The organism is Terriglobales bacterium, assembly GCA_035573675.1.
GTDB lineage: Bacteria > Acidobacteriota > Terriglobia > Terriglobales > Acidobacteriaceae > DATMAB01.
Genome location: DATMAB010000027.1, coordinates 55,997 through 112,839 on the forward strand (window position 1 = coordinate 55,997; position 56,843 = coordinate 112,839).

General features: G+C 65.1%; 56 protein-coding genes and 1 tRNA gene (1 of these 57 cut by a window edge). 31 read left to right on the forward strand and 26 right to left on the reverse strand.

Annotated features, from left to right (window positions below; genetic code table 11):
* The first annotated feature begins 59 nt into the window (after positions 1-59).
* The 4 genes from queC (at position 60) to selA (ending at position 5,715) form a co-directional block, all read left to right on the forward strand.
* Positions 60-773, forward strand: a complete 714-nt coding sequence (gene queC / locus VNK82_12775; GenBank protein HXE91823.1) for a 7-cyano-7-deazaguanine synthase QueC — start codon at positions 60-62, stop codon at positions 771-773.
* 43 nt (positions 774-816) lie between these two features.
* Positions 817-1,896, forward strand: coding sequence for a tetratricopeptide repeat protein (locus VNK82_12780; GenBank protein ID HXE91824.1), 1,080 nt, complete (start codon positions 817-819; stop codon positions 1,894-1,896).
* 85 nt (positions 1,897-1,981) lie between these two features.
* Complete coding sequence (recG, locus tag VNK82_12785) at positions 1,982-4,216, forward strand: ATP-dependent DNA helicase RecG (GenBank protein ID HXE91825.1); 2,235 nt, start codon at positions 1,982-1,984, stop codon at positions 4,214-4,216.
* 89 nt (positions 4,217-4,305) lie between these two features.
* Complete coding sequence (selA, locus tag VNK82_12790; protein ID HXE91826.1) at positions 4,306-5,715, forward strand: L-seryl-tRNA(Sec) selenium transferase; 1,410 nt, start codon at positions 4,306-4,308, stop codon at positions 5,713-5,715.
* Between the two features lie 162 nt (positions 5,716-5,877).
* On the opposite strand, the gene VNK82_12795 is transcribed toward selA, so the two are convergent.
* Positions 5,878-6,078 carry a cold-shock protein gene (locus VNK82_12795; protein HXE91827.1) on the reverse strand — a complete coding sequence of 67 codons (201 nt, stop codon included), beginning with the start codon at positions 6,076-6,078 and terminating at the stop codon, positions 5,878-5,880.
* A gap of 207 nt (positions 6,079-6,285) precedes the next feature.
* Between VNK82_12795 and acpS the strand changes: the two genes are divergently transcribed.
* The 5 genes from acpS (at position 6,286) to VNK82_12820 (ending at position 14,523) form a co-directional block, all read left to right on the forward strand.
* Entirely contained in the window at positions 6,286-6,666 is a 381-nt protein-coding gene (gene acpS, locus VNK82_12800; protein ID HXE91828.1) for a holo-ACP synthase, read from the forward strand.
* 77 nt (positions 6,667-6,743) lie between these two features.
* A complete protein-coding gene (locus VNK82_12805; GenBank protein ID HXE91829.1) occupies positions 6,744-9,119 on the forward strand; it encodes a hypothetical protein in 2,376 nt (791 codons plus the stop codon).
* Positions 9,120-9,205: 86 nt separating this feature from the next.
* Entirely contained in the window at positions 9,206-10,279 is a 1,074-nt protein-coding gene (locus tag VNK82_12810; GenBank protein HXE91830.1) for an MlaD family protein, read from the forward strand.
* A 34-nt stretch (positions 10,280-10,313) separates the two neighbouring features.
* Positions 10,314-12,341, forward strand: a complete 2,028-nt coding sequence (locus VNK82_12815; GenBank protein ID HXE91831.1) for a M13 family metallopeptidase — start codon at positions 10,314-10,316, stop codon at positions 12,339-12,341.
* Positions 12,342-12,501: 160 nt separating this feature from the next.
* The gene (locus VNK82_12820) at positions 12,502-14,523 is read left to right on the forward strand and encodes a M13 family metallopeptidase (protein HXE91832.1); all 2,022 of its coding nucleotides are present in this window, start codon (positions 12,502-12,504) and stop codon (positions 14,521-14,523) included.
* A 139-nt stretch (positions 14,524-14,662) separates the two neighbouring features.
* Here the strand turns inward: VNK82_12820 and VNK82_12825 are convergent, their stop codons facing one another.
* From VNK82_12825 to VNK82_12840, 4 genes are all read right to left on the reverse strand, one after another.
* Positions 14,663-16,072 (reverse strand): MBL fold metallo-hydrolase, encoded by a 1,410-nt coding sequence (locus VNK82_12825; GenBank protein ID HXE91833.1) that lies wholly within the window; start codon positions 16,070-16,072, stop codon positions 14,663-14,665.
* Positions 16,073-16,147: 75 nt separating this feature from the next.
* Positions 16,148-16,498 (reverse strand): hypothetical protein, encoded by a 351-nt coding sequence (locus tag VNK82_12830; GenBank protein HXE91834.1) that lies wholly within the window; start codon positions 16,496-16,498, stop codon positions 16,148-16,150.
* A gap of 144 nt (positions 16,499-16,642) precedes the next feature.
* Positions 16,643-17,551, reverse strand: a complete 909-nt coding sequence (gene lipA, locus VNK82_12835; GenBank protein ID HXE91835.1) for a lipoyl synthase — start codon at positions 17,549-17,551, stop codon at positions 16,643-16,645.
* 121 nt (positions 17,552-17,672) lie between these two features.
* On the reverse strand, positions 17,673-18,056 hold the full coding sequence (locus VNK82_12840) for a cytochrome c (GenBank protein HXE91836.1): 384 nt from the start codon (positions 18,054-18,056) through the stop codon (positions 17,673-17,675).
* A 91-nt stretch (positions 18,057-18,147) separates the two neighbouring features.
* Here VNK82_12840 and VNK82_12845 point away from each other — a divergent pair, with 91 nt between their 5' ends.
* Genes VNK82_12845 through VNK82_12855 form a run of 3 tightly spaced genes read left to right on the forward strand, consistent with a single transcriptional unit; the run spans position 18,148 to position 19,715 of the window.
* Positions 18,148-18,573, forward strand: coding sequence for a DUF488 family protein (locus tag VNK82_12845; GenBank protein ID HXE91837.1), 426 nt, complete (start codon positions 18,148-18,150; stop codon positions 18,571-18,573).
* A 3-nt stretch (positions 18,574-18,576) separates the two neighbouring features.
* A complete protein-coding gene (locus tag VNK82_12850; protein HXE91838.1) occupies positions 18,577-19,335 on the forward strand; it encodes a DUF3891 family protein in 759 nt (252 codons plus the stop codon).
* 47 nt (positions 19,336-19,382) lie between these two features.
* Positions 19,383-19,715, forward strand: a complete 333-nt coding sequence (locus VNK82_12855; GenBank protein ID HXE91839.1) for a hypothetical protein — start codon at positions 19,383-19,385, stop codon at positions 19,713-19,715.
* A 72-nt stretch (positions 19,716-19,787) separates the two neighbouring features.
* On the opposite strand, the gene dacB is transcribed toward VNK82_12855, so the two are convergent.
* The gene (gene dacB, locus VNK82_12860) at positions 19,788-21,374 is read right to left on the reverse strand and encodes a D-alanyl-D-alanine carboxypeptidase/D-alanyl-D-alanine-endopeptidase (protein ID HXE91840.1); all 1,587 of its coding nucleotides are present in this window, start codon (positions 21,372-21,374) and stop codon (positions 19,788-19,790) included.
* Positions 21,375-21,560: 186 nt separating this feature from the next.
* Between dacB and folP the strand changes: the two genes are divergently transcribed.
* Positions 21,561-22,433: a dihydropteroate synthase gene (gene folP, locus VNK82_12865; GenBank protein HXE91841.1), complete on the forward strand. Its 873-nt coding sequence runs from the start codon at positions 21,561-21,563 to the stop codon at positions 22,431-22,433.
* Positions 22,434-22,497: 64 nt separating this feature from the next.
* Here folP and dtd read toward each other — a convergent pair whose 3' ends face one another.
* A complete protein-coding gene (dtd, locus tag VNK82_12870) occupies positions 22,498-22,962 on the reverse strand; it encodes a D-aminoacyl-tRNA deacylase (protein HXE91842.1) in 465 nt (154 codons plus the stop codon).
* Positions 22,963-23,123: 161 nt separating this feature from the next.
* On the opposite strand from dtd, the gene VNK82_12875 reads away from it, so the two are divergent.
* The 4 genes from VNK82_12875 (at position 23,124) to fabF (ending at position 27,753) form a co-directional block, all read left to right on the forward strand.
* Entirely contained in the window at positions 23,124-24,413 is a 1,290-nt protein-coding gene (locus tag VNK82_12875) for an amidohydrolase family protein (protein HXE91843.1), read from the forward strand.
* A gap of 182 nt (positions 24,414-24,595) precedes the next feature.
* Positions 24,596-25,903, forward strand: a complete 1,308-nt coding sequence (locus VNK82_12880; protein ID HXE91844.1) for an amidohydrolase family protein — start codon at positions 24,596-24,598, stop codon at positions 25,901-25,903.
* Positions 25,904-26,172: 269 nt separating this feature from the next.
* Positions 26,173-26,415 (forward strand): acyl carrier protein, encoded by a 243-nt coding sequence (gene acpP, locus VNK82_12885; GenBank protein ID HXE91845.1) that lies wholly within the window; start codon positions 26,173-26,175, stop codon positions 26,413-26,415.
* A gap of 96 nt (positions 26,416-26,511) precedes the next feature.
* Positions 26,512-27,753: a beta-ketoacyl-ACP synthase II gene (gene fabF, locus VNK82_12890; protein ID HXE91846.1), complete on the forward strand. Its 1,242-nt coding sequence runs from the start codon at positions 26,512-26,514 to the stop codon at positions 27,751-27,753.
* A gap of 246 nt (positions 27,754-27,999) precedes the next feature.
* Here the strand turns inward: fabF and VNK82_12895 are convergent, their stop codons facing one another.
* On the reverse strand, positions 28,000-28,713 hold the full coding sequence (locus tag VNK82_12895; GenBank protein HXE91847.1) for a hypothetical protein: 714 nt from the start codon (positions 28,711-28,713) through the stop codon (positions 28,000-28,002).
* 198 nt (positions 28,714-28,911) lie between these two features.
* Here VNK82_12895 and VNK82_12900 point away from each other — a divergent pair, with 198 nt between their 5' ends.
* A complete protein-coding gene (locus VNK82_12900) occupies positions 28,912-31,215 on the forward strand; it encodes a winged helix-turn-helix domain-containing protein (protein ID HXE91848.1) in 2,304 nt (767 codons plus the stop codon).
* Positions 31,216-31,270: 55 nt separating this feature from the next.
* On the opposite strand, the gene VNK82_12905 is transcribed toward VNK82_12900, so the two are convergent.
* The 7 genes from VNK82_12905 to VNK82_12935 all read right to left on the reverse strand — a co-directional run bounded on the left by VNK82_12905 (position 31,271) and on the right by VNK82_12935 (position 36,522).
* Positions 31,271-31,675: a hypothetical protein gene (locus VNK82_12905; GenBank protein ID HXE91849.1), complete on the reverse strand. Its 405-nt coding sequence runs from the start codon at positions 31,673-31,675 to the stop codon at positions 31,271-31,273.
* Between the two features lie 333 nt (positions 31,676-32,008).
* Positions 32,009-32,212 (reverse strand): hypothetical protein, encoded by a 204-nt coding sequence (locus tag VNK82_12910; GenBank protein ID HXE91850.1) that lies wholly within the window; start codon positions 32,210-32,212, stop codon positions 32,009-32,011.
* Between the two features lie 17 nt (positions 32,213-32,229).
* Positions 32,230-32,484 (reverse strand): hypothetical protein, encoded by a 255-nt coding sequence (locus tag VNK82_12915; protein ID HXE91851.1) that lies wholly within the window; start codon positions 32,482-32,484, stop codon positions 32,230-32,232.
* Positions 32,485-32,569: 85 nt separating this feature from the next.
* Positions 32,570-33,715, reverse strand: coding sequence for a PDZ domain-containing protein (locus tag VNK82_12920; protein HXE91852.1), 1,146 nt, complete (start codon positions 33,713-33,715; stop codon positions 32,570-32,572).
* A 25-nt stretch (positions 33,716-33,740) separates the two neighbouring features.
* On the reverse strand, positions 33,741-34,967 hold the full coding sequence (locus VNK82_12925; protein HXE91853.1) for a hypothetical protein: 1,227 nt from the start codon (positions 34,965-34,967) through the stop codon (positions 33,741-33,743).
* A gap of 45 nt (positions 34,968-35,012) precedes the next feature.
* Positions 35,013-35,939 carry a HEAT repeat domain-containing protein gene (locus VNK82_12930; protein HXE91854.1) on the reverse strand — a complete coding sequence of 309 codons (927 nt, stop codon included), beginning with the start codon at positions 35,937-35,939 and terminating at the stop codon, positions 35,013-35,015.
* A 10-nt stretch (positions 35,940-35,949) separates the two neighbouring features.
* Entirely contained in the window at positions 35,950-36,522 is a 573-nt protein-coding gene (locus VNK82_12935; GenBank protein ID HXE91855.1) for a sigma-70 family RNA polymerase sigma factor, read from the reverse strand.
* 493 nt (positions 36,523-37,015) lie between these two features.
* On the opposite strand from VNK82_12935, the gene VNK82_12940 reads away from it, so the two are divergent.
* Positions 37,016-37,489, forward strand: coding sequence for a group I intron-associated PD-(D/E)XK endonuclease (locus tag VNK82_12940; GenBank protein HXE91856.1), 474 nt, complete (start codon positions 37,016-37,018; stop codon positions 37,487-37,489).
* Positions 37,490-37,928: 439 nt separating this feature from the next.
* Here VNK82_12940 and rplI read toward each other — a convergent pair whose 3' ends face one another.
* The 10 genes from rplI to VNK82_12990 all read right to left on the reverse strand — a co-directional run bounded on the left by rplI (position 37,929) and on the right by VNK82_12990 (position 45,995).
* Entirely contained in the window at positions 37,929-38,381 is a 453-nt protein-coding gene (rplI, locus tag VNK82_12945) for a 50S ribosomal protein L9 (GenBank protein HXE91857.1), read from the reverse strand.
* Between the two features lie 83 nt (positions 38,382-38,464).
* Entirely contained in the window at positions 38,465-38,836 is a 372-nt protein-coding gene (rpsR, locus tag VNK82_12950) for a 30S ribosomal protein S18 (protein ID HXE91858.1), read from the reverse strand.
* Positions 38,837-38,898: 62 nt separating this feature from the next.
* A complete protein-coding gene (gene rpsF, locus VNK82_12955) occupies positions 38,899-39,294 on the reverse strand; it encodes a 30S ribosomal protein S6 (GenBank protein HXE91859.1) in 396 nt (131 codons plus the stop codon).
* A 94-nt stretch (positions 39,295-39,388) separates the two neighbouring features.
* Positions 39,389-39,991 carry an aminoacyl-tRNA hydrolase gene (gene pth, locus VNK82_12960; GenBank protein ID HXE91860.1) on the reverse strand — a complete coding sequence of 201 codons (603 nt, stop codon included), beginning with the start codon at positions 39,989-39,991 and terminating at the stop codon, positions 39,389-39,391.
* Positions 39,992-40,114: 123 nt separating this feature from the next.
* Positions 40,115-40,837 (reverse strand): 50S ribosomal protein L25, encoded by a 723-nt coding sequence (locus VNK82_12965; protein ID HXE91861.1) that lies wholly within the window; start codon positions 40,835-40,837, stop codon positions 40,115-40,117.
* Positions 40,838-40,935: 98 nt separating this feature from the next.
* Positions 40,936-41,964 (reverse strand): ribose-phosphate pyrophosphokinase, encoded by a 1,029-nt coding sequence (locus VNK82_12970; protein HXE91862.1) that lies wholly within the window; start codon positions 41,962-41,964, stop codon positions 40,936-40,938.
* Between the two features lie 96 nt (positions 41,965-42,060).
* Positions 42,061-42,134: transfer RNA gene (locus tag VNK82_12975), tRNA-Gln, on the reverse strand.
* A gap of 55 nt (positions 42,135-42,189) precedes the next feature.
* A complete protein-coding gene (locus VNK82_12980; GenBank protein HXE91863.1) occupies positions 42,190-43,209 on the reverse strand; it encodes a hypothetical protein in 1,020 nt (339 codons plus the stop codon).
* A gap of 619 nt (positions 43,210-43,828) precedes the next feature.
* Positions 43,829-44,896, reverse strand: a complete 1,068-nt coding sequence (gene ruvB / locus VNK82_12985; protein HXE91864.1) for a Holliday junction branch migration DNA helicase RuvB — start codon at positions 44,894-44,896, stop codon at positions 43,829-43,831.
* A gap of 181 nt (positions 44,897-45,077) precedes the next feature.
* On the reverse strand, positions 45,078-45,995 hold the full coding sequence (locus VNK82_12990) for a TIGR01777 family oxidoreductase (protein HXE91865.1): 918 nt from the start codon (positions 45,993-45,995) through the stop codon (positions 45,078-45,080).
* 216 nt (positions 45,996-46,211) lie between these two features.
* Between VNK82_12990 and VNK82_12995 the strand changes: the two genes are divergently transcribed.
* From VNK82_12995 to VNK82_13015, 5 genes are all read left to right on the forward strand, one after another.
* On the forward strand, positions 46,212-46,370 hold the full coding sequence (locus VNK82_12995) for a hypothetical protein (GenBank protein ID HXE91866.1): 159 nt from the start codon (positions 46,212-46,214) through the stop codon (positions 46,368-46,370).
* On the forward strand, positions 46,354-46,767 hold the full coding sequence (locus VNK82_13000; protein HXE91867.1) for a hypothetical protein: 414 nt from the start codon (positions 46,354-46,356) through the stop codon (positions 46,765-46,767). Before VNK82_12995 ends, VNK82_13000 begins: the two co-directional genes overlap by 17 nt.
* Complete coding sequence (locus VNK82_13005; protein HXE91868.1) at positions 46,764-46,994, forward strand: helix-turn-helix transcriptional regulator; 231 nt, start codon at positions 46,764-46,766, stop codon at positions 46,992-46,994. Before VNK82_13000 ends, VNK82_13005 begins: the two co-directional genes overlap by 4 nt.
* 53 nt (positions 46,995-47,047) lie before the next feature.
* Positions 47,048-49,246: a bifunctional (p)ppGpp synthetase/guanosine-3',5'-bis(diphosphate) 3'-pyrophosphohydrolase gene (locus tag VNK82_13010; protein HXE91869.1), complete on the forward strand. Its 2,199-nt coding sequence runs from the start codon at positions 47,048-47,050 to the stop codon at positions 49,244-49,246.
* A 211-nt stretch (positions 49,247-49,457) separates the two neighbouring features.
* Positions 49,458-49,835 (forward strand): RidA family protein, encoded by a 378-nt coding sequence (locus VNK82_13015; protein ID HXE91870.1) that lies wholly within the window; start codon positions 49,458-49,460, stop codon positions 49,833-49,835.
* Between the two features lie 130 nt (positions 49,836-49,965).
* Here the strand turns inward: VNK82_13015 and rpmB are convergent, their stop codons facing one another.
* On the reverse strand, positions 49,966-50,154 hold the full coding sequence (rpmB, locus tag VNK82_13020; GenBank protein ID HXE91871.1) for a 50S ribosomal protein L28: 189 nt from the start codon (positions 50,152-50,154) through the stop codon (positions 49,966-49,968).
* A gap of 74 nt (positions 50,155-50,228) precedes the next feature.
* Here rpmB and VNK82_13025 point away from each other — a divergent pair, with 74 nt between their 5' ends.
* The 7 genes from VNK82_13025 to VNK82_13055 form a co-directional block, all read left to right on the forward strand.
* Entirely contained in the window at positions 50,229-50,471 is a 243-nt protein-coding gene (locus VNK82_13025) for a hypothetical protein (GenBank protein ID HXE91872.1), read from the forward strand.
* Between the two features lie 166 nt (positions 50,472-50,637).
* The gene (locus VNK82_13030) at positions 50,638-51,057 is read left to right on the forward strand and encodes a DUF971 domain-containing protein (GenBank protein ID HXE91873.1); all 420 of its coding nucleotides are present in this window, start codon (positions 50,638-50,640) and stop codon (positions 51,055-51,057) included.
* A gap of 1 nt (position 51,058) precedes the next feature.
* The gene (locus tag VNK82_13035) at positions 51,059-53,443 is read left to right on the forward strand and encodes a UvrD-helicase domain-containing protein (GenBank protein HXE91874.1); all 2,385 of its coding nucleotides are present in this window, start codon (positions 51,059-51,061) and stop codon (positions 53,441-53,443) included.
* 26 nt (positions 53,444-53,469) lie between these two features.
* On the forward strand, positions 53,470-53,628 hold the full coding sequence (locus tag VNK82_13040; protein HXE91875.1) for a hypothetical protein: 159 nt from the start codon (positions 53,470-53,472) through the stop codon (positions 53,626-53,628).
* 227 nt (positions 53,629-53,855) lie between these two features.
* Positions 53,856-55,271, forward strand: a complete 1,416-nt coding sequence (locus VNK82_13045; GenBank protein HXE91876.1) for an amino acid permease — start codon at positions 53,856-53,858, stop codon at positions 55,269-55,271.
* A gap of 81 nt (positions 55,272-55,352) precedes the next feature.
* Positions 55,353-56,357, forward strand: coding sequence for an adenosine deaminase (add, locus tag VNK82_13050; protein ID HXE91877.1), 1,005 nt, complete (start codon positions 55,353-55,355; stop codon positions 56,355-56,357).
* Positions 56,358-56,393: 36 nt separating this feature from the next.
* On the forward strand, positions 56,394-56,843 hold the beginning of the coding sequence (locus tag VNK82_13055) for an amidohydrolase family protein (protein HXE91878.1). Its footprint extends 1,026 nt past the window's final position; only the first 450 of its 1,476 coding nucleotides appear in the window; the start codon lies at positions 56,394-56,396; its stop codon lies beyond the right edge, outside the window.

Sequence of the window (56,843 nt, forward strand, 5' to 3'; positions counted from 1 at the left end):
CAGCTGGACTAGAATCGAGGCAGCAATTCGCCCGCAGGACTCATCCAATAGGCAGACAGATGACACAGGTGGCGAAGCATGTCGAGTCGCGTCCGGGGGCCGTGGTCCTGCTCAGCGGCGGCATGGATTCCTGTGTCTGTGCGGCGCTGGCGGCCCGCGACTTTGACGCCTCGGCGCTGCACGTCAGCTATGGCCAGCGTACCGAAGAGAGGGAGCGCCGCGCTTTTGAAGGCATCTGCGACCGTCTGGGCATTCAAAACCGCCTGGTCATTCGCAATACCGCGTTGGCCGCCATAGGGGGCTCCGCCCTCACCGACCTGGCCCTGGCGGTGCCCGACGTGACCGAGCGCATCGGCCTGGATATTCCCGTGACCTACGTCCCGTTCCGCAATGCGCACTTCCTGGCCGCGGCCGTGAGCTGGGCCGAAGTGTTGGGCGCGGAGAAGGTCTTCATCGGCGCGGTCGAGCCGGATAGCTCCGGCTACCCCGACTGTCGCCCGGCGTACTACGAGGCTTTCAATCAGCTCATCCGCACTGGCACCCGCCACGGCCGCATCCAGGTCGTGACGCCGCTCATCCATATGCGCAAGCATGAGATCGTCCGCCTGGGCCTTGAACTGGGAGCGCCCTTCGATTTAACGTGGTCTTGCTACAGTCGCGAGGATCGCGGCTGCGGCGCCTGCGAGAGTTGCGTGCTTCGCCTGCGCGCCTTCCGGGAAGCCGGAGCCCAGGACCCCATCGCGTATCTGTCCAGCGTCCTTACGCACGGATGACTGCACTTATGACACGGCGTTCATTCCGCCGGGAGGAAGAGTTATGAGGACCAAACTGATGCTTGCAGCCCTGGCGGCGGTGGCGACGCTGGCCGTCCTGCCCCGCGCCCAGGCCCAGATGGCCACCGTCAAGGGCCGTTGCACCGACGAGCAGCGCCAGCCCATCGTGAACGCCATCGTCGAATACGCCAGCCTGGATACCGGCCGCAAGTACAACATCAAGACCAACAAGAGCGGCGACTACTACTCGATCGGCCTGCAGAGCGGCAAGTACAAGGTCACCCTGTATCGCAACGAGGAGGACCAGAAGGCCGGCCGCAGTCTGTACTTTTTCAACAACGTCACCGTGACCCTGTCGGGCGTGGAGGGGGTCAATACCCTGGATTTCGACCTGGCGAAGGAGCGCGCCACGGCGGCTCCGCAGATGACCGAAGAGCAGCGCAAGCAGATCGAGGAGGCCCAGAAAGAGAACGTCAAGATCAAGAACTTGAACGACATGCTGGCCCAGGCCCGGGCCGCGCTCAGCAGCAACCCTCCCAATGCCGACCAGGCCGTTGCCCTCATGCAGCAGGCCGTCGCCGTGGACCCGTCGAAGGACCTGCTCTGGTACACGCTGGGCGACTCCTATCTCGCGGGCAAGCACTATCCGGAAGCCGCCGAGGCGTACCAGAAGGCGATTGCCATCAAACCGAATGGCGCGTACTACAACAACCTGGGACAGGCGCTGGCCGGCAGCCGCAAGGTGGATGAGGCGGTAGCGGCGTATGAGGCGGCGGCCGCGGCCGATCCCGCGGGCGCCGGCCAATACTATTTCAATATGGGAGCGGTGCTGACCAACGCCGGCCGGCTGGATGCGGCGCTGGCGGCATTCGATAAGTGCATCGCCGCCGACCCCGGCAACGCGAGTGCCTATTTCCAAAAGGGCTCCATCCTGATGGGCAAGGGCACGATGGACAAGAACAACAAGTTCGTGGCGCCGCCCGGCACGGCCGAGGCCTTCAACAAGTACCTGGAACTGGCGCCGGAGGGACCCTACGCCGAGAACGCCAAACAGTTGCTGCAGTACATCGGCTCCGAGATCGAATCCACGTACAAGCGCTCCAAGACCACCAAGAAGAACTGACGCGGTCTGAAACGCGAAGGGCGGCCCGTGCGGGCCGCCCTTCTTCTTGCACCTGCACTGTCCGGCAAGCGAGAATCCCCTGCCGATGCTCGAACTGCACACGCCGGTGCAATACGTGCGGGGTGTAGGTCCGAAGGTGGCCGCGCTGCTGGCGGAAAAGGGCATCACCACCGTAGAAGACCTGCTCTACTACCTTCCCTTTCGCTACGAGGACCGGCTCAACCCCCGCGCCATCGCCCAGCTTCGCCCGGGAGAAATGGCCACGGTGATCGGCGAGGTGCGCACCTCCGGCCTATTTCGCACCCGCCGCATGCCCATCTTCCAGATGACTGTGGCCCAGGGACGCGACGCGCTGCAGTGCATCTGGTTCAACGCCGCCTACCTGCGCGGCAAGTTCCAGCCCGGCAAGCGCGTGGCGCTGTACGGGAAGGTGGAAGCCGCCTTCCAGGGCCGCGGCCGCCTGCAACTGGTGCAGCCGCAGTTCGAGGTGCTGGACTCCGAAGGCGAAGATCCCGCCGCGGCTTCGCTGGAGGTGGGACGCATCGTGCCCATTTACGAGTCGGCAGCGCGTGGCAAGCTGACCTCGCGCTGGTTCCGCCGGGTCATTCATGGAGTGCTGGAGAATCTGGCCGCGGAAATCCCCGACGGCGTCCCGCCCGCCATGCGGGATGCCCTGAAGCTCCTGCCGCGCCGCGAAGCCTTCTGGCGCGTCCACTGGCCCGAGCCCGCGACGCCCTTCGAAGACCTTCAGGCCCAGCGCACGCCTGCGCATCGCCGACTGATCTTCGAAGAACTGTTCTTTCTCGAAGTCGGGCTGGAGCTGAAGCGTCGCCGCTTGCGCCAGCAGCCGGGCATCAGCTTCCGGCTCGACGACAAAGTGCGCCAGGCGATCAAGCGCATTCTGCCCTTTCACCCCACTGCGGCGCAGAAGCGGGTGTTGGGCGAGATCGCGCGCGACATGGAGCGCCCCTCGCCCATGCGCCGGCTGTTGCAAGGGGATGTGGGCTCGGGCAAGACCATCGTGGCGCTGGAGGCGGCGATCATCGCCATCGAGAACGGGTGCCAGGCCGCCCTCATGGCGCCCACCGAGATCCTGGCTACGCAGCATTACCTGGCGGCGCGCACCCTGCTGGAAAAGGCAGGCTATCGCATCCTGCTGCTGACCGGTTCGCTCGATCCCGCCGAGAAGCGCTCCGCCCGCCGTCATGTGGCCCGCGGCGACGCCCAACTGGTCATCGGCACCCACGCGCTCATCGAGGAGAAGGTGGAGTTCGCGCGCCTGGGACTGGTCATCGTAGACGAGCAGCACCGGTTCGGCGTGCTTCAGCGCTTTCGCCTGATGAAGAAGCCCGCCGCGGCAGGCGCCCGCCAGGAACCCGAGCCCGATGTGCTGGTGATGACCGCCACGCCCATCCCCCGCACGCTGGCATTGACGCTGTATGGCGATCTCGACGTCAGCCTGCTCGACGAAATGCCGCCGGGCCGCTCGCCCATCGTCACCCGGCGCGTCTCCGACGAGCGCTCCGTCGAGGTGTTCGCCTTCGTGCGCCGCCAGGTGCACATGGGGCACCAGGCCTACATCGTTTATCCAGTCATCGAGGAAAAAGAAGAACAACCAGCCGCGGATCAGCGCGGATCAGCGCGCATGGAACCTACGGAACCGGAGGCGACGTCGAAACTTTTCCCTGAGCCCGCGCCGCGCCTCACGCTCAAAGCCGCGGTGAAGATGTATGACGAGCTGCGCAAGAAGATCCTCCCCGACCTGCGCATTGGCCTGCTGCACGGCCGCTTGCCGGCTGAAGAGAAAGAAGAGGTGATGCGCCGCTTCGCCGCGGGCGAGATTGACGTACTGGTTTCCACCACGGTCATCGAGGTCGGCGTCGATGTCTCGAACGCCACGGTGATGGTGGTGGAGCACGCCGAACGCTTCGGACTGGCCCAGCTTCACCAGTTGCGGGGGCGCATCGGCCGTGGCGCCGCCAAAAGTTATTGCATTCTCATGACCGGCGGCAAGATCACCGAAGATGCCGAGCAGCGCCTGAATGCCATGGTGCGCACCACCAACGGCTTCGAGATCGCCGAGCTGGATCTGGAGCTGCGCGGCCCGGGCGAATTCTTCGGCACCCGCCAGGCCGGCATGCCTGACTTCCGCGTGGCCAACCTGCTGCGCGACAAGGAGCTTCTCGAAGTCGCCCGCCGCGAAGCCGCCCGCGTCGCCGCCGGACCCGCTGCCGACCTTTCCGCGCAGGACATCAGCCGCGTCTTCGCTCACCTGAAGGCCCACTGGCAGAGGCGATACGGATTGGTGGAAGTGGGATAGAGGCAAAGGCGCGACGCAGATTCACGCGGATAACGCGCATTGGACTCCGCCCTTTAGATTGAACGTTCCCGTGATGAGATAATCCTAACGTGCCGGCCGCCGACAAAGCCGCCCTCTTGCGTCGCCTGCCCTCGGTGGACGAGGTGCTGCGCCGCCCCGCGATTGCGCACCTGGCGGAGCATGGGGGCCGAGTTGCCGTTACAGAGGCGGCGCGCACCGTGCTCGACCGCCTGCGCTCCGTGATCGCTGAGGGGCACCTGGACGCCACGGGGGTAGACGTCGCACTGGCCGGCATCGACGGCGCCATCGAGCGCCTGGTTCGGCACGCCACCGAGTACTCCCTGCGCCCGGTGGTCAACGCGACCGGCGTGATCCTGCACACCAACCTGGGACGCGCACCGCTGGCGAAGGCCGCTCTCGAGCGCATGGCCGAAGTGGCCGGCGTCTATTCCAACCTGGAGTTCGACCTCGGCACGGGCGAGCGCGGCAAGCGCGACGTGCACGCCGACCGCCTGTTCCGCCGCCTCTTGAATGTCGAAGGCCGCGACGACGTTCGCACCGTTGTGGTCAACAACAACGCCGCCGCCGTGCTGCTGGCGCTCAACACGCTGGCCGAAGGCGGCGAGGTCATCGTGTCACGCGGCGAGCTGGTGGAGATCGGCGGCTCCTTCCGCATCCCCGACGTCATGGCGAAATCCGGCGCGGTGCTGCGCGAGGTGGGCACCACCAACCGCACCCGCCTGGCCGACTACGAGCGGGCGATTGGCGAAAAGACGAAGCTCATCCTGCGCGTCCATCGCTCGAACTTCCAGATCGTCGGTTTCACGGAGCAGCCGGAATTGGCGGAATTGGCGGCGCTCGCGCACCAGCACGAGCTGCCGCTGATGGAAGACCTGGGATCCGGCGCGCTGTTCGACCTGCGCTCCCTCGGCGTGACCGGCGAGCCGGGCGTCACCGACAGCCTGCGCGCCGGCTGCGACCTGGTGACCTTTAGCGGCGACAAGCTGCTGGGCGGACCGCAGGCCGGCCTGCTCAGCGGGCGCGCCGACGTGGTGGCGCGCATTCGAGCCAACCCGATGTTCCGCGCCCTGCGCGTGGACAAGCTGACCTATGCGGCGCTCGAAGCCACGCTCCTCGCCTATCTGCGGCAGGAGCATGACGCCATTCCGGCGCTGGCCATGATGCGGCTGACGAAGGAAGACATCCGGCAGCGGGCGGAGAAGCTGGCAGCCGCCATCGCCGGTGTGAAGAAGCTGCGCGTGCGCGTGGAGGAAGACGAGAGCGTGATCGGCGGCGGCTCTACGCCCGGCGCCATGCTGCCCACGTTCGTGCTGGCTGTGACTTGTGATGAACTGAGCGCCAATGAAATCGCGGCCCGCTTGCGCGCCTTCAATCCGCCCGTGGTCGCCCGCGTCGACGAAGGCCGCGTCCTGATCGACTTGCGCACCGTCTTCCCGGAACAGGATGAGGTGGTTGCGAGCGCCCTCAGAACGTTGTGAGTCGACCCCGAAGCTTCTTCACCACCGGGAAGGCAGAGATCGCCGAGAACCGCGAATCGCAGTGTTCGCCCTGTCGCTTTCCTCGGCGCTCTCTGCGGTGAACGTGTTCAACAGACGAAAAGGGCGGCCGTTGCGGCCGCCCGATCGCACAACGCTGGATGCTTAGAGAGCGGTAACGTTCTCCGCCTGCCAGCCCTTGGGTCCCTTGACGAGGTTGAACTGCACGGCCTGGCCTTCCTTCAGAGAGCGGAAGCCCTCCGCCTGGATGGCCGAGAAATGCACGAAGACATCCTCACCGTTCTGACGGCTGATGAAGCCGTAGCCCTTGGCGTCATTGAACCACTTCACAATTCCTTGTTCCATGTTGCGGGTAATTCCTTTTGTTGTTGGATTTGCGCTGGACTGAAGCGGAAAACTGCAGAGGCAGGTACTAGCTCAAAAGCCGAACCGCTCTGAAACCCCTTCCATCTAACGCGCTTTGAGCATACCGCAGATAGCCCGGAAAGGCAAAAGGGAGATGGCCGGGCGGCCTGGGGCGGCTGTGGTACTTTAGACCGCCACGAGGCCCGGATGATCGTCGGCACAGGCGTGGACATTGTAGAAGTGCCGCGGGTGGCGGCGGCGATCGAGCGCTTCGGCCGGCGGTTCCTGGAGCGCGTGTTCACCCCGGACGAGATCCGCTACTGCGAGTCTCGGCGCAACCGTGCCGAGCGTTACGCGGCCCGTTTTGCCGCCAAGGAAGCCGCGCTCAAGGCGCTGGGCACGGGCTGGAAGCGCGGCATCGCCTGGCGCGAGGTGGAAGTGCGGCGCGAGCCCAGCGGACGCCCCACTCTTCACTTCTCGGGCAAGGCGGCCGAGTTTGCGGCCCGCCTGGGAGCGAAGCGCGCTGCGCTTTCGCTCTCACACACGGTCGAACAGGCCATCGCGCATGTCATCCTCGAAGGTGATTAGCCATCGAGGCAACGGAACTCGAAGATTGCCGAACTGCGGAATTGCCGGATTGAGAGATTTCCCGCGAGCCATCTTGCATGAGTGAAACCCAGGTCCTGCCGCTGGTGGAAGCGCCGGGTGTGCACGAAGTGCCGCCGCGCCGCGTGCTGGCCGGCGTGGCGCTGGTGAGCTTCAGCATGCTGCTGCTGGAGCTGGCCTGCACACGCCTGTTCTCCGTGGTGTTGTTCTACCACTTCGCCTTCCTGGCCATCGGAGTGGCCCTGCTGGGCCTGGGAGCAGGCGGCGTGTTCGCCTTCCTCAAGCGGCCCTGGCTGGCCCGGTGGGAGACCAGCGCCATCGTAGCGAGAATCTGCCTTATCAACGTGGTGGCTACGGTTTTCGCTCTGGCCATCATTCTGGTAGTGCCGGTCTCACCCGAACTGACCTGGCGCAATTTCGGCAAGCTTTCGGTGGTGTACCTGGCGACGGGCGTGCCGTTTTTCCTCTGTGGGCTGATTCTTTCGGTGGTATTCGCGCGTGAGACGAAGAAGGTCTCGCACCTCTACGGTGCGGACCTGATGGGTGGCGCGCTGGCCTGCCTGCTCGTGGTCCCGGCGCTGAACGTCATCGGGGCGCCCAACGCGATTCTGGCGTCCGCCGCCGTCATGGCCGTAGCTTCGGCTGTATGGGCGGCAAACCGCGCGCAGCGCAACACCGGGCTGCGCATGGCGGTGGTGATGCTGGCGCTGATCGCCCTCCGCCTGGCCGGCGGTACGCCCGACGTACAGTACGTGCGGGCGATGAACCGGGAGCAGCCCAAGGTGCTGTTCGCCCGATGGAATGCCATCTCGCTGGTGCAGGTGCAGGAACTGCGGCGGGCGCTATACATGGTGATTGACTCGGATGCGCAAACCGCCATCATGAACATCCCGCCGGAGAGCGCGCGCCAACCCGAGACGCGCCGGCGCATCCTTTCCGGTGTTCCGGCGGTGGTCAACGCGCTGCGGCCCCAGGGCGATTACGCCATCATCGGCCCGGGCGGTGGTGTGGACGTGCTCCGCGCTCTGGCTGGCGGCAGCGCGAACATCACCGGTATCGAGATCAATCCCCTCATCGTCAACACCATCATGCTCGACAAGTTCCGGGACTACTCCCATCGGCTGTACGAGCAGCCGGAAGTGCGCATCCACGTCGGTGACGGCCGCAGCTTCCTGCGCCAGAGCCCCGATCGTTACGACGTGGTGCAAATGACCCTGGTGGACACCTGGGCCGCCACCTCGGCGGGCGCCTTCGCGCTCAGTGAGAACAACCTGTACACGGTGGAGGCCTTCCGCGAGTACTTCGAGCACTTGAAGCCGGACGGCATGCTGGCCGTGACCCGCTGGGAATTCCGCCGGCCGCGGGAAGCCCTGCGTGTGGTTTCGCAGGGAATGGCGGCGCTGAAAACGCTCGGCGTGGAGCGTACCGAGGCCCACTTCCTGGTGGTCGCCGACGCAGCCCTCGACGAAGACGGCGTGCCCGTGACGGTCCTCATCAAGCGCTCCCCCTTCACGGCTGAAGAGGAATCTGCGCTCCGGGCGCACCTCCGCGAACACACTCATCTGCGGGTTCTTTACAGTCCGGCCACGCAGGAAGAGGGCCCGTTCGCTTCGCTCATCCGTAGCGGAGATCCCTGGCGGTTTGCGCAGGACTATCCCTACAACGTGGCGCCGGTGACCGACAACAATCCCTTCTTCTTCTTCACTGTGAAGACCGAGGACGTGATGGCCAGCGTGCTGGGCGGCGGAGGCCGGGGCATGGACTGGCGCGTGAATCTGGGCGTGGCCGTGCTGGTGATGCTGCTGGGCATTTCGCTGGGCGCGGTGGTGCTGTTTCTCATCGTCCCGCTGGCTGTGCGCACCGGAGTCCGCGGCCACAACCTTGTGCGCCTGCTGTATTTCGTGGCCGTCGGCCTGGGCTACATCCTGGTGGAAATAGCCCTCATTCAGCGCTTCGTCCTCTTTCTAGGACACCCGACGTACGCTCTGACGGTGGTCGTGTTCCTCATGCTTCTGGCCAGTGGCGCGGGCAGCGTCACGGCGCGCCGCTGGCTGGCGCAATCGGTGCGCGTGCGATTGGTGCTGGGGGCGATCGTCGTTATGGTCGTCGCGTACGTGTACGTGCTGCCCTCGCTGCTGGCGCGGCTGGTCGGCCTGCCCTTCCCCGCGAAGTTGCTCTTGAGCGCGGTTTTCCTTCTGCCCCTCGGATTCATTATGGGAATGCCGTTCCCCACCGGCTTGCGCGCGCTCGCCAGCCGCGGCGAAGAGACCATCGAGTGGGCCTTCGCCCTGAACGCGGCGGCCAGCGTGCTGGGCTCCACCCTGGCGATTGTGATCGCCATCCAGTGGGGGCTGGGCGCGACGCTCGGCGCCGGCGCCGCCGCCTACGCACTGGCCGCCTCTGCGACCTCCCTGTGGCGGCGCGCGGAAGGCTGACTCCTGCAAAGCCCATCTGATATGATGCGACGCTCTGTCGGCGCGCGCGGTTTCGTCCTCAGGCGCGCCGGCTCCGGAGGAGCAGGTTGCCCAGCCGCAGGCAGGTCACGTGGGCCGAACTCCGTGTTGGCGTCACCGTGCTGGTTTCCAGCGCGGTGCTGGCGGTGGCCATCTTCCTGGTCACCGGCACCACCGGCCTGTTCGGCGGCACCATCCGCGTGAAGACCTATTTCGACAATGCCGAGGGCCTGCGCCCGGGCGCTCCGGTCAGCCTGCAGGGCGTGGACATCGGCAACGTCACCGACATCCGCATCGTGGAGGGCCGCCCGCAGCAGCCGGTCGAGGTCACCTTGAAGCTCTCCACCCGCTACCGGGAACGTTTGCGCAAGGACTCCGTGGCTTCCCTCAACACGCGCGGCGCTTTGGGCGAAACCTACATCGACATCTTCAGCGGTGAAGCCAAGGGAGCCGAAGCCGCCGATGGCGACGTGCTGCCTTCGGAAGAGCGCCCCGGCTTGCAGGACGTGGTGCGCGCCAGCCAGACCACGCTGGAGAACATGAACGTCCTGCTGAAGCGCCTGGACCGGATTGTGGCTGCCGTCGAGCGCGGCGAGGGCTCGGTGGGCAAGTTCATCTACGATCCCACCCTGTTCAACAAGGCCAACGAGACGCTGAACGAAGTCCGCAATCTCGTGCGCGGCATCAGTCGCGGCGAGGGTACCGTGGGCAAGCTGCTGAAGGACGAGGAGCTCTACCGCCGCGCCAACGCCTCGGTGGAAAAGCTGAACAGGATCGTCGACAAGATCGAGCGCGGCGAAGGCTCGGCCGGCAAGTTCATCAACGATCCCAGGCTTTACGAGCAGGCCGAGCAGACCATGGCCAAGGCCAGCCGCGTCATGTCCGACGTCGAAGCGGGCAAGGGGACCATGGGCAAGATCTTGCGCGACGAAGAGTTCGCGAAAAAGGTGGATAACACCATGACCCGCCTGTCGCAGATCGCCGACCGTCTGGAGGCCGGTGAGGGCACGGCCGGCAAGCTCCTGCGCGATCCCTCGATCTACACCAACGCCGACCAGATGCTGGTGGAAACGCGCAACCTGATCAAGGCGGTCCGCGAGAACCCGAAAAAGTATCTGACCATTCGCTTCAAACTGTTCTGAGGTTTCACGGAGCACACTCTTGCAAGGAGCCCGAATGCAAACCAAGCTCGCACTTTCGTTGATGATCGTCCTGGCCGCGCTCGCCGCCGCCGGCCAGTCGGCCGACAGAACGCCGGCGCGCGGTTTCAGCCTGGACGCGATGGACCGCAGCGTCGACCCCTGCGTGGATTTCTACCAGTACTCCTGCGGCGGCTGGCGGGCGAAGAACCCCATCCCCGCGGATCGCTCGGCTTGGGGCCGGGGCAGCGAACTGCAGGAGCGGAACTACGAAGTCTTGCGTGACATCCTGGAAAAAGCCGCGGCCAGGAAGACCGGGGCCAGCAAGGTTGAGCAGGAGGTCGGGACTTTCTGGGCTGCCTGCATGGATGAGAAAGTCTCCGAAGCCCGGGGCTTTGAACCCATCGCTCCGGAGTTGAAGCGGATCGCCGACCTGAAGAGCAAGGCGGAGATCCCCGGCCTGCTGGCGCACCTTCACCAGACGGGCGTGAATGCGCTGTTCCGCACCGACTCCGAGCAGGATTTCAAGGACGCCACCGAAGTCATCGCCGTGACCGACCAGCGCGGCTTGAGCCTTCCCGACCGGGACTACTACCTCAAGGATGATCCCAAGTTTGTTGAGAATCGCAAACAATACCTGGCCCATCTGGAGAAGATGTTCGGCATGTTGGGCGAGCCCGCAGAAAAGGCAGCGGCGGATGCCAAGGTGGTGATGGAGATTGAGACCAAGCTGGCGGAAGCGTCCATGGATCGGGTGAGGCGTCGCGAGCCCGCCAATATCTATCACCGGATGAAGGTGGCGGAGTTGGCCGCGCTCAGTCCCTCGTTCGACTGGAATGCCTACCTGAAAGCGGCCGGCGTACCGCCCATCGAGAGCCTGAACGTACGTGTGCCCGACTTCGTCAAGGGCATGGAGGGCGTTCTTGCCTCCCGCAGCCTCGACGACCTGAAAACCTACCTGCGCTGGCAGGTGACGCGCGCCAACGCGCCGCTGCTTTCCTCCGCCTTCGTGGAGGAGAATTTCGACTTTTTCGGGCGCAAGCTCACCGGCGCCAAGGAGAACCGGCCGCGCTGGAAACGCTGCGTGGAGCGCACGGACGACGCCCTGGGCGAGGCCTTGGGTCAGCTCTACGTCGATGCCACCTTCGGCGCCGAAGGCAAAGAGCGCATGCTCAAGATGGTGCGGGCGCTGGAGGCCGCCCTGGAGCGCGACATCCGCGAGCTGCCCTGGATGACGGAAGCCACCAAGGAAAAAGCGCTGGAGAAGCTGCACGCCATCGCCAACAAGATCGGCTATCCGGAGAAGTATCGCGATTACTCCAGCATCCGCCTGGTCTCCGACGACCTGGTGGGCAACGTTGCTCGCAGCAACCGGTTCGAATTCGCGCGGCAACTGAACAAGATCGGTAAGCCGGTGGACCCGAAGGAGTGGTTCATGACGCCGCCCACCGTCAATGCCTACTACGACCCGCAACAGAACAACATCAACTTCCCCGCCGGCATCTTGCAGCCGCCGTTCTTCGACCGCAGCATGGATGACGCGGTGAATTTTGGCGGGATCGGCGCGGTGATCGGCCACGAGCTTACTCACGGCTTCGACGATGAAGGCCGCAAATTCGACCCCAAAGGCAATCTCAAGGACTGGTGGACGGAAGACGACGCCCGGGAGTTCGAACAGCGCGCCAGTTGCGTCGCCGACCAGTACAGCGAGTACTCGCCGATTGCGGATGTGAAGCTGAACGGCAAGCTCACCCTGGGCGAGAACACCGCCGACAACGGCGGGCTGCGCATTGCCTACATGGCTCTGATGGATACAATCGCCGGCAAGAGCGCCCCCTCTATTGAGGGCTTCACGCCCGAGCAGCGGTTTTTCCTGGGTTGGGGACAGGTATGGTGCCAGAACATCACCGATCAGCGGACCAAGATGCTGGCCACCATTGACCCGCATTCTCCCGGGCGCTTCCGTGTGATTGGCGTGGTCTCCAACATGCCGGAATTCCAGAAGGCCTTCTCATGCAAAAAGGGACAACCCATGGTGCGCGAGAACGCCTGCCGCGTGTGGTGAGCCGGACATGCCTGCTTCCGCTCCGCAGGCTGGTCCGTCTAATCGAGGAATCAGTCCGGCTGATCCCAATCCGCTACGGATTGGGAGCCGCCGGCTGGCAGGTTTTACTAACCGGGCCCCGGCCTGGGGCCGAATCAGTTTCTAGCGGGAGGAACAACGGATGCGAGTACTTCGACTGATTGGGCTGCTGCTGGCGGCGGCGATGGCATGGGCGCAGGCGGAAGGGCCCAAGCCCATGAAGAGCCTGGATCTGGACGCCATGGATACGTCCGCCGACCCCTGCGAGGACTTCTTTCAATACGCCTGCGGGAAGTGGAACGCCAACAATCCCATTCCACCGGACCAGACGCGCTGGGGGCGCTTCGACGAGTTGCGCGAGCGCAACCGCTACGTTCTGCGCGACATCCTGGAGAAGTATCGCGCCAAGAACGCCGGGCGCACCGCGGTGGAGCAGAAGATCGGCGACTACTACGACGCCTGCATGGACCAGGCGGCGCTGGAGAAGAAAGGCCTGAAGCCGCTCCAGCCCTACCTGAAAAAAATCGACAAGATGAAAAGCAAGGCCGACCTGACCCGGGTGCTCATCACGCTGCACGACGCCGGATCGAATGCGTTGTTCGGGTTCGGGGCCGTCCCGCAACTGAAGAACTCCACCACCACCGGCGCCTGGGCGGACCAGGGCGGTCTCGGCCTGCCCAACAAGGATTTCTACTTCAAGGACGACGCCAAATCGGACGAAATCCGTACCAAGTACGTCGAGCACGTGGGCAACATGCTGGCGCTGCTGGGCGAATCACCGGCCAGCGCCAAGACCACCGCCGCCGCCATCATGAAGCTGGAGACGACATTGGCCAGGAACGCCCAGGACCCGGTGACGCGCCGCAATCCCAACAACCTCGACCACTGGATGAAACGCAGCGAGTTTGAATCGCTGGCGCCTTCCATCCAATGGACGCTGTATTATGAGGGCATCGGCGCTCCATCCTTCACCGAGCTCAACGTGGCCAACCCCGAGTTCTTCAAGGGACTGGAAGCCGCGGTGAACCAAACCGATCTGCCCACCATCAAGGCCTATCTCAAGTGGCGCCTGGTCACGCTGGCCGCGCAATTCCTGCCGGAGCGCTTCCAGCAGGAAAACTTCAACTTCTTCCAGAAGACTTTGCAGGGCGCCAAAGAGATCCAGCCGCGCTGGAAGCGTTGTGCCAACGCCGTCGACGCCGACCTGGGTCAGGCTTTAGGGCAGAAGTACGTCGAGCTGACCTTCGGGGCCGAAGGCAAGGAGCGCACCCTGAAGATGGTACATGCACTGGAGAAGGCCCTGGAGCGCGACATCGAGCAACTGGACTGGATGGGCCCGGAAACCAAGAAGCGCGCCAAGGAAAAGCTCGCCGCCATCTTCAACATGATCGGTTACCCGGACCAGTGGCGCGATTACTCCGCGCTCGCCATCAAGCGCGGCGACGCGCTCGGCAACTCGCTGCGCTCCAACGCCTTCGAGAACCGGCGTCAGCTGCGCAAGATCGGCAATCCCGTGGACCGCAAGGAGTGGCCCTTCACTCCGCCCACCGTGAATGCCGGCTATTCGCCGTTGCAGAACCGCATCTCGTTCCCAGCCGGTATCCTGCAACCGCCGTTCTACAGCAACGACATTGATGACGCGGTGAATTTCGGCGCCATCGGCATGGTCATCGGGCACGAGCTCACCCACGGCTTCGACGACTCGGGCCGCCGCTACGACGCCCAGGGCAACCTGCGCGACTGGTGGACTCCCGAGGATGCCAAGGAGTTTGAGCGCCGCGCCGCCTGTATCGCCGACCAGTACAGCGCCTATTCGCCCATCGAGGGCGTCAAGCTGAACGGCAAGCTCACGCTCGGGGAGAACGTGGCCGATAACGGCGGCAGCCGCATCGCCCTGATGGCCCTGCTGGATACCTTCGGTGGCAAGGAGCCGGAGAAGATCGACGGCTTCACCGCCGAGCAGCGCTTCTTCCTCGGCTACGGGCAGATCTGGTGTCAGAACGTCACGCCGGAGCGCGAGCGCACTTCCGCGCTCACCGACCCGCACTCGCCGGGTCGCTTCCGGGTGAACGGCGTGGTCTCCAATTCGCCCGAGTTCCAGAAGGCTTTCGGCTGCAAGAAGGGCCAGGCCATGGTGCGGGAGAACGCCTGCCGGGTGTGGTAGAGAGGCAGCTCCTGGCTACGAGCTTCTAGCTGGGAGGTGCTGGTTTCCGCAATCCGAACTCGAAACGGCCCGGGTACTGCGGGGTCCGCTCCCACTTCGTCTTCAAGCTGGCAGCTGGAGGCTGGCAGCTAGTCGCTCGTCAGGCCGCGCACGCCGCTTGTTCCGTCACTACCGGCAATCCGGCATTCTTCCATGCCGTCATGCCGCCGATCACGTTGTGGACGGCTTGGTACCCGGCTCGCCGCAGGATGCTCGAGGCGATGCTGGAGCGGTATCCGGAACCGCAGATCAGGTAAACGTCGCGGTCGCGCGGCACCTGGCTAAGTCTCTGCGGCAGGTCGCCGGCCATGATGTGCGTAGCGCCCCGCACGTGGCCGGAGTTCCATTCCCCGAGGGTGCGCACATCGAGCACACAGGACGCGTCGCCGCGCTGCCTCTCCGCCAGTTCGTACACGGAGATCTGCGGCACATGTTCCTGCGGGTATCCATCCAGGATCCAGGAGCGCATGCCGCCCTTCAGGTAACCTCGGATCTCATCCAGGCCCACGCGGATGAGCGAGCGCCTCGCCGCTTCGCAATCCGAGCCCTCTTCTCCCACCAGCAGAATGGGCGTGTCGTAGGGGACGACCCACGCCGCCCACATGGAAAGATTGTGGTCGTCGCCGATGGAGAACGCGCCGGGAACATGCGCGCCTCCGAACGCTTCCGGCCGCCGCAGATCGATGACCACCGCGTTCTTCTTTTCGATCAGCGCTTCGAAATCCTCCGGGGCGAGCGCGCCGCCATCGGGGATGCCGCCCAGCGGCTGCGCTCCTTCGGAGTTCACCCGCTTCATGCGCTTGTAATACTCCGGAAACGGAGGAACCGTTCCCAGGATGCGGTCGACGAACTCCTCGCGCGAGCGCAGACCGAAGAACAGGTTCGCGGCACGTTCGTAGCCCAGGGTGGTGAACGGACGCTCGCCCATCCCGGCTCCACAAAGCGAGCCCGCGCCGTGCGCGGGCAGGACCTGTACGCCGTCCGGCAGATGTTTCAGGCGTTCGTGCACGCTCTGGTAGAGTTCGCCCGCCAAGCGGTGTTTCGCCGCCTCGCCCAACAGATCCGGCCGCCCCAACGAACCCACGAAAACGAAATCCCCGGAAAGCATGGCCAGCGGATGCGTCCGCCCCCGCTCGTACACCAGGAAAGCCAGATGCTCCGGGGTGTGGCCGGGCGTGTGCATGGCTACGACGCGCGCCTCGCCCAGATCCAGTTCCTCGCCGTCGCGGAAGTCGCGGTGCGGGAACCGATACTGGAAGTCTTCGCCTTCGTCGTGGCCGCTTAGCCAGGCCTCGGCGCCGGTATCTTCCACCAGCTCACGTGCGCCCGAGGCGTAATCGGCGTGGATGTGGGTCTCCAGCACATGGGTGATTTTCAGGCCGCGGGCGGCAGCGTATTCCAGGTAGACGTCGATGTCGCGCCGGGGATCGACCACGGCGGCGCAACCCGACGACACGATCACGTACGAATAGTGGGACAGCCCGGGCACTTCAAAGCGCTCGATACGCATGGCGGAAAACGATAATACACGCCCGCTGGGCCGGTGTCAGTGATGGCATGAGCGAAAAAACCCGTGCCCGCCGGGTCAGCGGCGCCGCTCGGTCTCGCGCAGGATGTTGGTGAAGCTGCGCCCGCTGAAGGTCACCGTCGGCGTGATGCGCCCCGCCACCTGCACCCGCGCGCCTTCGGTCGGCACAGCGTACTTCTCCGAGAAGACCCACAAACGGCCGGTTCCGTCATCGAGCTGATAGACGCCCTTGTTCAGGACGCCGAACGACTCCGTCACCGTCCCCGACACTGCAACTTCCTTGTTCTGGTAGCGCCCGGGGTCGGCGTTAATCTGCCCGATGGTGGTCTGCTCCGGGCAACCGAGAAGCGCCAGCGTGAGCAGTGTCAGTCCGGCGATAAGGAAAAGTCTTTGGGCTAGCGCGTGCATGATGCCATTCTCCTTCTTCCTTAGATGGGACCCGGAGGGCCGCGAGATGTCGCGGCGCGGCGTCGAGCCGCGCTGCGGGGGAAGCAACCCGAGACACACGCTCGGCATCGTCGTCTGCGCTGTGGAAACCGCGGGAACGCCGGGCTACGCCCGCAGTGCGGCGTCGGTGTGCTCGTGGGCGTGGTAGCTGGAGCGGACCAGCGGGCCCGATTCGACGTGGCGGAATCCCATCCGCAACGCTTCTTCTCTCATGATGCGGAACTCGTCAGGCGTGTAGTACCGGGCCACCGGCAGGTGGTCGAGCGTGGGGCGCAGGTACTGCCCGACCGTGAGAATATCGACGCCGCGTGCGGCCAGGTCGCGGAAGACTGCGAGCAGTTCGTCCATGCTCTCGCCCAGGCCGGCCATCAAACCGGATTTCGTCACCATGCCGGGCGCGAATCGCTTGGCGCGCTGCAGGAGGTCGAGTGAGCGCTGGTAGCGCGCGCCCGAGCGCACCGTGCGATAAAGGCGCGGCACCGTCTCCGTATTGTGGTTGAGGACGTCGGGGCGGGCATCAAGCACCGCGCGCAGGGATGCCTCGTCGCCCTGGAAGTCCGGGATCAGCACCTCGACGCGGCAGGCCGGGGCCCTGCGGCGGATCTCGCGAATGGTCTCGGCGAAGATGCGCGCCCCACCCAGGTTGTCATCGTCGCGATTCACGCTGGTCACCACGGCATGACGCAGGTTCAACGCGGCCACCGCTTCCGCCACGCGGCGCGGTTCGTCCTGGTCGATGGGTCCGGGATGTCCCTTGGGCACGGCGCAGAAGCCGCAGCGGCGTGTGCACACGTCGCCCAGCAGCATGAAGGTCGCCGTGCGGTGGTTCCAGCACTCGCCGATGTTGGGACAGCGCGCCGATTCGCACACCGTGTGCAACCCCAGTGAGCGCGCTAGCACCTTCAGCTCGTGATAGTTCTCGCCCATCGGGGGGCGCGCCTTCAGCCACTCAGGCTTCGCCTGCGGACGCACCGGTACGGGCGCGATTTGCACGAGCTGGAAGGAAGCGGCCATACGCTTTTCTATTGTAAACGGCAGCTCCCGCGGAAACTGCGACTTGCTGCTGGGGGAGGAGTACTGGGTACTGGGTACTGGGTACTTCTGACAACTGACCACTGGCCACTGACCACTGGTCTTACAGCGTGTGCATATACGCGATCAGGTCATCCACCTGCTGCGGTGTCAGCAGATTTCCGTAGCCCGGCATTTTGGCGCGACCCATGACGATGGCGTCGCGCACGCGCTCGTCGTTGGCGGGAGCGCCGCTCGCCAGTTGGCGCTTCTTGTACATGCCCATCAGCGTCGGTCCGCGTTGCTCGTCCTTGCTGTACGCTTCGTGGCACACCAGGCAGTGAGCGTCATAGATGCGGCGGCCGCGCGCCTGTTGCGGCGTCAGCCCGAGTTCGGCGTCGCTCTTCCGCCGTGTGTCCTTCTGGCATCCCGCCAGGGACCAGAGAAGCAGCGCCAACAGCGGAAGTGCGGCCAGAAACCCAATGGAAAACGTGCGCGGCGTTCGCATGCGGGCGAATTCGGATGCTATCCTCGGCGCACTTCGGCGTCAACGCACACTTCCACCTGCCGTGCGGCGCGGCTATCATGAGTATTCCCCTATGCAAGTCCTGCTGAAGCGTGCCTACGAAAGGCCGTCGGCCGCGGACGGCACCCGCGTCCTGGTGGACCGCCTTTGGCCTCGTGGCGTGAACAAGCAGGCGGCGCGGCTCGACGCCTGGCTGAAGGACCTGGCGCCCTCGAACGACCTGCGCCGCTGGTTCCACGCCCGTCCGTCGTACTGGCAGCGCTTTCGTGCGCTGTATCTCAAGGAGCTGGCGGGTCCGGCGGCCGCGCGGGCCCTCGAGGAGCTGTACCGTCTGGCGGCCAAGCCACGCCCTCTGACGCTGGTCTACGCCTCGCGCAACACCGAGTACAACAACGCCACCGTCCTCAAGGAGCTGTTGGAGGGCATGCGCAAGCCGCCCTCGACCGCAGGGCCGGCTGCCGCCGCGCGCATGCGGGCGCGGGCCGTGCGCCGCCGGTGACGCTTGATCCTCTGTCCCATTCCGGCTGCGGCGCCGTCTCCTGATGCCGCCACCGCCTGGGACGTCATCCTCGAAACGCAGCAGCGTCCAGCCCAGGCTTGGTGGCTCATCCCGCAAGCGGATCATGCCCGGCTGGCGGGCGATCTCGCGGCCCGCTTCCATCCCGCGCAAGCGCCCGCGCTCGATCCCGACACCGTGCGCGCCATCGCTCTGCATGACGCCGGCTGGACTCCGGTGGACGAAGCGCTGCTCGCCGGCTCATCGCGCCCGCGTCCGCTCTCTTTCCTCGATGTCCCCGTGTCGTCAATGCTCGCCGCCTGGACTGGCTCCATTGAAGCTGCGCTCACGGTAGGACCCGTGGGCGGCCTGATGGTCGCCGGTCACTTTCTCCGCCTGGCGCGCACGTTCGCGGAATCGCGTCCCGCCGCTGAAGCCGCCCTGGTGGAAGCCTTCATCCGCGAGCAGGAACAGCAGCGCGCCCGCCTGCTCCGGCGCCAGTCGCGAACTCCGCAGGAGATCGAGCAACTCGTGGACGTACTGCAGTTATGCGATCTCATCTCGCTCTATCTGTGCTGCGGCGCGCGCCAGCCGGTGGAGTTCGCCCGCTCCCCGCGTCCCCTGCGGCTCACCTGGAAAGGCGATACGGCCGTGCTCGATCCTTCGCCGCTCGCGCGCCGCATCCCGCTCAGCGTCTCCGCCTTTCGCTTCCCTCGCCTCGCCGGAGAATCCAATCAGGCGCGCATCCCGTACGAAGTCCAGTAGCCGCGGGTTGCGGCCCGCAACAGGCTGGTGGTCAAATATTCCCCCGCATGCCGCAAAAGAACAGGCCGATCCCGCCCGAACTCTGGCAGGAGTACCTCAAGGTCATCGACGAGACCAGGGACGCTCCCCCGGAAAAGAAGCGCGAGCGCCTGCTCATTTCCTTCGCGGAGCTGCAGTACGGACTGAACGGAGGCGCGCTGTGTTCGGTGTGTCGCGCGCACGTGCGCCATGTGCTGCCCGTGCGCTCCGAGCGCGAGGACGGCACCGTCCTCGATTACGCCTGTCTCTGCACCCGTTGCCTGGAAGGCGAAAAAGCGCTGGCCACCCGCGTACGCGTCGGCATGGGCGATGCCTACATCGAGTACACCAGGAAAGACTGATGAACCTCGTCGTAAAGACGCGGCTTGCTGCGTCTCAGGAGACGTTGCCAGCAATGTCTCTACTGGGAGGGCTTACCGCTTCCCCTGCTTCGCTGCCCCGTCTTCTACCACCGCCCTTACGATGCGGTCGATCACGGCGTCCGCCTCTTCGTACGTCAGGGTGTGGTTATTGGACAAGATGACGAACGCGATGGGCTCGCCCCGTTCGGTCGTCGCATACCCGGAGAGCGACTTCACGTGCTCCATCGATCCCGTCTTCGCCTGCACCCGTCCCCTGGCCGCCGTGCCCAGGAAGCGCTCCGCCAGCGACCCGTCCTCGCCCGCCACCGGCAGCGTTTCGCGGTAAGCTTCGCCCCACGGCTGGCCCGCCGCGTAGCGCAGCAGCCCAGCCAGTGCCCGCGGCGAAACCAGGTTCTTCCGTGAAAGTCCGGAGCCGTCATAAAGCACCACTTCGGCCGGATCCAGGCCGGCCTGCGTGACGAACGATTGCAGCACTTTCAGGCCGGCCTCGATTGAGCCCGCCGTCCCCTTCTCCCTTCCCAGCAGCCGCAGCGCCATCTCCGCATGCAGGTTCTGGCTGACCTTGTTGATGACGCGCAGGTCTTCCACCAGCGGCAGGGATTCATGCGCCGCCAGCACCACCGGCTGCGGCGTTGCCGAACCGGTTTCCACCTGCCCGCCTCCCGCGCTGGCCCGCGCCGTGACGTGGAAGGTCGGCAGACCCATGGGTTCCTGGTGACGCGCGCGCGCGCTCCCGTACACGTTGATGCCGCGCCGCTCCAGCAGCCGTCGGAAGATGCGCGCGGAAAAATCCGCCGGATCCTCGAGCGCAATGGCTTCGCTGGTGCCGGCGTCGTCCGCCGGAATCGAGCCCCACAGCGTCAGCGTCGCCGAGCCCGGCCTTCGGTCCACCACGATGTTGCGCGGCCCGCTGCCCGCCGCCGTGGTCACCAGCCGGTTGTCGATCTGGAACGATTCCGGGAACGGGTCAAGCGTGACGAACGCCTTCTCGCCCGCCCGTTCCCCCGGCAGGATGCGGATGAACAGCACGTTGTCATTGATGGCCAGCGCGGAGACCGGCGCTCCCCACGCCCGCACCACATCGTCGTACGACCAGCCTTCCGCGTAGCGCTCGAAGACGAAGTAGGTGTCGTCCGCGACCACGTCGCCTTCGATCACACGCACGCCGCGCGCCGCGATCTGGTCCGCCAGTTGCTCCAGCACGAATACCGGCGGCTGCGCGCGCTCGGTGCGCTTCTTGTAGGGCAGCGTCCGGCCGGAGAGATTGGGATCGCCGCGTCCCACCAGCACCAAATCGCCGGCGATCCGCCCGTAACGGTCGGGCGCCGCAGCCGCCTCCACCGTGGTGCGGAACTTGTGTTCCGGCCCGATCAGTGCCAGTGCCGCCGCCGTGACGAAGAGCTTCGTGTTCGACGCCGGCGTGAACAGCTTTTCCGCGTTGCGCTCGTAGAGCGTAGTGCCGCTGCGCAGCGACACTACGCGGATGCCCCAGAAGCCGCGCGCCGCAGCCGGCTCGGCCAGAATGGCGTCGATCTTCGCCGCCAGCGCCTTCTGCCTGGCTCTCTCCGCCTTCGTAGTCGTAAACGCCGGTATCGAGACCAGAATCAGCGCCAAAACCACCGCAACTCGGCGTCGCATAGACATCACAAGGATTCTAGCGGAGTTTCCCCTCCTCACCTTTGGTTTCCTCCGGCGAGAGGTTGGCAAGCTGGAACCTCCTGCGTGTTGCCGGAGCCGGCCCTGAGCCTGTCGAAGGCTGTCCTTTGTGGTTGGCTTTTCACCACGGGACTTGCAACTGGAAACTGGAAACTCGAAACTGCCGTTATGCGTCCCCACTTCACCTGGCGGCTCAAGACCCGTTCGCTGGTCCTCGGCCCACGCACCCTGGTCATGGGCGTGGTCAACGTCACGCCCGACTCCTTCTCGGACGGCGGCCTCTATCTCGCCCCCGACCGTGCCCTCACCCACGCCCTGCGTCTCCTCGACGAAGGCGCTGACATCGTGGATATCGGCGGCGAGTCCACTCGTCCAGGCTCCGCCCAACGCGTTCCGGAGGAAGAAGAACTGCGGCGCGTCCTGCCGGTCGTCGAAGGTGTGCTGCGGGAGCGTCCCCAGGCGGTCATTTCCGTGGATACCTACAAGTCCGGCACGGCGCGCCGCGTGGTCGAAGCCGGCGCCGAGATCATCAATGACATCAGTGCCTTCCGTTGGGACCCAGCCATGGCGCAGACGGTTGCCGGACTCGCCTGCGGCTGCGTTCTGATGCACATGCGCGGTCGCCCGGAAGAATGGCGCACGCTCGCGCCCATCGACAATCTTCCCGGCCGCGTCCTGCGCGACCTGGCCCACTGGGCGCAGCAAGCGCTCGACTCGGGCGTCGCCCGCGACCGCATCGTCCTCGACCCCGGCTTCGGCTTCGGCAAGAACTTTGAGGAGAACTATCCCTTGCTGGCGCGCTTCCGGGAATTGCGCCGGCTCGACTTTCCGCTGCTCGCCGGCGCCTCCCGCAAATCCTTTCTCGGCCGCACCCTGGCGCGCAACGGCCACGACGCCCCTCCTGCCGGGCGCCCCTCCGCCAGCCTGGCCGCGATGACTGCCGCCATCCTCCAGGGCGCGCACATCGTGCGCGTGCACGACGTCAGGGAATCGGTCGAAGCCGCCCGCATCGCCGACGCCATCCTGGCCGCAAAGAGCTGATCCAGAAAGCACCGAGGAAGCCCTTAGCCCCTTGGCGCTTTATCTTCCTTCGTGTCCTTCGTGGTTAGATGGTTTTCTCGGAATCCAGCAGGATGGTCACCGGCCCGTCGTTCACCAGCGTCACGTCCATCATTTCCTGGAACCGACCCGTTTCGCAGCGCAGCCCGGCCGCGCGCAGCCGCTCCACGAAATATTCGTAGAGGCGCCGTGCCTCCGCTGGCGGAGCGGCCCGGTCGAACGAAGGCCGTTTGCCGCGGCGCACGTCCCCGTATAGCGTGAACTGCGAGACCACCAGCACCGCTCCGCCCGCCTCTGCCGCCGCGCGGTTCATCTTCCCTTCCGCGTCCTCGAACACGCGCAGGCCCGCGACCTTCTCGGCCAGATAGTCGGCAGCGGCTTCCGAGTCCTCCCGCGCCACGCCCAGAAACACCAGCAGCCCCGCGCCGATCGCGCCTACGACTTCTCCGTTTACCGCAACCGAGGCCTGCTTCACGCGCTGCACCACGGCCCGCATGAATCCCAGTTTCAAGTTTCCGGTCTCAAGTTTCAAGTAAAGCGGCGCTCCCGTTCGCGCCGCTCCTTTCGGCGCTAACGTGGGCGACGCTCCACCGCTTCTTGTTCCCCATCTCTGTTATTGACGCCGCCCCCGCCACTTCCTAGAATCCCTTTTCCCTTTTCGGAGGTTCCTCGATGAGAAGACCTCTTCTCGCACTGATCCCGCTCCTGGGTTTCGCCGCCCTCGCTCCCGCCCAGGACGTTACGCGTCCCACCGGCAAGAACGAGATTGTCATTCGCAACGCCACCCTGCTCACCGTGACGCACGGCCGCATCGAGAACGGTTCCGTCTACATCAAGGATGGCAAGATCGTCGCCTTCGGCGCCCGAGTGGACGTGCCTGCCTCCGCCACCGTGATCGAGGCCGCCGGAAAGTTCGTCACTCCCGGCATCATCGACGCGCACTCCCACTCCGCGCTCGACGACGACGTCAACGAGGCCACCAGCCCGGTGACACCCCACATGCGCATGCAGGACGCCTTCGACTACACCGACAAGGCCGTCTACCGCTCGCTCGCCGGAGGGGTTACCACGTCGCTCTCCCTGCACGGTTCGGCCAACATGATCGGCGGGCAGGCCATCGTCTTCAAGCACAAGTACGGACTCGGCCGCGACCAGATGCTGTTCGCCGGCGCGCCACGCTCCATCAAGTTCGCCTCCGGCGAGAATCCCAAGCGCGTTTACGGCGCGCTGAAGCAGATGCCTTCCACGCGCATGGGTAACTTCGCCGTGCAGCGCCAGGCGCTCGCCGAGGCCCGCGACTACATGCACGAATGGGACCAGTACGAAGCCAAAGTTGCCAAGGGCGACGCGGATGCCAAGCGTCCCAAGCGCGACCTCAAGCTCGAAGCCCTGGCCGAAGTCCTGCGCGGCCACTTCCTGGTGCAGATCCACTGCTATCGCGCCGACGAGTTCCTCACCGAGATCGCCATCGCGCGTGAGTTCGGCTACAAGATCCGCGCTTTCCATCACGCGCTCGAGGCCTACAAGGTGCCGGAAGAGATCGCGCAGGAAGGCATCGCCATCGCCACCTTCGCCGACTGGTGGGGCTACAAGCACGAAGCCTGGGACGCCATCCCCTGGAACGCGGTCATGGCCATGCGCAAGGGCGTTCGCGTCGCCATCAAGAGCGATTCCAACGACTTTGCCCGCCGCCTGAACCAGGAAGCCGGCAAGATCATGCGCTACGGCGGCGCCACCGAGGACGAAGCTCTCCGCATGATCACCCTCAACCCCGCCTGGATCATCGGCGTCGAAGACCGTGTAGGCTCCATCGACGTCGGCAAGGACGCCGACCTGGTCATCTGGGATGGCTACCCGCTCTCCAGCTACGGCCGCCCCGACAAGGTCTTCATCGACGGCGACCTCTACTTCGACCGTTCGCTTCCCGGCTACGGCATGCCGCAGTACAAGGAGGGGAACTGATGGAAGCCACCGCGAAAGGCTCTCTTGCTCTGCTGACCTCTTCGACGGAGCGCTCGTGCACCGCTGGCCTCGGGTCGTTCAGGTCCTCCTCCAGCCGTCATCCCGAGCGAGGGAGCGCTCCCGCGCGTTCTCTCCAGCGCGGGAAACCCGAGTCGAGGGATCTCGGGGTTGCGTTTGCTGGCGTGGGCCGCGTCTTGCTGCTTCACGGCCTCATCGTTCTCTGCGCCGCGGTCGCCCACGCTCAATCGCCCTCCGCTCCCATCGCCCTGCGCGGCGGCAAGCTGCTCACCGTTTCGCACGGCGTCATCGACAACGGCGTGCTGGTCATCGACAACGGCAAGATCGCCGCCGTCGGCCGGAGCGGAGAAGTCGCCATCCCCAAAGCTGCGCGTGTGATTGATGTCAAGGGCATGACCGTCTACCCGGGGCTCATCGACTCGCACACCAACCTCGGCCTCACCGAGATCACGCAGGTCGCCATGACCAACGACCTGGTCGAGCCCAGCGACGAGATCACCCCCCACATGCACGTCTACGACGCCTTCCACGCCGAGTCCGAACTCATCCCCGTGACGCGGATGAACGGAATCACCAATGCCATCGTCGCGCCTGCGGAGACCAACACGCTCCCCGGCCAGTCCTCACTCGTTCAGCTCGACGGCCGCTCCCGCGACCAGATGCTTCTCGTCCGCGACCTCGCCCTCATGATGAACTTCACCGGCGCCCAGCGCCGCAACGAGACCTGGGATTCGCGCAAGTTCCCCCAGACCCGTATGGGGCTGGCCGCACAACTGCGCCAGGCTTTCCTCGACGCCCAGGATTACGCCCATCGCTGGGAGGAGTATGAAAAGCGCAAGGCCGCCAAAGAGAAAGACCCGTCGCTCAAGGACAAGGAACGTCCCAAGCGTGACCTCAAGCTCGAAGCCTTGCTCCCCTACCTGGAAGGCAAGAAGCCCGTGGTGCTGGCCGCCGAGGAGGCCAGCGACGTCGAAGTCGCGCTCAGCTTGGCGCGCGAATTCAACCTGCGCGTCGTGCTCAACCACATTACCCATTCGCAGACTTTGCTGGACAAGATCGCCGAGGCCAAACTTCCGGTCATCGTCGGCCCCATTTATCGCACGCCCAAGGACAACGAACGCTACGATGTGGTCTATCGCCTCCCCGCGGAACTGGCGCGCCGCGGCATCAAGTTCGCCTTCGCCTCCTACGACGCCCACGACGTGCGCAACCTGCCCTACGCTGCCGGCTACGCTGTCGCCTGGGGTGTCCCGTACGACGAAGCCTTGAAGGCCCTGACGCTCAATCCCGCAGAGATCTGGGGAGTGGCAGCTCAGTTGGGCTCGCTCGACGTCGGCAAGACCGCCAACGTCGTCGTGGCCGATGGCGACCCCCTCGATGTCCGCACCGACGTCAAGCGCGTCTTCATCGCCGGCCGCGAAGTCCCCCTCACCAGCCGCCAGACCGCGCTTCGGGACGCGTATATGAAGTGACCGGCAGCGGTCATTTCCTCCCGCTGGGAAGAATTCTCGTCCCGAGCGCAACGAGGGATCCCTAGGGCCGGCAGCCATCCATGCCGCAGCATGAACTTAGGCGTGATTCTGATTGACCTTCCCTTTGTGTTCCTTCGTGTCCTTTGTGGTTAAAGCCTTTCCCTGCGTCCTCTGTGGTTAGCTTTGGCGGTAAGCCTCCGCCTCTCTTTACACCCTTTGCGCCCGCCCGTTACACTACTGGTTTTGCGGATTCCTGCGAGGAGGCCCTGATGGCGGGCGTAGACGAAAAGGTCAAGCAGATCATCGTGGAGCAGTTGGGTGTGGACGAAGGCGAGGTGACTCCCAACGCGTCCTTCGTGGACGACCTGGGCGCCGACTCGCTGGACACCGTCGAGCTGGTCATGGCGTTCGAGGAAGCCTTTGACATCGAGATCCCCGACGAGGACGCGGAGAAGATCCGCACCGTCAAAGACGCCATCGACTATATCGGCAAAAGCGCCAAAGCCAAGTAACGCCGCGTGGGGCGGGGCGCCGGAGCCTCGCCGAACCCTTCCCGTCCTTTCTTCGGACCGGAAGCCAAGCCAGGGTGAGCGGAGGATCTTCCTACTTTGAGCCGTCGAGTCGTCGTCACCGGCGTCGGATTGATTTCCGCTGTCGGCAACACTGCGGAAGAGACCTGGAAGAACCTGCTGGCCGGCAAGAGCGGCGTGGCCCGCATCACCCACTTCGACGCCTCCGACTTTGCCTGCAAGATCGCCGCCGAAGTGAAGAACTTCGACCCGCTCGCCTTCATCGAGAAAAAGGAAGTCAAGAAGATGGCCCGCTTCATTCACCTGGCCATCGCCGCCTCTGACGAGGCCATGAAGCAGGCCGGCCTTGAGGTCACACCCGAACTCGGTCCCCGCGTCGGCGTGCACATCGGCTCAGGCATCGGTGGGTTCGACATCATCGAGCGCGAGCACGAGAACCTGCTCAAGGGCGGCCCGCGCAAGATCTCGCCCTTCTTCATCCCCTCCGCTATCGTCAATCTGGCCGCCGGCCAGGTCAGCATCCGCTATCGCGCCAAGGGCCCCAACGAAGCCACCTGCACTGCCTGCACCTCCAGCGCCCACTCCATCGGCGACGCCTTCAAGATCATCGCCCGCTGCGATGCCGACGTCATGATCGCCGGCGGCACCGAAGCCGCCATCACTCCCATGGGCGTGGGCGGGTTCGCCGCCATGCGCGCTCTCTCGACCCGCAACGACGAGCCGGAAAAAGCCAGCCGTCCCTGGGATTCGGGCCGCGACGGCTTTATCGTCGGCGAGGGCGCCGGCATCCTCATCCTGGAAGAACTCGAGTTCGCTCGCCGCCGCGGCGCAAACATCCTCGCCGAGATTGTCGGCTACGGCATGAGCGGCGACGCCTATCACATCACGCAGCCTTCCGAAGATGGCGACGGCGCTTACCGCGTGATGACCGCCGCCCTCCACGACGCCAAGCTCCAGCCCAGCGACATCGGCTACATCAACGCCCACGGCACCTCGACGCCCATCGGCGACCGCCTGGAGACCATCGCCATCAAGCGCACCTTCGGCGACCACGCGAAGAAACTGGCCGTGAGTTCCACCAAGTCCATGACTGGACACCTGCTGGGCGGCGCCGGCGGCCTGGAGGCCGGCATCACCGTGCTCGCCTTGCGCGACCAGATGCTGCCCCCCACCATCAACCTCGATAACCCCGACCCCGAGTGCGACCTGGACTACGTGCCCAACCACGCCCGCAAAGCCTCACTCGACTTCGCCCTCTCCAACTCATTCGGCTTCGGCGGCACCAACGGCTCCCTCATCTTCCGCCGCTGGGAAGAATAGGCGGGAAGCTGGCAATCGACCGTTCCCTTACGCTCGCGTCGCCTTTGGCGTTGAACGCCGACGAGTCGCCGACTGCTCCAACTCTCCAGGCGGACGCGTTTGCTCGATCTCAAGCAGCGTCTTCCGTACTCGCAACTCCCGCAGCAGTTCTTCGCAGATTCGGACCTTGGCGGCCCGTTCTGGATCGAACGAGATCATAGAGACTCCTGGATCCCTGGATTCCGTTTCCGTTCTTATTCCCTGGCTTCACTTCCGCACCGAAATGTGGAATCTCAGGTAAAACCGCCCCCTGTCTTCAGTTCCCTGCTTCGTCGGGTGGTACAGGCGCGCGACGTTGCGGGCGCCAGTGGAATCGGTGATGCTGGGATCGATGGTCCAGCCGATGCAGGGCGCGTTGGGATCGGCAGGGTCGCCACTGACCTCGGTGCAGGTCACCAGGGCATCGTTCGTTGTCGGGTCATTGGCCCGGTTCATGGACAGCACGTAGCTGTCCCGGCTGCTTACGTAGAACCTGACATTCAGCAGACAAAGCAGCGTGGTGTTCAAGCCGCGCATGCCGCCAATGCTGGCCGGGCTCACCAGATGGCACTTGGCGATGAACCGCCCCGGCAGCGTCGCGTACGGGAAGGGTGGGTTGGCCGCACCGTCCACGGGCTCACGTAGGTCGATAGTGATCTTGCGCACGGAATCGCCGGTGACCACCTCCCAGTCGCCTGCGCCCTTGCCCACGGTTCCGCCTTGCAGGATGGAGACCACGCCATCCACGCCGTTGAAGTAGTCGCCCAGACCGTCGCTCTGCACACGGTAGTTGGGAATGGTCGGATCGGCCAGCACCTGGCCGTCTCCCGCTACACTCGAAACCACCGGCACGTCCGGCAATGGCTTGCCGGCGATTGCGGCAATCGACAGAGCTAGCACGAATGCCGCGAGAAGTATCGGATGCAACTTGCTGCTTTTCATGGTTGGCCTCCACGCCAGACGATTCCACACGGGTAAGGAGCCTCAGGCTCACCTGGTGCGCTTCCATACTGTTCTCCGCTCGCGGGCGCAATGGACGGCGGGTCCCATTTCTATCCCCTTGCAAGCCACTGAGAAGAAAGAGGCGTCTGAGCCTGCCGGAGCGCGCGGTATAATCGTGCGCCCCCGAAGAGGTCTCCCATGGCGGGTTCGGTAGGCCCACCGCGCGTCGCGGTGGGCGATGTTCAGCTCGATTTGGAGGCGGGCGTTGCCCGGCGCAAGGGCACCCGCCTGAAGCTCGGCGCCCAGCCCTTCCAGGTCTTGCGCATCCTGCTGAGCCGTCCCAACGAAGTCGTCACCCGGGGCGAGCTGCACACCGCCCTCTGGCCGGAAGACGTCTTCGTAGATTTCGACCACGGCCTGAACAAGGCCATCAATCGCCTGCGCATCGTGCTGGGCGACTCAGCGGAAAGTCCCAAATACATTGAGACCCTCCCCAAGGTGGGTTATCGCTGGATTGGTGGCGCACCTGTTGAATGGCAGCCTGTCGCGGCCGAAGGCGCAGAACCCGCCGCTGAGCGCTCGCATCGGCCCTGGGTATTGGCTGCGGCGGCGCTGGTCCTGCTGGCGGCCGCGGGATTGGTATGGAGGCCACCCCGTGCGGCGCCACGATCCACGCAACCGCCGGGCTGGGTTCTTATCACTGCCATCGAAAACCGCTCCGGCGAGCCGGTGCTGGACGGGACGCTGGAGTACGCGCTGGAGCGCGAGCTGAGCAATTCACGTTTCGTCAAAGTCGTGCCCCGGCAGCGCATTCAGGACGGCCTCCGCCTGATGCGCAGGCCGCTGGATACGAAACTCGACGCCGCTCTGGGCCGCGAGGTCAGCCTGCGCGATGGCGATATCCAGGCCCTGCTCACCGGCCGCGTCGAGAAACTGGGTTCCAGCTACGTGCTGAGCGTGCAGGTAGTGGATCCGGCGCGGGACGTGGTCCTGGCGGGCTTCAGCGAGGAGGACCGGGCCGATACGGAGCTGGCCTCTGCGGTCCGCCGTCTCTCCAGCCGCGTTCGCGAGGCCCTCGGCGAAACGCCGCAGCAGGTTCGAGAAAGCGTGGCCCGGCTGGAGAGGGTCACTACGCCGTCGCTCGCCGCCCTGCAGCTCTACTCCCGGGCGAACAACCTGATGGTCCGGAGCGATGGACAGTGGAGCGGCAAGGAGAGTGCAGCCCTGGAGGATCAAGCCGCGGCCTTGTTGAAACAGGCTCTGGCCGCCGAGCCGGACTTCGCCTCTGCGCATCTCCTGCTGGCATGGGCGCTGGTCGACCTCAAGCGGCAACGGGAATCGGTCCCGCATTTCCGACGCGCTCTCGAACTGGCCGGCACCGTGAGCGAACGGGAACAGCTCTTCATCCAGGGCAGCTACTACCACATTACGGACGACTGGGAGCGGGCCAGCCAGGCCTACGAGTCGCTGCTGGCTTTGTATCCGGACGATTTCTGGACGGTGAACAATCTGGTCTGGATCTGTGTGCGGCAGCAGAACATTCGGCGCGCCTCCGAACTGATGGTGCGTCGCGCCGAGCTCCGGCCCAGGGACTTCCATTCCAACTTCGGTGCCTGGCAGTGGCTTTCGAACCACAAGCAACGCCCGCGCGCTCGCACCTACTACCAGCGCGCCCTGGCGCTCGTGAATCCCGAAGTTGAGCAGGAACAACCGGGGGCGATATCCGAACTTGAGTCGGCTCCGTTCTACGAAGCGTGGATCCACGGGGATTACAAGGCTGCGGCGGCCGTGGCAGAGAAGCTGCGGAACACGGCCAGGCTCCGCAGCGGTGAACTGCGGCAAGGCACGATTGGCGCCCTCTGTGCAGAATTCTTCCTGTTGGGCCAGTTGCGAGAAGCGGAACAATGGGCAGAAATGATCTCCGACCCGAAAGAGCGGGCGCTTCTCAAGGTAGCCTTCCCGGAAGCGCGCGGAGATCTACCGGCCATGCGTGCCGCACTGCTGGAGCAGGTTAAACTGAAGGCTAACGTCGGACCGAATACAGTGGCCCGGCTGGCGCGCGTGGGCCTGGTTCAACAGGCCCGAAATACCCTTCCGGAAATCGTGAACTACCAGATCCCTGCCGACCATGACTTCCCGCTCGGCGAAATCGCCCTGGCGGAAGGCCATCTGGCGGTGGCGGCAACGAAATTGAGCGCAGCCGCGCGGGGATACCGGGAGCATCACGTGCAGTATGAAGTGCTGGTCCGGATGGCCCTGGCCAAGACCCTCGTCCGCCAGGGCAAGACCGACGAGGCTATCCGCACGCTCACCACCGCACTCGAAGCGGAGGATGAGAATTACAAGAGGGACGCGCGCTTGCAGCTCGCTAGGCTTTATCGCATGCAGAACCAACCCGCCGAAGCGGAAAGGCTGGAGCAGCAGGTACTGCAATCCCTCGCCTATGCCGACCCCGACCATCCGCTTCTGCTGGAGCTCCAGCGTCGCGCCAACCCGCGTTGACTCATGAAAACGGCGCAGCCCGAAGGCTGCGCCCGTTTGTGGTAGGTGAACGACCTTACTTCTTCTGGCTCTTTTCGGTCGGGCAGGTCGCCGACATCATCTCGACCTTGTCCGCCTTCCACTTCTTTTCCGCCTTGCCTCCGGCCGCGGCCGCTTCCTCCCACTGGCCGGATACCTTTACCTGGTGCCCGACGTGGGCCTTGAGGTCCTCGGTGGAGACGAGTTGGACTGGTTTGTTGCCTGCAGGATTGGTCAGGGTGTACGCGCCGCTGGCATCCGGCCCGGTCAGGCAGCCCACCAGCGTCTTTTCCTCCGGCGCCGGGGACGTCGCCTTGGCTTGCGTCGGCTTGGCCGCCGGCTTGTCGGACGGCTGGTCCGCTTGCTGGGCCGCCAGCGTCACGGCGACCGAAAGGACCAGTGTGCATACGATGAATGCGTAGCGAAGATGATGCTTGCTCACGTTTCCTCCTTCTGCGATGAAATGATCTGGTAATGCGAGCTTTGATGCTGACTGCATGAAACATCCGTCAATCCTGGTTCGGGGTGCGAACCAGATCCTGCTCCGGGTGCCGCGGGCGGCAGACTGTCCGACAAGAATCGGCAATCCGCCACGCATCGTCCGTCCGACGGTACACAACGTCAGGGGTTATGTAGGTGCCGGCATGAGGGTGCGTACCCCCGGCGGTGCCCCTGCCCCAAGACTCGAGAGGGGAGTGCCCCGTGCGTTATATAGATGCAACCCCTCACGGGCCGCGTTGTGCGGCCGGATACGATAAACAGGCAGTGGGCGGCGTCAATCCAGTCGCGGCGGCGGGTCGTCCCAGATGTAGTGCGTGATCCGCCGTTCGCCATCTTGGTAGCGGCGGAAGATCATCATGTAGGTCCCGGCGTTGGAGTAGGTCTGTGCTCCCCGGCCGCTGCCCACGCTGAACTCGATAGCGAACTTCCCGCGGCTGTAAGCGAGCGCGCCGCAACCGCCCACTTCAGCGGGTTCCATGCGGTACCGGCCCACCGTCACCGGAGGCCCCCCGGCGGGCCAGAAGTGCTTGCGGATGGCCCCCGCGCCCACCACCGGTTCGCGCCGTGGTGCGGCATCAACACCGCATCCTCGGAGAACACGCGCATTACCGCTTCGCCGTCGTTCTTCTCCCAGGCTGCGGGATAGGCGAGATTCGCACTCCGCACCGCCGCCATGTCGGCCGCCGGAAGCTCGCACGGCGCATCGCTCGCCGCCATTCCAAGCGGGACCAGAAGCAGGATTGCCGCCATCGTTCTCATGGAAACTCTCCTTCGCCTTGTTCGCCGCAACGAAAAACGCGGCCGGCGAACCGGCCGCGCCTGCGAAACGCCGCCATCAGAGAATCTCGGACATCTGCCGTTTCAGCTCGCGCTTCTGCTGCTCGATCACGCGGCGCTGCTCGTCCATCTGCCGGCGCAGCTCGCGTCGGGTTTCCTCCATCGAACGCCGGAATTCCGCCTGGCGCATCTTCAACGCCTGGGCCGCCTGCAACTGCGCCGCGCGCGCGGCGCGTTCCACTTCCGGCTTCATCCGCTCCAGATCCAGCTTCATCCGCTCCATGTCCTGGCGGAAATCCTGCATGTCGAAATCGAAGTCGAAGTCCAACTCCGGCAGGTCGAATTGCAGAAAGGACGAGTCCTCGCTGCTCTTGCGTTCCGGCAGGTTCAGGGTCAGGGTCTGCGTCTTCTTTTCCCGGATGATGCCCACGCTCACTGCGCCGCCCTTCTGCCGGCGCATGGCCGCTCGCCAGTCGCCGGTATCGGCGATCTTCTCATTGCCCACGCTGACGATCACGTCCCCCGCCTTGAACCCCGAGGCCTCGGCCGGGCTGCCCTTCTCCACCGAGCGCACCAGTACGCCCGCGCCGTCCTTCACTCCGAAGAACTCGCCCAGTTGGTTGGTCAGGTTCTCCACCACCAGGCCGTTGCGCGCTACCGAGGTGCGCACCACCACGTCGACGGCCGGCACCTCCGGGATCCTGGGCAGCTTCGGCATGATGACCTTGTACTTCCCGGCGTACATCTTGCTGCGGTCGCCCAGCGTCGCGGTCAGCGTCATGGGCTGGCCGTCGCGGCTGATGCCCAGCTTCACGCTCCGTCCCGGAGGCGTCTCATGGATCATGCGGCGCAGCGCCTCGGCGCTCTCCACCCGCTGCCCGTTGAAGTCCAGGATGACGTCGCCGACTTTCAGTCCCGCCTTGCCCGCGGGCGCGTCCTGGTCCACCAGGCGCACTTCCACGCCCCGCTCTTCTTTCAGCTTGAGCGCCGCCATGCGCTCCGCGGTGACGTCGGCGACATCCACTCCCAGGTAGGCCTTGCGCCCGCCCAGTTGCACCAGACCTTCCTCGTCGCCTCCGACGGCCCACACCGCCGGCTGCGACGAGTCGCCCTCGCCGTAGATCATGACTCCCGCCTGCCTCGCCATCGCCATCGGCGCCATCAGCAGCGCCACCGTCATCGCTCTCACAATCCCGCTACGCATGATGATCTCCTTCGTTTCTTTCCGCCTACTTCTTGCCGCGGCGGATCTCGATATTCCCGTTGGTGGTGTGCAGTTTCAGCACCGGCCCGCCTCCGTTGATGCTGCCTTCCACGTAGATCTGCTTCGGCCCCCAGCTCCCGCCTTCGGTCGTGACCTTGATCTCGGGAAAGTCGGACTTCACCCAGTGGCCGTCGCCCAGGTCGATCAGCCCGTGCACCGTCACGCCCATCGACGGCGCCAGGTAGACGATGATGTCCCCGGCCTGCGTCTCCAGGTGCGACTCCGTGAACCTGCCTTTGCCCAGAAACTCGGCGTAGATGGGCCCGCCCGCGGTCTCCGCGCGCGCGCCCTGCGTCAGGTTGAGCAGCTTCAGCCCGCCGCCCGCGGTCTCCGCCCGCACCGGCCCGGTGGCCGACTCCAGGTGGATCCCGCCGCCCGCCGTCACCAGCACCACCCCGCCGTTCACCCGGCCCACGTGAATGGAACCTCCGGCGGTCTCCGCGTGCAGGTCCTGGTCGCAGCTCGACACCTGGATGCTCCCGCCGGCGGTATTCAGCACCGCGCCGTTGGCTACCGTGCCCACTTCGATCGAGCCTCCGGCGGTCTCCGCCACCAGCCGGCCCTTGATGTTGCGCGCCGCGATGCTGCCCCCGCTGGTCGTCAGGCTGGCGTTGCCGCCCACCGAACCGGCGTCAATCGAGCCTCCGGAAGTCTCCGCCTGCACGGGCCCGCCGATCTCGTCCAGCGTGATGGAACCCCCCGCCGTCTCCGCGTACACCTGGCCGGCGATGTTCCGCACGCTCACGCTCCCGCCTGAGGTCTCGATCTTGGCCAGCGCCAGCTCGCGCGGCACGGTCACCGTGAACTCGGCCGAGAGGTACCGCTTCTTCTGCGGACCCGCCCACTGCCCTTCCAGGTACACCAGGTCTCCCTTGCGCAGCACGTTGATGGTGAATCCCTGGAAGAGCTTGCGCGCCGCTTCCTCATCGCCCTTGTGGCTGCGCTTCTTGATGGTGTAGGTCACGTTGGGCTGGCTGGCGCCCGCCACCGTCACCGACCCGATCTCGGTGATGACCTTCAGGTTGCGCGCCCCGGCCAGCGTGCCCGTGGTCTCCTCCACCCACTTGTCTCCCTCGCGGTAGATGCGGGTGTCCTGCGTCCCGGTGGTGTCGGTGCGGAACGTCTGTGCCCAGGCGCTCCCCGCCAGCGTGGTTGTCAAAGCGACGATTGCGACTTGGATGAACTTCCTCAATATGCCGTTCCCTTTCTACCCATGCCCCTCGACTGTCCTGGCCTGCTAATCGATCTCCGGCAGAGTCGCCAGGACCCTCCGCGACTCATTACGGATGAACTTGTTCTCGTCCTTCTGCGCCAGTTGCTCCAGCGCCAGGCGCACGCTGCCGTCGCCCTTCACCGGCTGCAGCATCTTGATGGCTTCCGTGCGCACCCCGGGGTTGGGATCGTTCAGCAGCGCTTCCAGGATGGCGTCGCGCACCCTCAGGTCTTCCGCCACGTAGGGCCGCAGGCCCTCCAGCGCCTTCAGCCGCACGCCCGGGTTCTTGTCATAGCGCAGTGAGTACATCAGCGCTTCGCGCACGCGGTTGTCCTGCGGATTCTCCGTCAGCAGGTCCACCGAATCCAGGCGCACGCCGGAATTGGTCTGGCTGCGGGCCGCGAACAGCAGCAGTTCCTGGATGCGGGGGTCGTCCAGCGACCCCTGCGCCGACTCCCGCTGCAACTGGTCGTACTGGATCTCCACCAGGTTGGAGCGCGGATCGCGATTGATGGAGCGGATGCCGGCGATGGCCGCCTCGGCGGGCTGCGGCGTGGCCGCGACCTGCGGATGGCCGTTCTGGTTGAGCATGCCGTAGGTGGTCATGATGCCGGCCGCGAAGCCCACCATCAGGATGCCGGCCGCCAGCGCCGGCGAGTAGCGGATCTGCCGCAGCCACGCTCCCGGATCCAGCACCCAGCGCCAGGCCGCGGCCTGGGTCGTGGACTCCAGCTGCTCCTGCAGCCGCATCCGCGATGCCGTCAGCAGGTTGGGCGTGGGCTCCAGGCGCGGCCGCGCCGCCAGGGCGCTCCGGAACTCGCGCACCGTCTTCAGTTCGGCGGCGCAGCCGGCGCAGCGCTCCACGTGCTGTTCCAGCTCGTGCCGCGCGTCGTCGGCCATCTCGTCGTAGACGTAGTCGATGAGTCCCTTCTTCACGTATTCGCAGTTCATGGCAACACTCCTAACGCATCTCCGCCAGCGAGGCCCGCAGCTTCTGCGTGGCCCGGAACAGCGTGTTCTTGGCCGTGTCCTCGGTGGTCTCCAGCATCTCGCCGATGGTCCGGAGCTTCAGCCCGTGGTAGTGCTTCAGCTCGAACACCATGCGCTCCCGCGGCGTCAGTTTCTCCAGCGCGCCCGCGATCTTCTTGCCCAGCTCGCGCCTCATCAGATCGCGCTCCGGGTTCGCTCCGGCCCGCTCGTCCGCCACCTGGTCCACCAGGCTGTACTCTTCGCCCTCGTGGTCCACCGCCACGTTCGCGCTCTCTTTGCGCACGTTGCGCTTGCGCAGGTGGTCCAGGCACAGGTTCACCACAATGCGGTAGATCCAGGTGTAGAACGAGCACTCGAACCGGAAGCTGCCCACGTTGCGGTACGCCTTCAGGAACGCCTCCTGGTAGATGTCCTGGGCGTCCTGCTCCGAGCGCGTCAGGTTCAGCGCCAGGCGCAACACCGCCTGGTCGTACTGGCGGACTAGTTCCTCGAAGGCGGCGCGGTTCCCGCGCTGAGCCTCGCGAATCAGGACGCTGTCGTCCACGCGACTCAGACTTTGGGTGACCATCTGTCCCTGAAGAGGTCTGCTTCCGGGACCACCGCCCACCGCCGGGATCAAGCTAGCGGCTTCGGCCGGCATCGGCTGCTCCTGCAGGGTCCTGGGGCGACTCCAGTATGCCCTACAAATCTGACTCCGTGTCATTGGACGCGCCCGTGCAAGGATTGTGAGCAAGCCCCAAAGCTCGCAGACCCGCAGGAATCAAGGGCTTGCTGGAACGAACAGGCCAAGTAACCAAAGCACCCGAAGGTGGCCCATGTCTGTGCCCCGCTTTTTCGGGCGCAGACGTGGGATTCTCGTGCGATGGCGTCGCCCGAATGCGGACCCTGGAGTCCCGGGCAACGGCCCTTGTCAAGCTTTTTCTTTTCTTCCCTTTAACTCGTTGAAAACAGGTAGGAATCCGTCACAACTCAACACAGATGATATTCTAATTTCTGCTATAATACATTATAGAATATGTAAGAAAGAAATACAACCTATGCCCCTCTCCTCCTCCCCCGCCAAAGCTCAGGGAGAGGAGGTCGAAGTCCGGTTCCTGCTGAAGGCCCTCACTCTGGGCCTGGCCGTGTCCCAACCTTACGGGGACAACGTCCCCTACGACTTCCTGGTGGACAACGGCCGTCGCATCTTCCGCGTGCAGGTGAAGAGTGCCACCCGCTTCGACCTCGGCTCCTACCGTCTTTCCACCGCCCGCGGCGGTCGCCAGAAGTCGCCTTACTCGGCTCACGAGATCGATTTTCTCGCCGCCTACATCATCCCCGAAGAAGCCTGGTACCTGCTTCCCGTCCGCGCCTTCGCCCCGCGCAAGTCCCTGCGCCTCTGCCCGCGCAACGGCCGCCCGGGCTCCCGCCCGCTTCGCCTCGAACGTTACCGCGAAGCCTGGCGCCTGCTGACCGGAACCGCTGACGGTGCCCCACGTTCGCGCCTGCCGTTGGCGCGTACGTGGGGTTAGTTCGGGTCGCCGCACCGTGTCCGACACCATCGTCTCTGTTGTTGGAACGACAGGCGGGAAAAACCAGCACGTTGCGACGATGCCCCACGTTCGCGCCTGCCGTTGGCGCGTACGTGGGTTAGTTCGGGTCGCCGCACCGTGTCCGACATCATCGTCTCTGTTGTTGGAACGACAGGTGGGAAAAACCAGGACGTTGCGACGGTGCCCCACGTTCGCGCCGCGCCTTTCGGCGCTAACGTGGGCCCGGCTGTCCCGCCCTTGTCGCTCCCGTTGTTGCAGCGACCGCATGAGAGCACGAGCACGTGAATTTGACGCGAACTACAAAACCGGCAGCAACCAGTCGCGAAGCGACGGCAAAAAGCCTCGCGGCGTTTTGCAGCGCAGGAGTTATAGACACCACGGCCGGCGGTTTTGCAGACCCGCCGGCCGCAGGGAACTCTTACTCCGCCGCTTCCTTCTCCACCACCACCTGGATGGTGGCGGCGACGTCGCGGTGCAGCTTCACTTTGACCGCGAACTCGCCCAGCGCCTTGATAGGCTGGTCCAGCTCGATCTTGCGGCGGTCGACCTCGAAGCCCTGCGCGGCCAGCGCTTCGGCGATATCCACCGAGGTCACCGAGCCGAACAGGTGGTCCTGTTCCCCCGCCTTGCGCTGGAAGGTGAGGCGCGCGCCCTCCAGCTGTCCGGCCAGCGTGGCCGCACCCGCCTTCTCCTGCGCCGCGCGGCGCTCCGCCGCCTGCTTCATCTGCGCAATCACGGCCCGGTTGGCTTCGGTGGCCTCGATGGCCAGCTTGCGTGGGATCAGATAATTGCGGCCATAGCCTTCGGCCACCTTCACGATCTCGCCCCGGTGGCCCAGCTTGGCCACATCTTCTTTCAGAATGACGTCCATGAAATCAGCTCCTAGCTGCTAGCTACTAGCTTCTAGCCAAAAGCGCCTGGCTCCTAGCTAGCCGCTAGTAGCCAGTGGCTTCCTTACCGCACCGCAAACGGCAGGAACGCGATGTTGCGCGCCTGCTTGATGGCGTTGGTCAGCCGCCGCTGGTGGGGCGAGCACACGCCCGTCACCCGGCGCGGCACGATCTTGCCGCTCTCGCCCACGAATTGTTGCAGCAGGCGCACGTCCTTATAGTCGATCGAATCGATCTTCTCCACGCAGAACTTGCACACCTTCTTGCGCCGGAAGAATTTGCGCCCTTCGCGCCCCCCCGGCCCGCCCGGCCGCGGACCGCCCGGTCCGCGCCTTGGCCCCGGCCCTGCAGCCGGTGCCGTCGCTGGCGCCGGCGTTTCGACCGTCCCCTCCGGCGCCGCCGGGGTTCCGCCGTTTTGAATCTCTTCGTCTGCCATGTTTCTCCTTAGAGTGAGCTTCTAGCGGCTGGCCTCTGGCTAGAAGCCAGAAGCTGGCATGGTTAGACTCCCACCGCGGCTTGCGCGCCCGGCGTTTCCGTTTCCGGCTGCGGGCCGCGCCGCACCTTGGTGGCGCGGATGGCCTTGACCTTGGCCAGCCGCTTCTGTTCCTGGTCGATGCGCACGGTCAGGAACTTGAGCACCTGCTCGGTCACCCGCAGGCGGCGCTCCAGCTCGTGGATGGTCTCGCCCGACCCTCCCACCGTGAACAGCACGTAGTTGCCCTCACGCGTTCCCCGCACCGTGTACGCCAGCCGGCGCCGTCCCAAACGTTCGATGCTCTTGATGGTCCCGCCGGCGGCCGAGACGTTCGACTCCAGTCCCTGGATGAGCTTCTCCACTTCTTCGTCGGCCACATCCGGCCGCACGATGAACATCACTTCATACAAACGTTGCATTGCGTCCTCATTTCTATTGTTTCCACTCTCGGTGCCCCATGTCTGCGCCACGCCTCTCACCGCAGACGCGGGCATCGAAACTTGAAACTCGAAACTAGCCTTCCGTCTTCACCTTCTGATTGAACCGGTTCATCGCCTTCTCCGGGCCTTCTTCCACGATCACCCGCACGGCCTCGGCGGCGCGGTCCAGCATCTCGTCCACCGCCGGGAGCTGCGCCTTCTTCCACGGCGAGGTCACGTACCGGGCGCCGTCGCCGACCGCGTGGCCCGGGTGGATGCCCATGCGCACCCGCACGAACTCGCTGGTGCCCAGTGCCCCGATGATCGACTCCACCCCGTTGTGCCCCGCCGACCTTCCGCGCCTCCGGATGCGCAGCGTCCCCAGCGGCAGGTCCAGTTCGTCGTACAGCACGATCAGGTCCCGCGCCGGGTCGGCTTCCAATTCCCGCACCAGCTCGCCCACCGCCATGCCGCTCAGGTTCATGTACGTCTCCGGCTTGGCCAGCAGGACATCCTCGCCGCCCAGCACCGCTTTCCCGGTAAGCGACCGGCAGCGCCGGTTCGCCACCCGCACCCCGCACTGCTCGGCGATGCGGTCCACCGCCAGGAACCCGCTGTTGTGCGGCGTGAACTGGTACTCGATGCCCGGGTTGCCCAGCCCCACGATCAGCTTCACGCGGCCGCGTCTCGTTTCCAAAACCGAACTCGTGCTGCACCCTGGAGACGCCGCCCGTTCAACGGTGGCCTTCGGAGGGGTACGGCTTGAGCCGTGCCGTACCAGCCGCATGACCACAGGGCTCTAGCCCCTGAGGGCACAGCCCTACTTCTCCTTCTTCTCCTTCTTTTCGGCCTTGGGAGCCTCGCCTTCCGCCGCGGCCTCTTCCTCGACCTCCTGCTTGCCCTTCTTGATGACCTCGGGCTCGGCCGGCGCTGCCGCCGCCGCTTCCGCCGCCGCCTCCGGCGTGGCCGCCACTTCCTCCTTCACGTGCACGATGTGCGCCACCGGGTAGCTGGCGTCAGTCAGAAACTTCAGCTTGGCATCGTGCGGCAGGTCGCTCACCCGCAGCACCTTGCCGTGGATCAGGTGGGTGACGTCCACGTCGATGTGGCTGGGGATGTCCGCGGGCAGGCACTCGACCTCCACCTCCCGCAGCACCTGCTCCAGAATGCCGCCTTCCGTCTTCACCCCTTCGGGCACGCCTTGCAGCAGGATGGGCACCTTCACCTTCAGGCGCTCGTCCATGGCGATGCGCTTCAGGTCCACGTGCAGCAGCGCCCCTTTCACGGGCTCATACTGCCAGTCCACAATCATGGCCTGGGTGCGCTCGTTGTCCACCTGCAGCTCGAAGATCGTGTTGTGCCCGGACTCCGAGTGCAGGATGTGCGTGATCTCCTTGGGATTCACGCTCACCGCTACACTCTCCTTGCGCGCTCCGTAGAGCACCGCCGGGATGCGCCCCTGCCGCCGCAGCCGCCGGGCTTCGTTGGTTCCGCGGGCTTTCTCCCCCCGCCGCTCTGCTACCACCAGTTCTGCGTTCGCCATATCCCCTCTACCAAACTCGCTTTGTATCAGGGCACGGCTTCAGCCGTGCCGAACCGCTGCTTTCCATTTCTTCCAGGGGCCTTAGCCCCTGCACGATCTCAACTCGACAACGTGCTGACCGACGTCTCCTCATGAATGGACTGGATGGCGCGCGCCGTCAGTCCGGCGATGGACAGCACCTTGATCTTGGAACACTTCTGCGCCTCGCCCTTGAGCGGAATCGTGTTCGTCACTACCACCTGCTCCAGGCGGGAGGCGGCAATGCGCTCGATGGCCGGCCCGGAAAGCACCGGGTGCGTGGCGCAGGCGTAGACCGTCTTCGCTCCCGCGCGGTAGAGCGCTTCCGAGGCGTTCACCAGCGTGCCCGCCGTGTCGATGATGTCGTCCAGGATGACGCAACTGCGGCCCTCCACGTCGCCGATCACGTGCAGCACCTCGGCCACGTTCATCTCCGTTCGCCGCTTGTCGATGATGGCCAGCATCGAATCCATCTTCTTGGCGAAGAAGCGCGCCCGCTCCACCCCGCCCGCATCCGGCGAGACCACCGTCAGGTCGGGCAGGTTCAGCTCCCGGAAGTAGCTCACCAGCACCGGCGATGCGAACAGGTGGTCCACCGGGATGTTGAAGAAGCCCTGGATCTGCGGCGCGTGCAGGTCCACGATCAGCGCTCGGTCCGCCCCCGCCGTGGTCAGCAGGTCGGCCACCAGCTTGGCCGAGATGGGCGCCCGCGGCTTGTCCTTGCGGTCCTGCCGCGCGTACCCGAAGTACGGAATCACCGGCGTGATGCGCCCCGCCGAGGCCCGCCGCAACGCGTCCATCATCAGCAGCAGCTCCATCAGGTTGTGGTTCACCGGGTCGCAGGTGGGCTGCAGCACGAACACGTCCGCCCCGCGCACGTTCTCCAGGATCTGCACATACACTTCGCCATCCGAGAAGCGCGTCAGGTTGGCCTGCCCGCGCCGCATCCCCAGATGGGTGCAGATCTCGTCGGCCAGCGCCGGATTCGCCGTCCCCGAAAACACCTTGAACTTGTCCTCGCGCCGGACCCGCGGCTTGCGCTCGGGCCGCGGCTGCGTCCCCGGCCGCTGCTCCTTCTTCCCCGTCGCCGTCGTTACCGTCGTCGCCATGGCAGTTCCCGTCTCAGTCTTCTCGGTCGTGACTCGAGCTTGCAATCCCTGCTCTCGCCTGTTGCCCCTAGCCCCTAGCCCCGAACCACTGCTCCTTGGCTGGGCGGCTTGGATTCGAACCAAGACTAGGTGCTCCAAAGGCACCTGACCTACCATTAGTCGACCGCCCAGAAAACCAGTTGTCAGTTGCCGGTTGTCAGTCGAACATCCAAACCCTAACGCGAATCAAGCCCACAGCCGCTGCCAGTAAGCGCGGCGCGAGAGCGTGGAGGTCGCGACCGCGGGCACGCCCAGCTTGCGCAGGCGTGCGGCGGCGCGCTCGGCCCTGGCGCGACGCGCGAACAGGCCATAGAGCGCCGCACCGGAGCCGGAAAGCGCGGAATAGCCCGCGCCCAGGCGCTCGAGGAGCCGCTTCAACTCACCCAGTTCAGGATGCTCGGAAAAGACGACACGTTCGAAGTCGTTAGCGATCCCGGCACGGACAAGGTCGAGAAGCAGTGGCTCGGCCCGGTCCCGGCCACGTACACGGCCCGGGACACCGGTTGCGGTACCTGCCAGCCACGCGCTCAGCGCGTAACCAGACAGATTGATTTTATCGGAGGCGGCGGGGGGCGTCAATTTGGCATTTTCAGGGCGTCTTCCGGACCTCGCCGCGAGCGGATCGGCGGCCGGAAAGCGGTCTTCGAGCCGGTCCCAGGCGGCAAAGGCGGCGGGAGTGGAGACGGCGATCTGCGGAGTGACGAGCACACAAGGGAGCGGCGGAAAGTCGGGGAGCGGATAGACCTCCTCGCCGCGGCCCACGCCGAGGATGGTTCCGCCGACCAGGAACAGCGGGAGGTCAGAGCCGACTTCGGCGGCGATGCGCTGGCGCTGGGCGGGCGAGAGGCGTTTCTTGAGCGCGCGCTCGAGCGCGAACATGGTCGCGACGGCGTTCGAAGACGCGGCGCCCAGGCCTCCTTGTACGGGGAGCCGCTTCTCGATGTGGATGCGGACGCGGGCACGTGCTTTCAATGCGGCGAGCACCAGCTCAGCGACGCGGTAACAGGTGTTGGCTGGGCCGGAAGGGACGCGAGGGTCGGGGCAATCGATCTCGATGCCGGAGCCGCGGCCCACTTCGACGCGCAGCCGGTCATGGAGCGCGATGGTCTGGTAGACGGTGCGCAGGTCGTGGAATCCGTCCGGCCGCCGCGAGCCGATAAAGAGCCCGAGGTTGATTTTCGCGAAGGAACGGACGGAGACCGGCATGGGGACGGAATTCTAAATCAGCACTTAGCACTCAGCATTCAGCAATCAGCAAGAACAAAGGACAAACGCGGATTGAAGCGGATGAACGCGGATGGGTTCAGGTATCAGGTCGCAGGGGTCCGGTGCTGGAAACCCATTCCCCCACGACTGCGCCGAACACCATGGCGCAGACATGGGGCACCGTCGCAGGAAAAACAGACCCTCAGTCACGGATTAACACGGATGGACACGGATGAAGTCATCTGGTCATGGGGTGAAACCACCCCCGCGAAGTGGGGTCATCGTAATGGCGCGCAGCGCTCAGGTCAATTGGGGGGTCGGGTAGGACGGACCGGGAAAAATCTAGCCACGGATGACACGGATAAACACGGATTGTGTGACCCTAGAAAACCGAAAGCTCAACCACAAAGGACACAAAGGGAGCACGAAGAAACGTGAAGGCTGCGAAATTTTCCCACCTTGTCCCTTCAAAGGCGGGAGGGACAAGGGTGGGGCAACCGACGTTAGTTCCGGTCTTAGGTGTCAGGTCTCAGGTCTCAGGGATGGACCAGTTCCTCTGTGCCTCCGTGTCTCGGTGGTTAAATCTGCGGTAATCCGCGTGGATCCGCGGCGGAAAGTTTCAGAACAAAGCGCTCTGTCTGCGATTGAACCGAATCCCGAAGTGCTCGTAGGCGAGCTGGGTGGCGACGCGGCCGCGCGGGGTGCGGTCGAGGAAGCCGATCTGGATAAGGAAAGGCTCGTAAATCTCCTCGATGGCTTCGGGCTCTTCGGCGAGGGCGGCGGCAAGCGTGTTCACGCCCACGGGGCCGCCCTGGTACTTCTCGATGATGGTGAGCAGCAGGCGGCGGTCGATCTCGTCGAAGCCGTGGCGGTCCACTTCCAGCATCTCGAGCGCGGCCTGGGCGGTGGGGAGGTCGATGTGGCCGGCGCCAGGGTCTTTCCCCCGTTCTTTCCCCCGCACCTGGGCATAGTCGCGGACGCGGCGCAGCAGGCGGTTGGCGATGCGCGGCGTGCCGCGGGCGCGGCTGGCGATTTCGTGGGCGCCGGCGTCGTCGATCTCAACACCGAGAATCTCCGCCGAGCGCTTGACGATGATCTCCAGATCCTCCGCGGTGTAGAACTGCAGGCGCAGCACGATACCGAAACGCGAGCGCAGCGGCCCGGAGATGAGCCCGGCGCGCGTGGTGGCGCCAACGAAAGTGAACGGCGGAACTTCGATGGTGTGGGTGCGCGCCGAAGGGCCCTGGCCGATGATGATGTCCAGCTTGTAATCCTCGAGCGCGGAGTAGAGCAGTTCTTCGAGCGCGGGCTGCAGGCGGTGGACTTCGTCGAAGAACATCACCTGGCGGGGGCGCAGGTTGGTGAGGATGGCAGTGAGATCGCCTTTGATCTGCAGTACCGGCGCGGAGGTCTGCTGGAACTCGACGCCCAGCTCGTTGGCGATGATGGAGGCCAGCGTGGTCTTGCCCAGTCCGGGCGGGCCGTAAAGCAGGACGTGGTCGAGGGCTTCGCCGCGGGAGCGAGCGGCCTCGATGGCGACCGCCAGGTTCTCTTTCACCTTCGCCTGGCCGATGAACTCGGCGAGGCGGCGGGGGCGCAGCTTGAGCTCGAAAGAAGCATCGTCCTCGACCGGGACGGCCGAGACCAGGCGGGCGCGGTTCAGCGCGGCGTTGTCTTTCGCGGGCACGCTAGGGCGATAGTAAGGCGAAACGGGCGATGCGTCCAGACAGGAAAATCTCACACAGAGACATGGAGGCACGGAAGGGGCAGGAGGAACTGATCCTGTTCCTTCAGAAGACGGGAGCCGTTGTGGACTCGCGGCTGGCTTGGTGATTGTTTCCTGACCCTAATCGTCGATCTTCAATTCATCAACCCTTCAATACCGCTTCCAGCGCTCCCTTCAATTCCGGATGCGTGAAGGAAAACCCGGCCGCGATGAGGCGAGCCGGTTCCACGCGCTGGCTGGCGAGCAGGAGTTCCTCGCCCATCTGGCCGAAGAGCGTCTTCACGACAAAGGCCGGCACCGGAAAAATGGTGGGACGATGCAGGACCTGACCCAATGTCTTGGTGAACTCGCGGTTGGTGACCGGGTTGGGTGCGACGGCATTGACCGGGCCGCGGAGGGAATCCTGGGTCAACGCGAACTGAATCGCGCCCAGCAGGTCGTCGAGGGCGATCCAGCTCATGTACTGGCGGCCGCTGCCCAGGCGTCCGCCCAGGCCGAGCTTGAAGGGCGGAAGCATCTGCTGGAGCGCGCCGCCGCGCGGGCTGAGCACGACGCCGATGCGCAGGTTCACGACGCGGATGCCGGCTACGGCCGCCGGGCGCGTGGCTTCCTCCCAAGCGCGCGCCACTTCCGGCAGGAAGCCGCTGGAGCCGGAGGAGCTTTGTTCGCGCAGCACCTCATCACCGCGGTCGCCATAGAAGCCGATGGCAGAGGCGCTGACGAAAACCCTGGGCTTGCGCTGGCGATGCGCAACCAAAGTTGCAAGGGTTTGCGTGCCCTGGGCGCGGCTCTGGAGGATGCGCTGCTTTTTGGCAGCGGTCCAGCGGCCGGTGATGGTCTCCCCGGCCAGATGCACGACCGCGTCGAAACCTTCAAGGCGGTCGCCGGCAATCGCCGCGGCAGGGTCCCACTGAATCTCGGAGTCATCACGCGGCCGCGTACGCACCAGGCGCGTGACCCGAGCGCCGGCCCCCGTGAGGAGCGGGCAAAGAGCGGAGCCGATGAACCCCGAAGCTCCGCTTACCAGAATCTTCCAGCCGGTAATTGCGGTCGCGCTCACTGGTCTTGCCCCAGCCAGGCAGGGAATGTTAGCGCGAAATGGGGGTGCTCCGTGGGTAGGAAGTCGGCCTGAACCGCTGGATTTTCTGCAAGTTACAGCCCCGTACGGAAGGTTATGTAACCAACGCTTGTCATAGTGTAAATTATTCTTGACATTATGACTTGAATAATTTACTCTTTCCTTAGTCCTAGAGGGTAAGGCAGGAGGAGAGGAGATATGAACCGGCCAATCTGTTTCGAGCGATCCAAGGAGGTGGGCGAGTTGATGGTATGGGCAGCGCTGGTGGGCGCGGGTTATGCGGCCGCCGCGACGGCCACACTGGTCTTGCTCGCGTTGACGATGTGGATGGGAGGAAGCTATGGAAAAGTTTGCTGAGGCGTGTGGGGGTGTTTGGCGTCGCGACCTGGCGTGGAGCGTTGTTTGGGCCGTGTTGTTCGTAAGCGTCTACGCCGGAGCTGCGTTCATTACGCGCAACTTCGATCTCTCGGTTGGCGGCAAGGTGGCGGTCATCCTGGCCCCGGCGCCGTTCTTCGCACTGTTGATCCTGGCCGAAGTGCGTATGCTCCGGAGGCTCGATGAGCTGCAGCAGCGCATCCAGTTGGAAGCCCTGGCTATCGCGTTTCCGCTGACCATCCTGCTGCTGATGACGCTGGGCCTTTTGCAGCGGGTGGTTACTCTGTCTTTGGCCGACTGGAGCTTCCGTCACGTGGTCCCGATGGTGGTGATGTTGTATTTCATCGGCTTGGGGATAGCCCGGAGGCGCTACCAATGAAGAACCGGTTGCGGGTCTTGCGGGCGGAGCGCGACTGGTCGCAGGCGGAGTTGGCGCAACGGCTGGGCGTTTCCCGGCAAACGGTCAACGCCATCGAAGTGGGGAAGTACGACCCCAGCCTGCCCCTGGCCTTCGCCATTGCGCGTCTGTTCGGTCAGGCGATCGAGCAGATTTTCGAGCCCGATGGCAGTTGGCCGGGGGGACCAACGGTTCCCGGTTCGACATAGGACAGGAAGGGGCGGTGGGACTCTCCCCGGCGTCGCCCCCGCTATAATCAGGCATGGCGACGCTGCGGCACCAGATCGCCACCAACGTCCTGACGGTCACCAAGTTCCGTGACCTGCTGAAGAAGGTCCGCGCCTACCGGCCCAACGACGACCTGGAGATCATCCGCAAGGCTTACGATTTCTCGCTCAAGCTGCACACCGGGCAGTCGCGCGCATCGGGGGAGCCCTACCTGGTGCATCCGCTGTCTGTGGCCACGGTGCTGGCCGACCTGAAGCTCGATCCCACGTCCATTGCCGCGGGGCTGCTGCACGACGCCATCGAGGACACGCCGGTCACCGCCGAGCAGATCCGCCGGGAGTTCGGCGAACAGGTGGCGCACATCGTGGAAGGGGTCACCAAAATCAGCCAGATCGACTTCGCCAACCGCGAGGAGCGCCAGGCGGAGAACCTGCGCAAGATGATGCTGGCCATGGTGGACGACATCCGCGTGGTGCTGATCAAGCTGGCCGACCGGCTGCACAACATGCGCACCCTCGAACACCTGCCGGCGGAGCGGCGGGAGAAGATCGCGCGGGAGACGCTGGAGATCTACGCGCCCATCGCGCACCGGCTGGGCATGGGCAAGCTGCGCGGCGAGCTGGAGGACCTGGCCTTCCAGTACGTCGATCCCATCGCCCACGAGCAGTTGAAGAAAGCGGTGGAGCAGCGCCGCAAGCAGGGCGACCAGTTCCTGGAGCAGGTGGTGGAGGTCATCCGCGAGAAGCTGAAGGAGAACGGCATCCAGGCCAGGGTGGAGAGCCGCATCAAGCGTCTGTACAGCGTCTACCAGAAGCTGCAGCGGCAGCGCATCCCGGTGGATCAGGTGTACGACCTGCTGGCGGTGCGCATCATCACCCAGAGCGTGAAGGACTGCTACGCGGCGCTGGGGATGATCCACAACCTGTGGCGGCCGGTGCAGGGACGGATCAAGGACTTCATCGCCATGCCGCGGCCCAACCTGTACCAGTCGCTGCACACCAGCGTGATCGCGGAGAACGGCACGCCCTTCGAGGTGCAGATCCGCACCGAAGACATGCACAAGATGGCGGAAGAGGGCATCTCCGCTCATTGGAAGTACAAGGACGGGGCGGTGCCGGCGCGCGACGAGGAACGGCTGGCGTGGCTGCGGCAACTGGTGGAGTGGCAAAAGGAAGCGCAGGACCCGGCCGAGTTCCTCTCCACGCTGAAGCTCGATCTCTACCCGGAAGACGTCTACACCTTCACGCCCAAGGGCAAGGTGGTGATCCTGCCGCGGGAGGCGACGCCGGTGGACTTCGCCTACGCCATCCACACCGAGGTGGGCCACACCTGCGTGGGGGCGCGGGTGAACGGACGCATGGTGCCGCTGCGGACGCGGCTGCGCTCGGGCGACATCGTGGAGATCGTGACGCAGGCAGGGCACAAGCCCAGCCGCGACTGGCTGACGTTCGTGAAGTCGTCGCGGGCGCGGCAGAAGATCCGCCACTGGCTGAACGTGCACCAGCGGGAGCGGGCCATCGAGATCGGGCGCAAGCTGATCGAGAAGGAAGCGCGCAAATACCGGGTGGCGCTGAAGGACGTGGACGAGAAGCAGTACGAACAGGTGGCCTCGGATTACGGGCTGGGGCGGCCGGAGGACCTGCTGGCGGGGATCGGGTACGGCAAGTTCCCGGCGCGGCAGGTGCTGGCACGGCTGGTGCCGGCCACGGCCGAGCCCGCGGAAGCTCCGGCGGAAGAGAAGCCCGGGGCCTTCACCAGCGTGATGCGCCGGGTATTCGGCGGCGACTCGGGCGCCATCAAGGTCAAGGGACAGGGCGACCTGCTGGTGTACCGCGCGCGCTGCTGCAATCCCATCCGCGGGGAGGAGATTGTGGGCTACGTCACCCGCGGCAAAGGAGTGGCCGTGCACGCGCGGAGCTGCCCCAACGTCACCAACCTGCTGTATGAGCCGGAGCGGAGAATCGATGTGGAGTGGGCGCGCGAGGGCGCTGCCGCCTATCCGGTGAAGCTCACCGTGTTCTGCGATGACCGCACCGGGATGCTGAAGCAGATCACGGCCATCATCAGCGACGAGAACACCAACATCCGCAACATCGAAGCGCGCGCCGCCAACAGCCAGGCCACCATCGACATCGTGCTCGACATCGACGACCTGAAACACCTGGAGCGGCTGATTGCGGCGCTGCGCCAGGTGGCCGGCATAAGAGACGTGCAGCGGGTGCAGAAGGTCTGATTGGCCGCGGATGAACGCGGATCAACGCGGATTGATTGCCAAGTTGTCTAACTTACCAATTGCCGAATTGATGCGTGGGCCATGGCCTATTGGAGCTTTGCAGGGGTCAGCGCTGGCGCGTCAATCCTCTATCAGCAATAATCCTGGCTCTCGATGAAGACATTCTCTTGATCAGCGTTCATCCGCGTCCATCCGCGGCGAAAGGAGCTTCATGAAAGTCACGGTTTCCACCAGCGATGCACCGCGGGCCATCGGGCCCTACTCGCAGGGCATCAAGGCAGGCGGGTTCGTGTTTGTCTCCGGGCAGATCGCCATCGATCCGGCGACCGGCAACGTGATCGCCGGCGACATACGGGCGCAGACCGAGCGCGTGCTCAAGAATCTGGCGGCCATCCTGGAAGCTGCGGGCAGCAGCATGGAGCAGGTGGTGAAGACCACCGTGTTCATCAAGAACATGGAGGACTTCGTTCCCATGAACGAGGTCTATGCGCGGGCGTTCGACCTGGAGCCGCCGGCGCGGGCGACGGTGGAGTGCTCCAAACTGCCCAAGGATGTGCTGGTGGAGATCGACGCGATTGCGGAAGCGTAGGCCGCCGGGTTGCGCGAACCGACGCCTTTCACGACAAGGGACACCTTCGCCAGGCTCAGGGCAGGCTCCGGATGCACGAAGGAATGATCTGCGTGTATCCGCCTTGATCCGCGGCGGGATTCCTAAAGCCTTAGGCCTTCGCGACCTTGCCGCTGCGCAGGCAGGAGGTGCAGACGCGCAGGCGGCGGGTAGCGCCCTTCACGCGCGCGTGCACCGGGCGCAGGTTGATGTTCCAGCGCCGCCTGGTGAGGTTGTGGGCGTGGCTGATGTTGTTGCCGAAGCGCGGCCCTTTGCCGCAGAGGTCGCAAACCCTTGCCATGAGCACTCCAGAAGGAAACAGGACTGACCGAACAAAGCATTGATTTTAGCAGATTCCGCGCTATCTTCCCAGACATGGAACCGGCGCGAGAGAGCCTGGTCAAGACCATCGGCTGGAGCATGGCGGCGGGATTGATCGCCGTCATCTTGTATGCCGTCGGACTGATCTTTCTGTCAATCACCGATACCGAGCAGGCGAAGGAAGTGGGCGCCAGCCCGCAGCTTTACTTCTACGTCGGCTCGGCGATGGTGTTCGCGCTGGTCACCGGGCTGGTGTGCCTCGGGATGATGTTGCTGCGGTGGCGGAAACGGCGTTGATTTTTCCCCACTGAGGCACCGAGACGCAGGAAGAATTGACGGTTGGCGTCTTGATTGATTGACGATTTCAGGGCTGCGGCCCCGGGTAAACTTCAATGAAGAAAATGAATCAATCGTCAATGTTCCGGGCCGCCGTGCATTCATGCCGCTATGCGATACTGAGGTCGTGCCCGCCCTCATCCAGCCGAAGAAAGTCCAGGTCAACCTGACCGCGGGCACCGGCATGGAGATCGAGTGGCAGGACGGCCACCGCTCCAGCTATACGTTCCCGTACCTGCGCGACGCCTGCCCCTGCGCCACCTGCGACGATGAGCGTTCGCGCGACGGCCGCGAACCGGGCGAGGCACCCAAGCCCGCTCCCGGCTCGCTGCCCATGTTCCGCGAAGCGCCGCGCGCCACGCACGCCGAGGCCGTGGGGAAGTACGCCATCCGTTTCACCTTCCATGACGGGCATCAGCACGGCATCTATTCCTGGGAGTACCTGCGGGACGTGTGCCCGTGTGCGGAATGCAAGGCGAGGCAAAAGGGCGCCGGCTCGGAAACGGGGCCGATGATCTCCACGCGGCGGGCAGGAGGAACGCAGTAGCGTGGCGCTCCTCGACGACCTGAACCCGCGCCAGCGCGAGGCAGTGGAAGCCACTGAGGGGCCGCTTTTGATCCTGGCGGGGGCGGGCAGCGGCAAGACGCGGGTGATCACCTACCGTATTGCGCACCTGATCGAGAACCTGGGCGTCGCGGCCGATTCCATCCTGGCGGTCACCTTCACCAACAAGGCGGCGGCGGAGATGGCGGCGCGGGTGGAGCAACTGGCGGGCGGGCACACCCTGGCGCGGCCGCTGATCTCGACCTTCCATTCCTTTTGCGTGCGCGTGTTGCGGCGCGATATCGAGGCGCTGGGCGAAGGCTATCGGAAGGACTTCGTCATCTACGACGAGGACGACCAGGAATCGGTGCTCAAGGCGGCGATGAAGCGCATGGGCCTGGACGCCAAGCAGATGCCGCCGCGCGGCGTGCTGGCGCGCATCTCCTGGGCGAAGAACCACATGCGCGATCCGCAGGACGTGTTTCTGAGCTCGTCGGACCCGCGCGCCGAGCGCACCGCGCAACTCTACGACGCCTATCAGAAAGAATTGAAGAAGGCCAACGCGCTCGATTTCGACGACCTGCTGCTGGTGGCGGAGCGGCTGCTGCGCGAGCGACCGGAAGTGCTGGCGCAGTACCACCGGCGCTTCCGCTATCTGCTGATCGACGAATACCAGGACACCAACCGCCCGCAGTACCTGCTGATGCGACTGCTGGCCGCGGCAAGCCACAATGTCTGCGCGGTGGGCGACGAAGACCAGTCCATCTATTCGTGGCGCGGCGCCGACATCCGCAACATCCTGGAGTTCGAGGACGACTTCCCGGATGCGCGCGTCATCCGTCTGGAACAGAACTATCGCTCGACGGAGAACATTCTGGACGCGGCCTCGGCGGTAGTGGCCAACAACGTGAAGCGCAAGGGCAAGACGCTGTGGACGGCGCGGCAGGGCGGGGCGCGCCTGGGCTTCTACGAAGCTCCCGACGGCGAGAACGAAGCGCTGTTCGTCGCTGACTGGATGGCGCGCTACCTTGAGGAAGCGGCCTCTGGCGGGGATGGCGAGCCGCGGGCCGCCGTCCTGTACCGCACCAACTCGCAGTCGCGGCTGCTGGAAGAAGCCATGCGGCGCTACCAGATCGCTTACCAGGTGGTGGGCGGCTTCTCCTTCTATGAGCGCGCCGAGGTCAAAGACCTGATCGCGTATCTCAAGCTCATCCACAACCTCAGCGACTCGGTGGCGCTGCTGCGGGTGATCAACACGCCGCCGCGCGGCATCGGCAAGACCACGGTCGAAACACTGGAGCGGTTGGCGCTCGAGACCGGCATGGCGCTGTGGGACGCCATCGGCGAAGCCATCGAACAGCGCCTGGTGCCGCCGCGCGCGGTGAGCGCGCTGGCCGCGTTCCGCACGCTCATCGAGCAGGCGAGGGCGATGCTGGAAGGCAAAGGAAACCACGGAGACACGGAGGCACGGAAGGAGGGGGAAGCGGCCTCGGTGGCGGAACTCCTGAAGTTCCTGATTGACCAGACGGGCTACATCAAGCAACTGGAAGAAGAGGGCACGCCGGAGGCGTTCTCGCGGGTGGAGAACCTGCGCGAACTGGTGAACGCCGCGATGGATTCCCGCGACCGCGGCGAGACCCTGGGCGAATTTCTGGACCACGCCGCGCTGGTCAGCGACACCGATACTTACGATCCCCGGGGCCGCGTGACGCTGATGACCCTGCACTCGGCGAAGGGCCTGGAGTTTTCGCTGGTTTTCCTGATCGGCATGGAGGAAGGATTGTTCCCGCACTCGCGGACGCTGCTCGATCCCGACCAGCTCGAAGAAGAGCGCCGCCTGTGTTACGTGGGCATGACGCGCGCCATGGACCGGCTCATCCTGACGCGGGCGCTGTATCGCCGGCGCTACGGCACGGAATTGCCCGAGGCCAGCCTGCCTTCGCGCTTCCTGAATGAAGTGCCGCACAAGCTGCTGGAAGACCTGGGCTCGCCGGCCCGCAGCCGGGAACAGCGGCGCCCATCCGAAGCGCAGTACGACTACGCCTACTCGCAGGAGGTCACAGACGATTGGGATTCGCCGCGGCGCGGCCGGCGTGCACGGCCGCCGGCGTACTCCGGGCCTACCTACAACTCCATCGAGAACATCGCCGAGTTCTTCGCTTCGCGCGGGCGGAAGTTCACGCTTCCGAAGGAGAAGACGAAGTTCGCTACCGAGCCCACGGGCAAGCGCGGCTTCCGTCCCGGCCAGCGCGTGCGTCATCCCAAGTACGGCGAGGGCACCGTGTACAAACGCGAAGGAGAGGGCGACGACGCGAAGATTACGGTACAATTTCCCGGCTTCGGGCTGAAGAAGCTGGTGGAGAGATTCGCCCAGCTTGAGAAGGCCTGAAGCCCGCTCACCCACACAAAGGACTCATGAATACCAAGGCACTGTCGAGGGAAGAACGCAAGCAGAAGAAGCGGGAGGCGCGCAAGAAGCGCAAGCTGGAGCATCCCAAGCCCAAGCGCGATTACGACCGGGGCTCGAAGAAGCGCAAGGTCAAGAAGATGGCGCGCGGGCAGGCGAAGCGATAAGGATGCGGCCCTTTCGCGCACTCCCTCGACTTCGCTCGGGACAGGCTGCGCGAATCGGGCCGCCCAGATCCTTCGCTCGGCAAGAACAAGAGCCGCCTCGCTCAGGATGACAATCCTCTAGGGAGCCGATAACCCTGGCCAGCCAATACTTCGCCAAGAAGTCCATTGACAAGCTGCTGGCGGACGCCGACCGTCCCGAGACCCGGCTGAAGCGCACGCTGGGCCCGGTGGCCCTGGCCTCGCTGGGCATCGGGGCGGTGATCGGGACGGGCATCTTCACCGTCATCGGCACGGCCATCGCGGGGCAGAAGTTCGAGGCGCAGTCGGTGCTGCACGCGCCGCTGCTCGAGTACCTGATCTACGGCTCGCCGACCTTCGGCCGTCCCGGCGCCGGGCCGGCCATCGCGCTCTCCTTTCTGCTGGTGGGCGTGGTGTGCGCGTTCGCGGCGCTGTGCTACGCCGAACTGGCTTCCATGATTCCCATCGCCGGCAGCGCCTATACCTACACCTACGCCACCATGGGCGAGCTGGTGGCCTGGATCATCGGTTGGGACTTGATCCTGGAATACGCGGTCAGCAACATGGCCGTGGGGGTGGGCTTCTCCGAACATCTGGTGAACCTCGGGGATCTGGTGGGCATTCACTTCTCACCGCGCTGGACGTACCCGGCCTACCTGCCTTCGGGCAGCGAGCACTTTGCGCCGGGCTGGCACTTCGGCTTCAACATCCCGGTGTTCCTCACGCTGATGGTGCTGACCATGGTGCTGGTGCGCGGCATCCGCGAGTCGTCGGAGACCAACAACGTGATGGTGGCGCTGAAGATCATGGCCATCCTGGTGTTCGTGGGCTTTACGGCGCGCTACGTCAACCCGGAGAATTACACGCCGTTCGCGCCCAACGGATGGCCGGGCGTGCTCACCGGCGGCGCCATCATCTTTTTCACCTACATCGGCTTCGATTCGGTCTCGACGGCGGCCGAGGAAACGCGCAATCCCAAGCGCGACCTGCCGATCGGCATCATCGCCACGCTGGTGATCTGCACGGTGCTGTACCTGGGGGTGGCGGTGGTGCTCACCGGGATCGCGCACTGGGAGACGCTGGGCAACGCCGCGCCGGTGGTGAACGAGCTGAAGCGGCTGAACCTGCCCTGGGTGCGCACGGCCGTGCTGTTCGGCGCCATGATGGGCATGCTCTCGTCGCTGCTGGTCTTCCAACTGGGCCAGGCGCGGGTGTGGTTCGCGATGTCGCGCGACGGCCTGTTGCCCAGAGCGTTCGGAAAAGTGCACGCCCGGTACCGGACGCCGCACGTCTCCACCTGGGTGGCCGGACTGGTGGTCGGCATCCCCGGCGGCTTGCTGGACATCGGCACTCTGGCCGACCTTTCGAACATCGGCACGCTGTTCGCGTTCGTTCTGGTAGCCATCGGAGTGCTGGTGCTGCGCTACCGTGAGCCCGACCGTCCGCGCGGCTTCCGCGCTCCCGGAGGTCCGATGGCTCCCATCATGACCATCGTCTGCTGCCTGCTGCTGATGGCCGGGTTGCCCATCATGAACTGGATACGCTTCTTCGTGTGGCTGGCTATCGGCCTGGTGATCTACCTGGTTTACAGCCGCCGGCACAGCGAGTTCGCCAACGTGAAATAGGCCCAACGGCCGGCTCGCCGGTCGGCTCCGGGCCTGGACGCATCGCGTCTCTACATTGGCGTCGGGTAAAATCTTGCGCTCGTGCCGACGACCGCCTCGCAACCCTCAGAACACATACTCGCGCTGCCCAAGGCGGAGTTGCACCTCCATCTGGAGGGCGCGGTCGAGCCGGAGACGCTGATCGAGCTCAGCCGCCGGCACGACGCCCTGCCACTCGACTCGGCGGCCGTCCACCGGCTCTACGATTACCCGGACTTCTACGGCTTCCTGATGGCGTTCAAGGCGGTTACCGACCTTCTGCGTGAGCCGGCAGACTTCGAACTCATCACCTATCGCCTGATGGAGCGGCTGCGTGCGGAGAACGTCGTGCACGCCGAGGTTTACGTAAGCGCGGGCGTGTACCTGCGCCGGGGAACGGACTTCGATGCCATCTTCGACGGCCTGGAGCGCGGACGGGAACGCGGCACGCGCGAGTTCGGAGTCTCGCTCTATTGGATCCTTGACTTCGTGCGCCAGTGGGGGCCGGAAGCGGCCATGAAGGTAGCGGAAAAGGCGCTCGAACTGCAGGGCCGGAACGTCATCGGCATCGGCATGGGCGGGGACGAGCGCCAGGCGGCGCCGGAGATTTTCCGCGAAGTCTACCAGTACGCCGGCGCACACGGCCTGCGGCGTACCGCCCATGCGGGCGAAGCGGCAGGGCCGGAGTCTGTGCTGGGGGCGCTGGATTGCCTGGGCGCGGAACGCATCGGCCACGGCCTGAACGCCTGGCACGACCCGGAGCTGGTCGCGCGCCTGGCCCGTGACCAGGCGCCGGTCGAGGTGTGCCTGACCAGCAACCTGCGCACCGGGTGCGTGAAGTCGCTGGAGATGCACCCGGTGCGCCAGTACGTCGCGCGGGGCCTGCTGGTCACACTGAACTCCGACGATCCCGCCATGTTCCGCACCTCGCTGGCGCGCGAGTACCAGCTCGCGCAGGAGGCGTTCGGCTTTACCGACGACGAGCTGCGCCAACTGGCGGCCAATTCCTTTCGAGCGTCGTTCCTGCCGGAGGAAACGAAACAGGCGTGGCTCAGTAAGCTCGATTGACACGCGCGCTGGGCGAACGATAGCGTGACTGTCTGCATGCGGCGGCCTCTTCTCATCCTGCTGGTCCTCCTGCTGCCGCTGGCGTTGGCGGCACAGAAGAGTCGCAAGAAACCGCCACAGCAACTGCTGGTTCTGACCAACGTCAACGTGGTGAATGTAACCGAAGGGTCCGTCGAGCCGCGCATGAATGTGCTCATCCGCGATGGCCGTATCGAAGCCATCGCCAAGCGGGCCCTGATCCAGGCCGGCCGCCACGTGCAAGTGGTCAACGCGGACGGCAAGTACCTCATCCCCGGCCTCTGGGACATGCACGTGCACACCGCCCTCCGTCCGGAAGCGGAGGGGATGTTGCCGCTGTATGTCGCCTATGGCGTGATGGGAGTGCGCGACATGGGCGGCGACTTCGAGCGCATCCGGCACATGCGCGAGGAGATCGCCGCCGGGCGCATGCCGGGCCCGACCATCGTTGCGCCAGGACCTTTTGTC

What these genes read in the sequence shown, in the direction of transcription:
- queC (HXE91823.1), top strand. Translation starts at nt 60, where the DNA reads ATGACACAGGTGGCGAAGCATGTCGAGTCGCGTCCGGGGGCCGTGGTC.
- VNK82_12780 (HXE91824.1), top strand. Translation starts at nt 817, where the DNA reads ATGAGGACCAAACTGATGCTTGCAGCCCTGGCGGCGGTGGCGACGCTG.
- recG (HXE91825.1), top strand. Translation starts at nt 1,982, where the DNA reads ATGCTCGAACTGCACACGCCGGTGCAATACGTGCGGGGTGTAGGTCCG.
- VNK82_12795 (HXE91827.1), bottom strand. Translation starts at nt 6,078, where the DNA reads ATGGAACAAGGAATTGTGAAGTGGTTCAATGACGCCAAGGGCTACGGC.
- acpS (HXE91828.1), top strand. Translation starts at nt 6,286, where the DNA reads ATGATCGTCGGCACAGGCGTGGACATTGTAGAAGTGCCGCGGGTGGCG.
- VNK82_12805 (HXE91829.1), top strand. Translation starts at nt 6,744, where the DNA reads ATGAGTGAAACCCAGGTCCTGCCGCTGGTGGAAGCGCCGGGTGTGCAC.
- VNK82_12815 (HXE91831.1), top strand. Translation starts at nt 10,314, where the DNA reads ATGCAAACCAAGCTCGCACTTTCGTTGATGATCGTCCTGGCCGCGCTC.
- VNK82_12820 (HXE91832.1), top strand. Translation starts at nt 12,502, where the DNA reads ATGCGAGTACTTCGACTGATTGGGCTGCTGCTGGCGGCGGCGATGGCA.
- VNK82_12825 (HXE91833.1), bottom strand. Translation starts at nt 16,072, where the DNA reads ATGCGTATCGAGCGCTTTGAAGTGCCCGGGCTGTCCCACTATTCGTAC.
- VNK82_12830 (HXE91834.1), bottom strand. Translation starts at nt 16,498, where the DNA reads ATGCACGCGCTAGCCCAAAGACTTTTCCTTATCGCCGGACTGACACTG.
- lipA (HXE91835.1), bottom strand. Translation starts at nt 17,551, where the DNA reads ATGGCCGCTTCCTTCCAGCTCGTGCAAATCGCGCCCGTACCGGTGCGT.
- VNK82_12840 (HXE91836.1), bottom strand. Translation starts at nt 18,056, where the DNA reads ATGCGAACGCCGCGCACGTTTTCCATTGGGTTTCTGGCCGCACTTCCG.
- VNK82_12845 (HXE91837.1), top strand. Translation starts at nt 18,148, where the DNA reads ATGCAAGTCCTGCTGAAGCGTGCCTACGAAAGGCCGTCGGCCGCGGAC.
- VNK82_12855 (HXE91839.1), top strand. Translation starts at nt 19,383, where the DNA reads ATGCCGCAAAAGAACAGGCCGATCCCGCCCGAACTCTGGCAGGAGTAC.
- dacB (HXE91840.1), bottom strand. Translation starts at nt 21,374, where the DNA reads ATGCGACGCCGAGTTGCGGTGGTTTTGGCGCTGATTCTGGTCTCGATA.
- folP (HXE91841.1), top strand. Translation starts at nt 21,561, where the DNA reads ATGCGTCCCCACTTCACCTGGCGGCTCAAGACCCGTTCGCTGGTCCTC.
- VNK82_12875 (HXE91843.1), top strand. Translation starts at nt 23,124, where the DNA reads ATGAGAAGACCTCTTCTCGCACTGATCCCGCTCCTGGGTTTCGCCGCC.
- acpP (HXE91845.1), top strand. Translation starts at nt 26,173, where the DNA reads ATGGCGGGCGTAGACGAAAAGGTCAAGCAGATCATCGTGGAGCAGTTG.
- VNK82_12895 (HXE91847.1), bottom strand. Translation starts at nt 28,713, where the DNA reads ATGAAAAGCAGCAAGTTGCATCCGATACTTCTCGCGGCATTCGTGCTA.
- VNK82_12900 (HXE91848.1), top strand. Translation starts at nt 28,912, where the DNA reads ATGGCGGGTTCGGTAGGCCCACCGCGCGTCGCGGTGGGCGATGTTCAG.
- VNK82_12910 (HXE91850.1), bottom strand. Translation starts at nt 32,212, where the DNA reads ATGGAACCCGCTGAAGTGGGCGGTTGCGGCGCGCTCGCTTACAGCCGC.
- VNK82_12915 (HXE91851.1), bottom strand. Translation starts at nt 32,484, where the DNA reads ATGGCGGCAATCCTGCTTCTGGTCCCGCTTGGAATGGCGGCGAGCGAT.
- VNK82_12920 (HXE91852.1), bottom strand. Translation starts at nt 33,715, where the DNA reads ATGCGTAGCGGGATTGTGAGAGCGATGACGGTGGCGCTGCTGATGGCG.
- VNK82_12930 (HXE91854.1), bottom strand. Translation starts at nt 35,939, where the DNA reads ATGAACTGCGAATACGTGAAGAAGGGACTCATCGACTACGTCTACGAC.
- VNK82_12940 (HXE91856.1), top strand. Translation starts at nt 37,016, where the DNA reads ATGCCCCTCTCCTCCTCCCCCGCCAAAGCTCAGGGAGAGGAGGTCGAA.
- rplI (HXE91857.1), bottom strand. Translation starts at nt 38,381, where the DNA reads ATGGACGTCATTCTGAAAGAAGATGTGGCCAAGCTGGGCCACCGGGGC.
- rpsR (HXE91858.1), bottom strand. Translation starts at nt 38,836, where the DNA reads ATGGCAGACGAAGAGATTCAAAACGGCGGAACCCCGGCGGCGCCGGAG.
- rpsF (HXE91859.1), bottom strand. Translation starts at nt 39,294, where the DNA reads ATGCAACGTTTGTATGAAGTGATGTTCATCGTGCGGCCGGATGTGGCC.
- VNK82_12965 (HXE91861.1), bottom strand. Translation starts at nt 40,837, where the DNA reads ATGGCGAACGCAGAACTGGTGGTAGCAGAGCGGCGGGGGGAGAAAGCC.
- VNK82_12970 (HXE91862.1), bottom strand. Translation starts at nt 41,964, where the DNA reads ATGGCGACGACGGTAACGACGGCGACGGGGAAGAAGGAGCAGCGGCCG.
- VNK82_12980 (HXE91863.1), bottom strand. Translation starts at nt 43,209, where the DNA reads ATGCCGGTCTCCGTCCGTTCCTTCGCGAAAATCAACCTCGGGCTCTTT.
- VNK82_12995 (HXE91866.1), top strand. Translation starts at nt 46,212, where the DNA reads ATGAACCGGCCAATCTGTTTCGAGCGATCCAAGGAGGTGGGCGAGTTG.
- VNK82_13000 (HXE91867.1), top strand. Translation starts at nt 46,354, where the DNA reads ATGGAAAAGTTTGCTGAGGCGTGTGGGGGTGTTTGGCGTCGCGACCTG.
- VNK82_13005 (HXE91868.1), top strand. Translation starts at nt 46,764, where the DNA reads ATGAAGAACCGGTTGCGGGTCTTGCGGGCGGAGCGCGACTGGTCGCAG.
- VNK82_13010 (HXE91869.1), top strand. Translation starts at nt 47,048, where the DNA reads ATGGCGACGCTGCGGCACCAGATCGCCACCAACGTCCTGACGGTCACC.
- VNK82_13015 (HXE91870.1), top strand. Translation starts at nt 49,458, where the DNA reads ATGAAAGTCACGGTTTCCACCAGCGATGCACCGCGGGCCATCGGGCCC.
- rpmB (HXE91871.1), bottom strand. Translation starts at nt 50,154, where the DNA reads ATGGCAAGGGTTTGCGACCTCTGCGGCAAAGGGCCGCGCTTCGGCAAC.
- VNK82_13025 (HXE91872.1), top strand. Translation starts at nt 50,229, where the DNA reads ATGGAACCGGCGCGAGAGAGCCTGGTCAAGACCATCGGCTGGAGCATG.
- VNK82_13040 (HXE91875.1), top strand. Translation starts at nt 53,470, where the DNA reads ATGAATACCAAGGCACTGTCGAGGGAAGAACGCAAGCAGAAGAAGCGG.